General features: G+C 42.3%; 60 protein-coding genes (1 of these 60 only partly in view). 36 read left to right on the forward strand and 24 right to left on the reverse strand.

Annotated elements, in window-relative coordinates:
• Positions 1-233: 233 nt before the first annotated feature.
• From FCL54_RS16770 to FCL54_RS16790, 5 genes are all read left to right on the forward strand, one after another.
• A complete protein-coding gene (locus FCL54_RS16770) occupies positions 234-677 on the forward strand; it encodes a hypothetical protein (RefSeq protein ID WP_138127896.1) in 444 nt (147 codons plus the stop codon).
• 153 nt (positions 678-830) lie between these two features.
• Positions 831-1,895, forward strand: coding sequence for an NAD(P)H-dependent flavin oxidoreductase (locus FCL54_RS16775; RefSeq protein ID WP_138127897.1), 1,065 nt, complete (start codon positions 831-833; stop codon positions 1,893-1,895).
• Positions 1,896-1,953: 58 nt separating this feature from the next.
• The gene (locus tag FCL54_RS16780) at positions 1,954-2,862 is read left to right on the forward strand and encodes a Gfo/Idh/MocA family protein (protein WP_171016891.1); all 909 of its coding nucleotides are present in this window, start codon (positions 1,954-1,956) and stop codon (positions 2,860-2,862) included.
• Positions 2,863-3,637: 775 nt separating this feature from the next.
• Positions 3,638-3,796, forward strand: a complete 159-nt coding sequence (locus FCL54_RS16785) for an FbpB family small basic protein (protein WP_138127898.1) — start codon at positions 3,638-3,640, stop codon at positions 3,794-3,796.
• Positions 3,797-3,812: 16 nt separating this feature from the next.
• Positions 3,813-4,205 (forward strand): sporulation protein, encoded by a 393-nt coding sequence (locus tag FCL54_RS16790; RefSeq protein ID WP_138127899.1) that lies wholly within the window; start codon positions 3,813-3,815, stop codon positions 4,203-4,205.
• A gap of 116 nt (positions 4,206-4,321) precedes the next feature.
• Here FCL54_RS16790 and FCL54_RS16795 read toward each other — a convergent pair whose 3' ends face one another.
• On the reverse strand, positions 4,322-4,687 hold the full coding sequence (locus tag FCL54_RS16795; RefSeq protein ID WP_138127900.1) for a winged helix-turn-helix transcriptional regulator: 366 nt from the start codon (positions 4,685-4,687) through the stop codon (positions 4,322-4,324).
• 204 nt (positions 4,688-4,891) lie between these two features.
• Here FCL54_RS16795 and FCL54_RS16800 point away from each other — a divergent pair, with 204 nt between their 5' ends.
• From FCL54_RS16800 to FCL54_RS16815, 4 genes are all read left to right on the forward strand, one after another.
• Complete coding sequence (locus tag FCL54_RS16800) at positions 4,892-5,734, forward strand: pirin family protein (protein WP_138127901.1); 843 nt, start codon at positions 4,892-4,894, stop codon at positions 5,732-5,734.
• A gap of 66 nt (positions 5,735-5,800) precedes the next feature.
• Positions 5,801-6,412 carry an NAD(P)H:quinone oxidoreductase gene (gene wrbA, locus FCL54_RS16805; RefSeq protein WP_138127902.1) on the forward strand — a complete coding sequence of 204 codons (612 nt, stop codon included), beginning with the start codon at positions 5,801-5,803 and terminating at the stop codon, positions 6,410-6,412.
• 237 nt (positions 6,413-6,649) lie between these two features.
• Entirely contained in the window at positions 6,650-7,936 is a 1,287-nt protein-coding gene (locus FCL54_RS16810; RefSeq protein ID WP_138127903.1) for an MFS transporter, read from the forward strand.
• A gap of 15 nt (positions 7,937-7,951) precedes the next feature.
• Positions 7,952-8,548: a helix-turn-helix domain-containing protein gene (locus FCL54_RS16815; RefSeq protein WP_138127904.1), complete on the forward strand. Its 597-nt coding sequence runs from the start codon at positions 7,952-7,954 to the stop codon at positions 8,546-8,548.
• 831 nt (positions 8,549-9,379) lie between these two features.
• Here FCL54_RS16815 and FCL54_RS16820 read toward each other — a convergent pair.
• The 3 genes from FCL54_RS16820 to FCL54_RS16830 all read right to left on the reverse strand — a co-directional run bounded on the left by FCL54_RS16820 (position 9,380) and on the right by FCL54_RS16830 (position 11,049).
• Complete coding sequence (locus FCL54_RS16820; RefSeq protein WP_138127905.1) at positions 9,380-9,910, reverse strand: NUDIX hydrolase; 531 nt, start codon at positions 9,908-9,910, stop codon at positions 9,380-9,382.
• A gap of 15 nt (positions 9,911-9,925) precedes the next feature.
• The gene (locus FCL54_RS16825; protein WP_138127906.1) at positions 9,926-10,354 is read right to left on the reverse strand and encodes an ester cyclase; all 429 of its coding nucleotides are present in this window, start codon (positions 10,352-10,354) and stop codon (positions 9,926-9,928) included.
• Positions 10,355-10,545: 191 nt separating this feature from the next.
• Positions 10,546-11,049, reverse strand: a complete 504-nt coding sequence (locus FCL54_RS16830) for a GNAT family protein (RefSeq protein WP_138127907.1) — start codon at positions 11,047-11,049, stop codon at positions 10,546-10,548.
• A gap of 613 nt (positions 11,050-11,662) precedes the next feature.
• Between FCL54_RS16830 and helD the strand changes: the two genes are divergently transcribed.
• The 3 genes from helD (at position 11,663) to FCL54_RS16840 (ending at position 15,743) form a co-directional block, all read left to right on the forward strand.
• Positions 11,663-14,005 carry an RNA polymerase recycling motor HelD gene (helD, locus tag FCL54_RS16835; protein WP_138127908.1) on the forward strand — a complete coding sequence of 781 codons (2,343 nt, stop codon included), beginning with the start codon at positions 11,663-11,665 and terminating at the stop codon, positions 14,003-14,005.
• Positions 14,006-14,124: 119 nt separating this feature from the next.
• Positions 14,125-14,271 (forward strand): hypothetical protein, encoded by a 147-nt coding sequence (locus FCL54_RS24090; protein WP_171016892.1) that lies wholly within the window; start codon positions 14,125-14,127, stop codon positions 14,269-14,271.
• A 341-nt stretch (positions 14,272-14,612) separates the two neighbouring features.
• A complete protein-coding gene (locus tag FCL54_RS16840; protein ID WP_138127910.1) occupies positions 14,613-15,743 on the forward strand; it encodes an aminopeptidase in 1,131 nt (376 codons plus the stop codon).
• A gap of 75 nt (positions 15,744-15,818) precedes the next feature.
• Here the strand turns inward: FCL54_RS16840 and FCL54_RS16845 are convergent, their stop codons facing one another.
• The gene (locus FCL54_RS16845) at positions 15,819-16,010 is read right to left on the reverse strand and encodes an alpha/beta-type small acid-soluble spore protein (protein ID WP_138127912.1); all 192 of its coding nucleotides are present in this window, start codon (positions 16,008-16,010) and stop codon (positions 15,819-15,821) included.
• Between the two features lie 303 nt (positions 16,011-16,313).
• Here FCL54_RS16845 and FCL54_RS16850 point away from each other — a divergent pair, with 303 nt between their 5' ends.
• Entirely contained in the window at positions 16,314-16,841 is a 528-nt protein-coding gene (locus FCL54_RS16850; RefSeq protein WP_425467140.1) for a CBO0543 family protein, read from the forward strand.
• A gap of 28 nt (positions 16,842-16,869) precedes the next feature.
• Here FCL54_RS16850 and FCL54_RS16855 read toward each other — a convergent pair whose 3' ends face one another.
• The 5 genes from FCL54_RS16855 to FCL54_RS24650 all read right to left on the reverse strand — a co-directional run bounded on the left by FCL54_RS16855 (position 16,870) and on the right by FCL54_RS24650 (position 19,693).
• Entirely contained in the window at positions 16,870-17,667 is a 798-nt protein-coding gene (locus tag FCL54_RS16855) for a 2-phosphosulfolactate phosphatase (protein ID WP_138127916.1), read from the reverse strand.
• A gap of 113 nt (positions 17,668-17,780) precedes the next feature.
• Positions 17,781-18,605, reverse strand: coding sequence for an EcsC family protein (locus FCL54_RS16860; protein WP_138127918.1), 825 nt, complete (start codon positions 18,603-18,605; stop codon positions 17,781-17,783).
• A gap of 156 nt (positions 18,606-18,761) precedes the next feature.
• The gene (locus FCL54_RS16865) at positions 18,762-19,076 is read right to left on the reverse strand and encodes a DUF3243 domain-containing protein (protein WP_138127920.1); all 315 of its coding nucleotides are present in this window, start codon (positions 19,074-19,076) and stop codon (positions 18,762-18,764) included.
• A gap of 198 nt (positions 19,077-19,274) precedes the next feature.
• Complete coding sequence (locus FCL54_RS16870) at positions 19,275-19,463, reverse strand: hypothetical protein (RefSeq protein WP_138127922.1); 189 nt, start codon at positions 19,461-19,463, stop codon at positions 19,275-19,277.
• A 101-nt stretch (positions 19,464-19,564) separates the two neighbouring features.
• Positions 19,565-19,693, reverse strand: a complete 129-nt coding sequence (locus FCL54_RS24650) for a hypothetical protein (RefSeq protein ID WP_281281385.1) — start codon at positions 19,691-19,693, stop codon at positions 19,565-19,567.
• Between the two features lie 342 nt (positions 19,694-20,035).
• Here FCL54_RS24650 and FCL54_RS16875 point away from each other — a divergent pair, with 342 nt between their 5' ends.
• The 3 genes from FCL54_RS16875 to FCL54_RS16885 all read left to right on the forward strand — a co-directional run bounded on the left by FCL54_RS16875 (position 20,036) and on the right by FCL54_RS16885 (position 22,030).
• Positions 20,036-20,494, forward strand: a complete 459-nt coding sequence (locus FCL54_RS16875) for a DinB family protein (protein WP_138127924.1) — start codon at positions 20,036-20,038, stop codon at positions 20,492-20,494.
• Between the two features lie 237 nt (positions 20,495-20,731).
• Positions 20,732-21,658, forward strand: coding sequence for an alpha/beta fold hydrolase (locus tag FCL54_RS16880; RefSeq protein WP_138127926.1), 927 nt, complete (start codon positions 20,732-20,734; stop codon positions 21,656-21,658).
• Between the two features lie 117 nt (positions 21,659-21,775).
• Positions 21,776-22,030: a P-loop NTPase family protein gene (locus FCL54_RS16885; RefSeq protein WP_138127928.1), complete on the forward strand. Its 255-nt coding sequence runs from the start codon at positions 21,776-21,778 to the stop codon at positions 22,028-22,030.
• Between the two features lie 121 nt (positions 22,031-22,151).
• On the opposite strand, the gene FCL54_RS16890 is transcribed toward FCL54_RS16885, so the two are convergent.
• Positions 22,152-22,916 carry a MerR family transcriptional regulator gene (locus tag FCL54_RS16890; protein WP_138127930.1) on the reverse strand — a complete coding sequence of 255 codons (765 nt, stop codon included), beginning with the start codon at positions 22,914-22,916 and terminating at the stop codon, positions 22,152-22,154.
• A gap of 278 nt (positions 22,917-23,194) precedes the next feature.
• Between FCL54_RS16890 and FCL54_RS16895 the strand changes: the two genes are divergently transcribed.
• Entirely contained in the window at positions 23,195-23,920 is a 726-nt protein-coding gene (locus FCL54_RS16895) for a Crp/Fnr family transcriptional regulator (protein ID WP_138127932.1), read from the forward strand.
• A 266-nt stretch (positions 23,921-24,186) separates the two neighbouring features.
• Positions 24,187-25,623, forward strand: a complete 1,437-nt coding sequence (locus FCL54_RS16900; protein WP_138127934.1) for a hypothetical protein — start codon at positions 24,187-24,189, stop codon at positions 25,621-25,623.
• Between the two features lie 161 nt (positions 25,624-25,784).
• On the opposite strand, the gene FCL54_RS16905 is transcribed toward FCL54_RS16900, so the two are convergent.
• From FCL54_RS16905 to FCL54_RS16925, 5 genes are all read right to left on the reverse strand, one after another.
• Positions 25,785-26,192 carry a GNAT family N-acetyltransferase gene (locus FCL54_RS16905; protein ID WP_138127936.1) on the reverse strand — a complete coding sequence of 136 codons (408 nt, stop codon included), beginning with the start codon at positions 26,190-26,192 and terminating at the stop codon, positions 25,785-25,787.
• Positions 26,193-26,228: 36 nt separating this feature from the next.
• Complete coding sequence (locus FCL54_RS16910; protein WP_246055315.1) at positions 26,229-26,690, reverse strand: NUDIX domain-containing protein; 462 nt, start codon at positions 26,688-26,690, stop codon at positions 26,229-26,231.
• Positions 26,691-26,702: 12 nt separating this feature from the next.
• Complete coding sequence (locus tag FCL54_RS16915) at positions 26,703-27,251, reverse strand: HXXEE domain-containing protein (RefSeq protein ID WP_171016893.1); 549 nt, start codon at positions 27,249-27,251, stop codon at positions 26,703-26,705.
• A gap of 33 nt (positions 27,252-27,284) precedes the next feature.
• On the reverse strand, positions 27,285-28,130 hold the full coding sequence (locus tag FCL54_RS16920) for a hypothetical protein (RefSeq protein WP_138127940.1): 846 nt from the start codon (positions 28,128-28,130) through the stop codon (positions 27,285-27,287).
• A gap of 107 nt (positions 28,131-28,237) precedes the next feature.
• Positions 28,238-28,717 (reverse strand): tetratricopeptide repeat protein, encoded by a 480-nt coding sequence (locus FCL54_RS16925; RefSeq protein WP_138127942.1) that lies wholly within the window; start codon positions 28,715-28,717, stop codon positions 28,238-28,240.
• Positions 28,718-28,942: 225 nt separating this feature from the next.
• On the opposite strand from FCL54_RS16925, the gene FCL54_RS16930 reads away from it, so the two are divergent.
• Positions 28,943-30,436: a phytoene desaturase family protein gene (locus FCL54_RS16930; RefSeq protein ID WP_138127944.1), complete on the forward strand. Its 1,494-nt coding sequence runs from the start codon at positions 28,943-28,945 to the stop codon at positions 30,434-30,436.
• Positions 30,433-31,878 (forward strand): phytoene desaturase family protein, encoded by a 1,446-nt coding sequence (locus FCL54_RS16935; protein WP_138127946.1) that lies wholly within the window; start codon positions 30,433-30,435, stop codon positions 31,876-31,878. The genes FCL54_RS16930 and FCL54_RS16935 overlap by 4 nt, the downstream gene beginning before the upstream one ends.
• A 115-nt stretch (positions 31,879-31,993) precedes the next feature.
• Here the strand turns inward: FCL54_RS16935 and FCL54_RS16940 are convergent, their stop codons facing one another.
• Positions 31,994-32,500, reverse strand: coding sequence for a hypothetical protein (locus tag FCL54_RS16940; RefSeq protein WP_138127948.1), 507 nt, complete (start codon positions 32,498-32,500; stop codon positions 31,994-31,996).
• 259 nt (positions 32,501-32,759) lie between these two features.
• Here FCL54_RS16940 and FCL54_RS16945 point away from each other — a divergent pair, with 259 nt between their 5' ends.
• The 6 genes from FCL54_RS16945 (at position 32,760) to FCL54_RS16970 (ending at position 40,746) form a co-directional block, all read left to right on the forward strand.
• Complete coding sequence (locus tag FCL54_RS16945) at positions 32,760-34,625, forward strand: GAF domain-containing sensor histidine kinase (RefSeq protein ID WP_246055317.1); 1,866 nt, start codon at positions 32,760-32,762, stop codon at positions 34,623-34,625.
• A complete protein-coding gene (locus FCL54_RS16950; protein WP_138127950.1) occupies positions 34,600-35,238 on the forward strand; it encodes a response regulator in 639 nt (212 codons plus the stop codon). Before FCL54_RS16945 ends, FCL54_RS16950 begins: the two co-directional genes overlap by 26 nt.
• Positions 35,239-35,316: 78 nt before the next feature.
• Positions 35,317-35,736 (forward strand): Cif family virulence factor, encoded by a 420-nt coding sequence (locus FCL54_RS16955; protein ID WP_138127952.1) that lies wholly within the window; start codon positions 35,317-35,319, stop codon positions 35,734-35,736.
• A gap of 110 nt (positions 35,737-35,846) precedes the next feature.
• On the forward strand, positions 35,847-36,050 hold the full coding sequence (locus tag FCL54_RS16960; RefSeq protein ID WP_138127954.1) for a hypothetical protein: 204 nt from the start codon (positions 35,847-35,849) through the stop codon (positions 36,048-36,050).
• Positions 36,051-36,179: 129 nt separating this feature from the next.
• Positions 36,180-37,628, forward strand: coding sequence for a S8 family serine peptidase (locus tag FCL54_RS16965; protein ID WP_138127956.1), 1,449 nt, complete (start codon positions 36,180-36,182; stop codon positions 37,626-37,628).
• 646 nt (positions 37,629-38,274) lie between these two features.
• Positions 38,275-40,746, forward strand: a complete 2,472-nt coding sequence (locus FCL54_RS16970) for a S8 family serine peptidase (protein WP_210238536.1) — start codon at positions 38,275-38,277, stop codon at positions 40,744-40,746.
• Positions 40,747-41,111: 365 nt separating this feature from the next.
• On the opposite strand, the gene FCL54_RS16975 is transcribed toward FCL54_RS16970, so the two are convergent.
• The 4 genes from FCL54_RS16975 to FCL54_RS16990 are packed head-to-tail and all read right to left on the reverse strand — an operon-like array spanning position 41,112 to position 46,011.
• On the reverse strand, positions 41,112-42,587 hold the full coding sequence (locus FCL54_RS16975) for a phytoene desaturase family protein (protein ID WP_138127958.1): 1,476 nt from the start codon (positions 42,585-42,587) through the stop codon (positions 41,112-41,114).
• The gene (locus FCL54_RS16980) at positions 42,584-43,711 is read right to left on the reverse strand and encodes a glycosyltransferase family 2 protein (RefSeq protein WP_138127960.1); all 1,128 of its coding nucleotides are present in this window, start codon (positions 43,709-43,711) and stop codon (positions 42,584-42,586) included. Before FCL54_RS16980 ends, FCL54_RS16975 begins: the two co-directional genes overlap by 4 nt.
• Entirely contained in the window at positions 43,695-44,513 is an 819-nt protein-coding gene (locus FCL54_RS16985) for a carotenoid biosynthesis protein (RefSeq protein WP_246055319.1), read from the reverse strand. Before FCL54_RS16985 ends, FCL54_RS16980 begins: the two co-directional genes overlap by 17 nt.
• Positions 44,506-46,011, reverse strand: a complete 1,506-nt coding sequence (locus FCL54_RS16990; protein ID WP_138127962.1) for a phytoene desaturase family protein — start codon at positions 46,009-46,011, stop codon at positions 44,506-44,508. The genes FCL54_RS16985 and FCL54_RS16990 overlap by 8 nt, the downstream gene beginning before the upstream one ends.
• A gap of 141 nt (positions 46,012-46,152) precedes the next feature.
• Here FCL54_RS16990 and FCL54_RS16995 point away from each other — a divergent pair, with 141 nt between their 5' ends.
• From FCL54_RS16995 to FCL54_RS17010, 4 genes are all read left to right on the forward strand, one after another.
• Entirely contained in the window at positions 46,153-47,562 is a 1,410-nt protein-coding gene (locus FCL54_RS16995) for an aldehyde dehydrogenase family protein (protein WP_138127964.1), read from the forward strand.
• A 15-nt stretch (positions 47,563-47,577) separates the two neighbouring features.
• Complete coding sequence (locus FCL54_RS17000; RefSeq protein WP_138127966.1) at positions 47,578-48,687, forward strand: glycosyltransferase family 2 protein; 1,110 nt, start codon at positions 47,578-47,580, stop codon at positions 48,685-48,687.
• Positions 48,688-48,692: 5 nt separating this feature from the next.
• On the forward strand, positions 48,693-49,235 hold the full coding sequence (locus FCL54_RS17005; RefSeq protein WP_171016894.1) for a glycosyl-4,4'-diaponeurosporenoate acyltransferase CrtO family protein: 543 nt from the start codon (positions 48,693-48,695) through the stop codon (positions 49,233-49,235).
• Positions 49,236-49,339: 104 nt separating this feature from the next.
• Positions 49,340-50,287 carry an aminoglycoside phosphotransferase family protein gene (locus tag FCL54_RS17010; protein WP_138127970.1) on the forward strand — a complete coding sequence of 316 codons (948 nt, stop codon included), beginning with the start codon at positions 49,340-49,342 and terminating at the stop codon, positions 50,285-50,287.
• A gap of 243 nt (positions 50,288-50,530) precedes the next feature.
• On the opposite strand, the gene FCL54_RS17015 is transcribed toward FCL54_RS17010, so the two are convergent.
• Both FCL54_RS17015 and FCL54_RS17020 read right to left on the reverse strand, forming a co-directional pair.
• Positions 50,531-51,505, reverse strand: coding sequence for a nuclease-related domain-containing protein (locus tag FCL54_RS17015; protein ID WP_138127972.1), 975 nt, complete (start codon positions 51,503-51,505; stop codon positions 50,531-50,533).
• A gap of 105 nt (positions 51,506-51,610) precedes the next feature.
• Positions 51,611-51,781 carry a Fur-regulated basic protein FbpA gene (locus FCL54_RS17020; RefSeq protein ID WP_138127974.1) on the reverse strand — a complete coding sequence of 57 codons (171 nt, stop codon included), beginning with the start codon at positions 51,779-51,781 and terminating at the stop codon, positions 51,611-51,613.
• A 327-nt stretch (positions 51,782-52,108) separates the two neighbouring features.
• On the opposite strand from FCL54_RS17020, the gene FCL54_RS17025 reads away from it, so the two are divergent.
• From FCL54_RS17025 to FCL54_RS17035, 4 genes are all read left to right on the forward strand, one after another.
• On the forward strand, positions 52,109-52,705 hold the full coding sequence (locus FCL54_RS17025; RefSeq protein ID WP_138127976.1) for an LOG family protein: 597 nt from the start codon (positions 52,109-52,111) through the stop codon (positions 52,703-52,705).
• 342 nt (positions 52,706-53,047) lie between these two features.
• Positions 53,048-53,668 (forward strand): cell wall hydrolase, encoded by a 621-nt coding sequence (locus FCL54_RS17030; protein WP_246055321.1) that lies wholly within the window; start codon positions 53,048-53,050, stop codon positions 53,666-53,668.
• Between the two features lie 122 nt (positions 53,669-53,790).
• Positions 53,791-53,952 (forward strand): YtxH domain-containing protein, encoded by a 162-nt coding sequence (locus FCL54_RS24095; RefSeq protein ID WP_171016895.1) that lies wholly within the window; start codon positions 53,791-53,793, stop codon positions 53,950-53,952.
• Between the two features lie 95 nt (positions 53,953-54,047).
• Positions 54,048-54,887: a YkuS family protein gene (locus tag FCL54_RS17035; protein ID WP_138127978.1), complete on the forward strand. Its 840-nt coding sequence runs from the start codon at positions 54,048-54,050 to the stop codon at positions 54,885-54,887.
• A 59-nt stretch (positions 54,888-54,946) separates the two neighbouring features.
• On the opposite strand, the gene FCL54_RS17040 is transcribed toward FCL54_RS17035, so the two are convergent.
• On the reverse strand, positions 54,947-56,035 hold the full coding sequence (locus FCL54_RS17040; RefSeq protein ID WP_138127980.1) for a citrate synthase/methylcitrate synthase: 1,089 nt from the start codon (positions 56,033-56,035) through the stop codon (positions 54,947-54,949).
• A 122-nt stretch (positions 56,036-56,157) separates the two neighbouring features.
• Between FCL54_RS17040 and FCL54_RS17045 the strand changes: the two genes are divergently transcribed.
• The gene (locus tag FCL54_RS17045) at positions 56,158-57,033 is read left to right on the forward strand and encodes a LysR family transcriptional regulator (RefSeq protein WP_138127982.1); all 876 of its coding nucleotides are present in this window, start codon (positions 56,158-56,160) and stop codon (positions 57,031-57,033) included.
• A 15-nt stretch (positions 57,034-57,048) separates the two neighbouring features.
• On the forward strand, positions 57,049-57,171 hold the start of the coding sequence (locus tag FCL54_RS17050; protein WP_138127984.1) for a phosphotransferase family protein. It continues 861 nt past the right edge of the window; only the first 123 of its 984 coding nucleotides appear in the window; it begins with the start codon at positions 57,049-57,051; its stop codon lies off the right edge, out of view.

Here is a 57,171-nt window from a genome sequence, read left to right on the forward strand (position 1 = left end):
TGACATTGTAACATATGGGTAAGCCGTATGCCTTAATAGGGCACGTACGGTTTGATAAGGGGGAAGCCTTGAAAGAGGTTTCCCTACTTTATTGTTTGTACTTCGTTTTTTTAGAACGAAAGTTGATAAAAAACCAAGCCAATTTTTTCACCGTAAAGAAAATTTTAAAGTATGAGCCATTACTCCCTGCAAGAATCATAAACTGATAGAAACAGATAAGGCGGTGGGCTGCCATGGCTATTTTCATATTCGGAATTCCGGTTCTGCTTATCGTGACGGTCATATTTATGGTCGTGTTCTTTTCTAAAAGCAGGGAGAAGGGAGATGAGGATGTGTTTAAAAGCGTATATGTGTACCTGGTGTTGTTTGCAACATTGATGATGGTGATCGGCGGAGGGATTTCCGTTTTCATGGCGGTAGCTGACATGGTCAGCCCTCAGGGGTATTACCAGAGTTTTCAGGAATACAAAGAGATGCGCCGGTATGATCAGAAAGGGGAGGTAAAGGATATATCGGAAGACCTGCTGCAAAAAGAATATGACTATATTGTAAAGGACGATAATGAGCGAATGGAAAAGCAGGCTAAGAACCAGTTGATTAAAAGTTTGGGATTTATCATTATTCCTTTGCCGGTGTTCTTTTATTTTAACAGGATGAGGCGTAAGGGGAATGCTTGACTAAAATATGTAAAAACAGCTTTCATGTAAGTTGGAAGCTGTTTTTATATGAATAGTTTTCTGGTTGTTATTTATCGGAAGACGCGCATTATAATTGCATTCCAACCCATTTTCTGAAAAGCTTAACTTAGAAAAAACTGTGAGGTGAAGAGCGTGTGGAAGAATGAGACGGCAAAACGTTTGCAGGTCCGTTACCCGATTATACAGGCACCGATGGCAGGCGGGGTGACATCTACCAGTCTGGTATCGGCTGTTTCTAACGCAGGATGTCTCGGTATGATCGGGGCAGGCTATATGTCTGCTGAACAGCTTCAGGAACAAATTAGAGAGGTAAAGGCTTTAACTGAAAACCCATTTGGCGTAAACCTATTTATTCCGGGGCGATACATGACGACTGACGAAAAAGTAGCACTTTCCAACAGGTTGCTTGATCCGCTTAAGAAGGAATTGTCTGTTCATGAAAAAACTACGAATCTACCGACTGCAGAAAAAGATTATGATAATTTTGCTAACCAGTTAAAAGTGATACTTGATGAAGGGGTTCCGGTATGTTCGTTCACGTTTGGAATTCCTTCAGAAGAGGTGATAGGCCAGCTTAAGCAAGCTAACGTTACCGTAGTAGGTACAGCAACCACTGTAAAAGAAGCGATTTTAAATGAAAAAGCGGGCATGAATGTAGTAGTGGTACAGGGAAGTGAAGCTGGAGGGCACCGAGGTACGTTTGAGGAGAGCTCAGAAGGAAGTATGATCGGCTTGATGTCGCTGGTCCCGCAAGTGGTCGACCAGGTGAACATCCCGGTGATCGCTGCAGGAGGTATTATGGATGGAAGGGGGATCAAAGCTTCTTTTTGCCTTGGCGCACAGGGAGTCCAGATGGGGACTGCGTTTTTAACCTGTGAGGAAAGTGGAGCGAACGAACTGCATAAGAAGGAGATTTTGAAAGCAACAGAAGACCAAACGGTGATAACGAAAGCATTCTCTGGAAAAGCCGCAAGAGGGATTCAAAACGATTTTATAGAAACAATGAAGGCGTATGAGGATTCGCTTCCCGCTTATCCGGTACAAAACACGCTTACAAAAGGAATTAGAAAAGCAGCAGCCACACAGGGGAAACCAGCATATATGTCCCTCTGGTCGGGTCAAAGCCCGCGCTTAAGTAAAAATCAATCGGTAGACGAGCTAATCACAGGAATAGTAGCTCAAGCGGAATCGATTTAATAGGACGGATCTTAGTTATAAAGCAGAGGAAAAAGGACGATTAGAAGAGGTGAATGATATGATAAAACTGGGAGTTGTAGGTTTGGGAGATATTGCGCAGAAAGCTTACCTTCCTGTATTCAGCGGTATCAAGAATGTGGAGTTTCATTTGTTTACAAGAAATCAAGAAAAGCTTAAAGAAATTGGGAAGAAATATCGCTTTGAAAAATTGCATGATAGCCTGGAAGCCCTTATGGATAGTGGAATAAAAGGTGCGTTCATCCATTCAGCCACCGAGTCACATTTTGAGATTGTGAAAAAGCTTTTGAACCGCGGCATCCATGTATTCGTGGATAAGCCGATTGCATATGAAGCGGAACAGGCGAAGGAGCTTACGGATCTTGCTGAAACCAATAATCTAATCTTGATGACAGGATTCAACAGGCGATATGCTCCAGTCTATCAAAAGTTAAAAGAAATCGAAGAACCGAATATGATCCTCATGCAAAAAAATCGGAAAGACCAGCCGGCAGATGCCAGAACATTTGTTTTTGACGATTTTATCCACGTGCTGGACACGTTGAGGTACTTGTTCCCGTATCCGGTTGAAGACATTGTGGTACGTGCGAAGGTGGAGGATAATACTCTTTACCATGTCGTTGTACAGTTGATCTCTGGCGGTAACACAGCGATCGGAATCATGAATAGAGATAGCGGACATACCGGGGAAAAAGTTGAAGTGATGAGTTCGACCGAAAAAAGGACGGTCGAGAATGTTGCAGACTTATACATACAGCAGGATCGCGACGTCTCAAAAGCAGGGTCGAGTGACTGGGAACCTACCCTCCATAAAAGAGGGTTCGAGCAAATGATCGCTGACTTTATCCAGGCAGCCGAAACCAACACCACACCGATGATAAGCAAGCAAGACGCACTAAAAACCCATGAACTCTGTGAAGAAGTTATCAACAGAATCTCGGGGGTCTGACCCACGCACGAATTGTGGATAACTCGGATACAGAGCCTGATCGGTGGTAACGATATATTGACAGCGAGTCTACAATTTAATATTATTAAACTATAAAACTTAACATTGTTCTCCTAAAGGGGAGTAGCTTTTACAGCAAGGTCGTCATTACAGAGTTTTCACTCTCGGCTTTGTTGGCAACTTAAAGTTGTTAGCAAGACCTTTACCGTTCGGTGAAGGTCTTTATTTATGGCCTTCACCAGTTGGTGAAGGCCATTTTTTTATTCAGTAAGGGAGGTAAGGAATATCTGATCTTACTCAAGGTTCAAACCGAAGGAGCGGGAAGATGGGATGCCCCTCAAATATCGAACGCATCAGTAGCAAAACGAGGAAACTCAGACGATGCATGCCTGGAAATCCGGAATTTAGATTTATAGGTCATTGAATCCTCTATTTGTGAAAAAACACCACTTTTCGAATAAATGAGGACATCTGTTCCGCTATTTGCTCAAAATCGGACCAAAAAAGACGTTTTAACCGTAAATAACGGCACAGATGTCCTAAAATTTATAAAAAATACCTCCTTTGTCACAAATAAGGGATCTGGTGTCCTCAAAAAATGGTAGGAAGAAGCTGGCACGTTAATCAGTTCTCAGGTGCTTTGCGATGAGGTGGCTCACCGCCCACCCATGGAAAGCGAGCAACCTGGCGTGTAAATCAACATTCCCTGCGCAAATAGCAATAAAGTTTATGAAGACTTCGTTATAAAAAAATGGAACGGAAAGAGGGCATTAACATGACTGGAAAAAAACAAATCAAAAGGATAAACCTATCCATTCAAGATTTGATCAAAAAGAATAAAGAAAAAATTCTGAAGGATCGTTCTGAAATGGAGAAGATCGAGCGGAAAGGAAGAGAAGTTTGCTGGAAGGGGTTAACGGTTACCAACAAGTGAAGAGGAGGGATTCGGCTTGCTTTTAAGAAAATATATGTCATTGCTTGGCATAGGAGCTGCAAAAATTGATCTTCTCCTGGAAAAGGATAGCTATAAACCGGGAGAAAGCGTAAAAGGAATTTTTCTTATCAAAGGTGGAACGATTGAACAGAAGATCTGCAGGATCGAATGTGATCTCGTGAAGTTTGATAAGGAAGACCAGAAGGAGCATGTGATTGATTCAACGATGGTATTGACTTCCAAGAAGATTCAGTCTGAAGGAACGATGGAGTTAGTTTTTCAATTCCAGCTGGCCGAAGACCTTCCAGCTTCCTGCAATAGGATTAACTACCGTTTTAAAACCAGGATGTGCTTTGATGAAGGGGTACAGAGTGAAGACCATGACTTGATCAACATTATAAGCGATTAACAAAAAAACGAAGTGAATGTAGGGAAGGGCTGGAGCAGGATATCCAGTCCTTTCCAGTTTTTTTGGACAATAAAAAAAGAAGATCGAAGGATCCTCTTTTTAAAAATGTTGCTCCATTAAGATTGTTTTTCTTTCACTCTTTCCTGATGTTCTGTACTATTCATATGTTCAAGGTGCTTTGCTCCCCATTCATGCATGGCATCCAAGATAGGTTCGATCGTCCGTCCGTATTCTGTTATGGAGTATTCTACTTTTGGAGGGACCTGAGGGTATACTTCCCGCAAAACAATATCCTGTTCCTCCAGTTCACGCAGATGAGTAGTAAGCATTTTTCGTGTGACACCTGGAATTGCCCGTTTAAGTTCGCTGAAACGCTGGGTTCCATTTACAAGCAGATGAAACAGAATAATTGGCTTCCATTTTCCTGTAAGAATGTTTAAGGTATCCTCCACTTTACATAACTGGGGCTCTTTCTTCTCCATCCCACTTACCTCCCATAAGTATCCTTTTTGATACCCTGGCACTTTAAAGTGCGTACTTCCTAATTTAATCTACATCTTTCATAATAACATTATGGCGGGGGAAAATCATACCAGTAAGGTTGGGATTTGACGTATTCTTTCTGTGATAAAAGGGTAAAAAAAGAAAGTGATATGATGGCTTCTTTAAAAGAAAGGAGGTTTCTAATGAATAGCAGTTCTAGAGTTCAGAGAGAGATAGCGAAAGTCTGGACGGTGAACCACCAGCGCAACAGTTCAACACATAAAGCCGGTTTAATTCTTGAACCTGGCCGGTGGGAGGAATTCGATCCGTTTTTGCTGATGGCCGAAGACTGGTTCGGACGCGGGACGTTTGATTTTCACCCTCATCGTGGCATGGAGACAGTAACCTATGTACTTGAGGAAAAACTGGAACATAAGGATAACCATGGCGGCCATGGAGTCCTATCTCCAGGGGATGTGCAATGGATGACAGCAGGCAGCGGCATCATTCATGCTGAAGAGCCTGCAGGTGAAACCGTCCACACACTGCAATTGTGGATTAACCTTCCTTCTTCTAAAAAAATGACAGAGCCGCGTTACCAGGACCTTCGTAAAGAAGATATGCCTGAACGCAATGAAGAAGGTGCCCGTATAACGGTATTCTCTGGTTCTTCTGCAGGTGTAAAAGCACAGACAGATAATAATGTGCCGATTACGATGGTAGACGTCGAGCTTGAAAAGGATGCATCAGTCACACAGGATTTGCCTGGCAGCTTCAACGGTTTTATTTATGTCCTTGAAGGGAAAGGGTATTTTGGAAAGTCTGAAACACCCGGGGAAAGGAACCAGGTGTTATGGCTCGGTCCTGGAGAAGAAAAGGCTGAAAGTGAAGTGGCAGTCAGGGCAGATGAGAAGCTTCGTTTTCTCCTTTATGCAGGTGAACCTATAGGTGAACCGGTTGTTGCGAGAGGGCCATTTGTGATGAATTCAGATGAAGAAATTCGCCAGGCCTATGATGACTATCGGATGGGTAAATTCGGCAGGTAGATTAAAATGCCACTAGTTCATTTATAAACAGGATTTTTATGATAAATAAAAAGGAGCGATGTTCAAATGGCAAATGTAAATTTAGCAGTGATCTATTATAGTTCAACAGGTACGAACTATCAGCTTGCTCAGTGGGCTGAAGAAGCAGCAAAACAGGCTGGCGCAGAAGTAAAGCTAGTGAAAATGCCTGAAACAGCACCACAATCTGCGGTCGAATCAAATCCAGCATGGAAAAAACATCTGGAGGAAACTAAAGACGTACCTGAAGTAACACTGGATGACCTTGAGTGGGCGGACGCTTATATTTTCAGCGTACCGACACGCTTTGGTAACGTTCCTTCTCAAGCAAAATCATTCCTTGATTCTACAGGCGGTCTCTGGTTCAATGGAAAACTTGCAAACAAAGTGGTTAGTGCGATGACTTCCGCTCAAAATCCTCACGGAGGACAGGAAGCAACGTTGCTGAACCTCTATACGACCATGCATCACTGGGGAGCGATCGTAGCGTCACCTGGCTATACAGACCAGTCAGTCTTTGCTGCAGGCGGTAACCCATACGGAACAAGTGTATCGGTAGACCAGGACGGCAACATGAAGGAAGACGTTAAAGGAGCAGTTGAATATCAAGCAAAACGCACTGTTCAAGTAGCAACATGGGTAAAACAGGGCCTTCAGTAAAATAACGTAGATTTAGGAAATGAGCATTCGCTGTCAATAAAAGCGGATGCTTTTTTCCGTTGTACTTAAAAAAGGAAATATCGTCCGAATCATCTGTTATTATATACAAGGCAATACGCTCGGAAAGTTTTCAATTTTCACAAAAAATCATTTTACAATTTTATCCTTCTCATTTAAAATGATTTTAACCGTTAAAATTATTTTTAACGATAAAAAATTTTCGAGAGGGGAATTCGGATGTTGGGGTTGTTGAAAAACAGGAATTATTTTCGGTTTTGGAGTGCGCAGATTATATCACAGTTAGGAGATGGAGTCACACGCCTTGCCATTATCTATTTAGTAGCCATGCTTTCAAAGGATCCGCTTGAAATCGGCCTCGTCATCTTTGCGCAACTTCTTCCAACAGCTGTCTTCGGCATTTTCTTTGGTCCCCTTGCAGATAAATATTCACGGAAATGGCTGATGGTCGGTTCTGATTTTTACCGGATGACAATCGTTCTTCTTATGATTTTCTTCCATGATTCTGTTCCTGCTCTTATCACCTTAATCGTCTTTCAGGGACTGGGAACGGCGGTCTTTAATCCAGCCCGCTCGGCTTCTATCCCGGATCTTGTCGGTGAAAAAAATATCCAGCAAGCGATTTCGCTTTCCCAGGGAACAAAGGCGGCGATGGATATTATCGGCCCATCGATCGGCGGGCTGCTCCTTTTAATGAATAACTACACAGCAATTTTTCTTATCGATGCAGCAACTTTCCTGTTATCTGCTTTCTTACTATTGCAAATCACCTTATCGGCAACAATCCATAAACATGAACAACCAGGGGGAGAGGGGTACTTTTCCTCTATCGGTTCAGGAATAAAACAGGTCGTCAGCATGCCGGCGCTTCGTTTCCTCCTATTGCTCTTAATGCCAGTCACGCTTGTAGTAGGAGCGCTTAACACCAACCTGGTAGCTGTTCTGACAAATGTTTTCAAGGTTTCGCCCGCACACTTTGGTTTGTTAGAGGCTTCAGTTGGTGTCGGTGCGATCGTTGGCGCTCTTTTTATCGGGCCGTACCTTTTAAAATTGCTAAGGCCAAGTACCGTAATGCTGATGGGAACGATCATAGTTGGAGCCTGGATGGTGATCGTCATCCCGCTGGATATGATCAGGCCGGCTCTTGGGATTACTCCGATCTATTTATGGTGCCTGATGATCGGTGTTTTAAACACATTGATCAACGTTCCGCTGAGCAGTTTGTTCCTTGGTGCAACGCCAGCCTTCTTTAGAGGAAGAGGCCAGGCATTGCTGGGGGCAACAGCAAATTCGTTTCAGCTGATCGGTATTCTTGCCGGAGGCTGGATCGCGGGATATATTGGAGTGTTGAACGGAACCGCACTCTCGGGTCTCTTGCTCATTATTGCAGTTGTGTTCTTTCCGCTGCTCAAAGGATATAAAGAACTACATGCGATCGATCCCAAAAACAAAAAGAAGCCTATCAAGGCAACAGAGGAAAAAGCAGGTCTTCCTGCAGCAAAATAACGTGGAGGGACAGCGATGTCGAACTATAATAAATTAACCGATATGGATCTGGCAAAAGTTATGATGGATCCTAGAAGAAACAAAATTTTTGAACTGGCAAAAAATAAACCTGTAACGGTCAACGATCTTGCGGAAGCGATGGATGAGAAGCCTTCGCGCTTATATTACCATGTAAAAAAATTGGAGGAAGCAGGTTTTCTTGAACTTGTTGAAACACGGCAGCAGGGTAACCTGATCGAGAAGTTTTATAAAGCTGTTCCCGGTATAAAAACCTTTGAGCTCGATAAAAGTTTGTTGAACGAGCATTCGGATGACGTACAAGCAGAGATTTTGAAGATTGTAGAACCGGGCTTGAAAAAGCTCTTTAATGAACTTGACAATAAAGAAGACAGGTACAAGGAGCAAGTAGATATGGCGATCCACTTTTCAAATCTGACCGGAAAAGAATGGATGGATTCCCTTGGACTTATGGTAGAGGCTATAAAAGACAGGGGCAACAATAAAACGGACACAGATTCATTCGACTACCAGTCAAAGCTTGGTGCCGAGGATTTAAACAAAGAATCAAAGTACGTGCATCTAATCTTAACCTATAAAATCGAAGAGGAATAATAACCTGAAACTTTAATCCGCTGAATTCGTATAACAAGTAAAGAATGTTATTTGCGAAGGAAGTGAGAAAATGTTCGCAAAACTTTTCCACCGACTCAATAACACCCAGAAAAAAATTGCGATGGCTGCAGTGCTTTTGTTGTTGGCAGCAGGAATTCTTATTCTCTTGTTTTAATAGGCTTTTTTCGTAAACCCGGTTGCTGCTTCTGGAGGAAGTAGTTAACTTTCGATCCAGGTTGTCTTCCTTTTTGCAAAAGAGGGGTTAGCCTCCTCGGTACCATCATTATTTGAGGTCACCAGATCCGTTATTTGTGACAAACGGTCATTATTCAAAAATTATAGGTCATTGGTGCCGTTATTTACCGATAAAACACCAGTTTTCATCTGATTTTGAGCAAATAGCGGAACAGATGACCTCATTTTTTCTAAAAGTAGAGTTTTTTCACAAATAAAGGATTCCATGACCTATAATTCCCCAACCCGGACTCGCAGGCATTATTAAGTTGTAACTTGCTACTGATGCCTCTATATTCTGGGAGCCTAAAACCGTTTACTTTCATCAATCTCATTCTCATAATCCTGGTCTCTTTGTTTTCCAGAGACAATAAAAACAGAACAATATGAATATTTTGTGACAAAAAGGTTGCCCTGAAGACCGGCAGAGGAGTAAAATGGAAATAGGAGGTGGCCGTATGGATTATATCCAGTTATTGTCTGCCGGATCAGAGACAGGAACAATCGTCTTTTTAATTGGAATTACCCTTGCCTTTTATCTGCATTTATCTGTTTATAAGTTTGATGGAGAGGAGTAGAGACTCCTTTTTTTGTTTTTTAGAAGGACTTTTTTGCCACAGTTGCGGATTTTAAAGGATCCGTTTTCTTTAAAGCTTCCTTCAGTACGGATAGGGCTAACTCATGATCATCCATCACATAAGGGATCTCTTTAGGTTCAACCCAGATTCTTGTGGAAGCTTCATATTCTCGAAGAAAAGGCCTGCACTCAGTAACATCCATTCGATAAAAGGCCTGATAGCCGATCACCGGGTATTTACCATCAGGATCAAAATGAGGGTTTTCCTCATGGCTTACTTCGATCGCTCCGAGGTAGCAGATTTCCCCGGTCACATATCCTTCTTCAAGTGCTTCCCGGATAAACGCCTGTTCTGGTGTTTCACCTTTTTCAACATGTCCGCCCGGAAAGTTATAACCTCTATCTTTTATATAAGACAGGAGGATTTTCCCCTCGTGAAAACAGTAACCATGCACGCTGGTCACCTTTTGGCTGTCAGTTATGAAAAAGGAAGGAAGCCATGTCAGCTTAATGTTATGCCCTCCCCAATCAACGTAAATCGTTTTATTCATACCATTCCTCCAAAGTTAAAACGTTTTATGGGTGTTTTTAGGCAATGCTCCTAGCTCGTATAGAATTGCAGCATCGCTGTTCTCGCACCACATTTCCTTCACTTTTCCGTTTTCAAATGCAAAGATCATAATTCCCGTTTCCTTCACACGTTGCTCTTCAGCCGGGATGTTGAACCAGCCGCCGCGATATGTCATCCAGCCGGTATATCTGACAACAAGCTTGTTTCCTTGCTCGATCAAATCATCCAGTTTCCATTCATCATCGCTGAATACCTTCTTAAACCATCCCATGAATTCTTTCATCGTTTCCCTGTTATTGTCCTCTTTTCGAGAATGATAAACAAAGTCCTCTGTTGTTAACTCATCAACAACATCAAGGTTCCCTCTGGTAAAATACTCAGAAAACCAGCGTTCTGCCACGGTTCTTTTATCGGCACTGATCATGTTATAATCCCACCTTTATACATCTTCTCCACCATATTCTTTTTATGGGCAACGTATCCTCCAGTTTAAGGAAGAAAAGTTTGTCGATTCCGTAACAGAACAGGTCAAACAGGATAGCGAAAATCGTGCAATGGTTTCCTATAAAAAACTATAAAAAGAAAAAGCCTCTGGCATAACTCTTGCCGCGGGCTTTAAAAATGGTTGCTCCAGACGATTTCTCCGGATTTATCTTCTTTATCAAGCATTACATCAAAATTGTGCTTTTCATAAAAGTGAATGAGCCGGTCGACATGGCCCCAATCCCTTTCAGCGATGTCTCCTGTGATCGTCGGAATGTTATTATCCTTCGCTCTTTCTTTTAAATAGTTCATACAGATTGATCCGTATCCTCTATTGGAAGGCCCTTTGATGTCTCCGATGTGAATCCTGTTGTCCTTTTTATAAGTTGCCTGGATCGAAAAGTCCCAGTTTCCCTGAAATGCACTGTCGCATTCGTTAAGCATAATCTTGCATTGCTTGCCATCATCAAAGGCATATACGATTACAAGACTATCATCCTTCGTCTGGTCAATCCCGATCACTTCCCACTTTTTCGCGATTTGCTTCATGTTTTCTTGCATGCGAAAAATTTGAAATTGCAGTTCTTCCCCATCGATCGTTTTTTCTTGTTGGTCAGGGTTTTGCAGCAGCAACATGTGTATTCCTCCCCCCTTTTTTCATCTTCTATACTTATTTCATATGCGAAAGAATCTTTTCCGTTAAGAAAAGCGATCAATCTAACTTCCAGTCAATTGCACACAGTTTCCAATTGTACTAGATTATTGTGATAATTACAAAGGAAGGAATTGCTAATCGTGGATAGATCTTAAGATGACAGGAATATTATAATAGAGTGGTTGTAATCCTTTATAGGAGTTTCAAGCTGGGGTATAAGAGTTTGTCAGAGGAATATTAGACCTTCAGCGGAAATTATTGGAACTTCAGAAAGCGGTATTGGAGTTGCAGGGTGGAAGAATTTGAACTGCCTGCTCATGCTGTTAGATTTGTATTTGCGATTTCCCGTATAAAATAAAAACAGGCGGGCCAAAACTGGTATCAGTTTGCACGCCATATTTTTAAATTAGAAATCAGTATTTTTTTCAAAAACAAACATAAAAAAAGCGCTTGCTATGTAAAAAGTATCATGGTATGATTACAAAGCCTGCGTTAATTTAACGATTTATTTAATTATAACTATCCAATTTATATTATACTACCTGAGATTTAGTTTGTCAAATTTTTAATCCAATTTCTTTAGGGAGTGTTTTGATGGCTGAAAATCCTTTAGAGTGGCAAAATGAGCAGAATCGTGTAGAAGAAGTGCTTCGTATTATAAAAAATAAAATCAAGAAGTACGAGAAGCAGGCTGGCGGGATCAAAGGAGATATTGTTGAACTTCGTAAAAACTTCTGGGATGACGTTACCGTAAACGTGGATAACGCAAAAGAAAGGGTAGAAACAGAAGCTGCACTAAGGCAGCAATCAGAACTTCTCTCGGAAAGAGAACGAAGCCACGGCCAGCTGGATGAACAATTGAAAAAGCTTACCAGGATGAAAGATTCCCCTTACTTTGGGCGTTTTGATTTTCAAGAAGAGGGAGAAAAGGAAGCCGAGAAGATCTATATCGGAATCGCTTCATTGATGGATGAAAATGAGGAAGATTTCCTCGTATATGACTGGCGCGCGCCTATTTCAAGCATGTATTACGATTATTCGCCCGGTCCTGCCCAATATGAAGTGATGGACGGAACGATCAGTGGAGAGATGGAAGTGAAGCGGCAGTTCATCATACGAAACGGGACGATCAAAGGGATGTTTGACACCGGGATCACGATCGGCGACGAGTTGCTTCAAGAAGTGCTCAGCAATGCCGCTAGCACAAAGATGAACAGCATCGTCGCTACGATTCAAAAAGAGCAAAACCAAATTATCAGGCATGAAAAGAGTAAAACGTTGATTGTCCAGGGAGTTGCCGGAAGCGGTAAAACGTCTGCGGCACTGCAGCGTGTGGCCTATCTTCTTTACCGTTACCGCCAGATCATGAGTGCGGACAATATCTTGCTTTTTTCCCCGAACCCGTTGTTTAACAGCTATGTAGCGACTGTTCTTCCACAGCTCGGCGAGGAAAATATGATGCAAACAACCCTTCAGCAATACATTGAAAGCCAGCTTGAACAAAGAATGGAGCTTGAAGGACCGGCAGAACAGATGGAATACATTCTTACAGAGAGGGGCCAACAGGGATACGAAGCGAGGAGGAGTGGGATTAAATTTAAGGCCGGGCTTGAATATAAAGCACTCCTGGACCATTATTTTGACTCTCTTTCAAACAGCGGAATCGTTTTTAACGAGCTTACCTTTAGAGGCGAAACACTCATTTCTACAGAAGAAATGGAGGACTATTTTTATTCCCTGGATGATTCCTATCCGATCTCAAACCGGATCGATCAGTTAAAGGATTGGCTGTTGGAAATGTTGAATAAAGCAGCGAAACAGGAACGAAAAAAAGATTGGGTCGCGATGGAGAGCGAACTTCTAGATAAAGAAGATTATTTAAACGCATATAAAAAACTGCAAGAGAAGCAATCTTTCAATGAAGATACGTTCGACGACTTTGAACGTGAAGAAAAGTTTTTGGCCAGGCTCATCGTAAATCGGCATTTTAAGCCACTGCGAAGGTTTGTGAAAACATTGAGATTTTTAGATGTTAAGGAAACATATGCGAATCTATTTAAAAATCGGCATGTTGCAGAGGAAGCGAATAAACTTTTCCCTGAGGATTGGGGAAGTATCTGTGATCAGTCGCTGAAAGCTCTGGATCAAAATATTCTTTACTGGGAGGATGCGATACCATACCTGTACTTGAAGGACCAGTTGAGCGGCAGGACGCCAAACCTTAATATTCGACATGTGCTTATCGATGAGGCACAGGACTATTCTCCTTTTCAGTTTGAGTATTTAAAGAATTTATTTCCTTACAGCGGAGTGACGCTCCTCGGAGATTTTAACCAGGCGATCTATGCCCATACATTCGGCACGAAAACGCTGTTAGCTAAAGAGTCTTCAGAAGAAGAATCCGTTGAAAAGATCAGCCTGAAGCGCAGTTATCGTTCGACGAGGGAAATTGTTGAATTTACAAAAGGCCTGATCGAGAATGGAGAGGAAATAGAAGCTTTTAACCGCGAAGGAACGAAGCCGGTATTGATAGAAACAAATGATCGTGCTTCCCTGAACACTGCTATCGTTTCCCGGATAAAAGACTTTCAGTCAAAGGGATATGAAAGTGTCGCTGTAATTTGCAAAACGATGAAAGAAACAAAAGCTGCATTCCAGGATCTTCACAATGAGATTCCGATTAAAATGATCACGGAAGAGACATATACATTTGAAAAAGGCGTTACCGTCATTCCAGCTTATCTTGCCAAAGGAATCGAATTTGACGCGGTGGTCCTTTATGATGCTAGCCAATATAGCCGCGAGTCGGAACGGAAGCTTTTTTATACTGCTTGCACGCGTGCGATGCATGAGCTTGCTATTTTATCTATCGGTGATCCGGGCCTGTTTATGAATGAAGCGCAGAGTGACACCTACATCGCTTTAGAAGAAAACTGAAGAAGGGAAAGCTTTTGGCAGCAGCATATCCCCACTTATATAAACTGTTAATTCTGACAACTTATTGAACTTTTTCATTAAAAGTGAGATAATAGGAAGAAAGAGAGGAAGTGGTTTAAGTGAAAGTTGTAACGAAGATCTTTAAGTATGTGTTGGTCTCAAATGTTGCAATTATAGCTTGTTTGCTTTTTCTTCCTGTTTTCTTGCTAACCGATAACGTGAGCTTGATTTCAGAACTGGTTGATTTTATTTCTTCGACAAAATAATCAAAACATCCTAACGAAGCGACTTTTTTTAGCAAGGAAACTCCCGCATAGGGGTTTCTTTTATTTTTTTGAAAAAAATTTATTTTTAGCATAGCTATTTGGCCTCTAAAGGAAAAACTTTACTAAGAGTTTTGAGCAAGAAAGAACTTCCTGCGGTTCTTTTTGCTCTTTTTTTTTCTAAATCCGCCTCAAGACGGAGAACCTTTCATACTGAAGATGGTGCAGAAAGAAGAGAATATCTGGAAAAATATAAGTAGCTTGCATAGGAAGTCAACTGGAGAATGTGGAAATAGTATTATGGCATTTTTTGGAGTTGTATTTTAAAGGAGGCGTTTTGTGTTATGAAAGATGTAAGACTTGTGCAATTGGCAAAGACCCTGGTGAACCATTCGATTGAACTTCAGGAAACTGAAAAAGTAATGATTAGCGGGAGCAATATCGCAAAGCCGCTCATTAAAGAAGTGATCAGGGAAGTTTACCGAGTTGGAGGTGTTCCTTTCCTTGATCTAAGGGAAGAGGATATGATGGTTGAAATAGCGAAAAAGGCTACTAGAGATCAGCTGGAAGTGGAGAAAGGCTGGTATGCCAAGAAAGTGGAAGACGTAGATGCATTCATACATATAAGAGCAGAGGAAAATGACGCGGAAATGTCCGACATTCCTTCTGAAGTTCTGCAGATGGCAGGGGAAGTGATGCAAGAAGTCGACCAGGTTATGATCAACCAGAGAAAATGGGTTTTAATTAACTACCCTACTCCTGCAGCAGCCCAAAAAGCAAGGATGAGCAGTGAGAAGTTTGAAGACTATTTGCTCGAAGTTTGCAGCCTGGATTATAAGAAGCTTGCTGAAGCGCAAAAAGCGTTGCAGGAATTGATGGAAAACACGGATAAAGTGCGCATTGTTGCTCCAGATACAGATTTAAGCTTTTCTATCAAGGATATCCCGAAGGTTGCTAGCCATGGAAAGAGAAATGTGCCGGATGGTGAAATCTTTACATCGCCTGTAAAAGAAAGCGTGAACGGAACGATTTCATTTAATACGCCATGTCCGTACCGCGGTGTTACGTTTAACAATGTATCCCTCACCTTTAAAGATGGAAAAATCGTTGATGCGGTTGCTGACGAAACAGAAAAAATCAACGAGATTTTTGATCTTGATGAAGGAGCGCGTTATATCGGCGAATTTGCGATTGGTTTGAATCCGCTGATCAATAAGCCGATGGGCGAGATCTTATTTGATGAAAAGATCAACGGGAGTATCCATTTTACCCCAGGCCAGGCTTATGAGAATGCAGACAATGGAAACCGCTCGATGGTCCACTGGGATATGGTCCTGATTCTGAGAGAAGAATATGGCGGTGGGGAGCTTTATTTCGACGATCAGCTCGTACAGAAGAACGGGAAGTTTGTCATTGATAGCTTAAAACAATTGAACCCTGAAGAATTTTTAAAAGAGCCAGTTGAAGCAGTTTGATAAGAAGAAACTCCTGACCTATCCGGTCGGGAGTTTCTTTGCAGGGATCCTCAATTAGAGAATCCCCCAAGACAGCTATTGTTGTTTTGTTTGCATGTCTTGTTCGGCCATTTTAATCATTCTTTTGACCATTTCGCCACCTACAGATCCATTCGCACGAGCAGTAGTGTCTGCGCCTAACTGTACGCCAAATTCATTTGCGATTTCTTCTTTCATGTTGTCCATCGCTCTTGATGCACCGGGCACTAACAATTTGTTTCTTGCCATGTCGAATCACCTCTCGGGGCATTTTTGAACAGCAAAAAGAACTGTTCCTTACTTAGAATGTACTTAACCGAAAGAATTTCACCCATGAAATAAAAGGAAACAACTATCCAGTTCCAGGGAGTAAGGAGTACGAGGAGAAAACGAATTGGTCCGTTATGTTTCTTTGTTTCTTGATCATACTTGCTGCAGCTTATGATGAAGGCATTGGGACATCTTACCTATTAATGGTAAAAAATGTATATAGAGGTTTGCGGTGGTCTATAATGCCAATAAGAAAACGATACATTGAAATGAGTGTTAGCTTTGAGCCTGAATATACTTTATGGAGCAACTTATATTTTTGCAGCATGGAAATGGGGAGACTGGAAACACTGGCGAAAATATTACCCGACAATTTTGTTTTTTATTTTAGGGGATCTCCTTTACCAGTTCCTGCTTCATGACCATTCGATGTGGAAATTCGAGCCGGTAGGTGTAGACAAAGAACTTCCAATCAATCACACAACGATCGTGCTGTCAGTTATTTTTATTAAATATCCAGCAACGATATTGATTTTTCTTGGGCGATTTCCAGAGGGAAGGTTTAAGCAAATAATCCATATAGCGACCTGGATTGCCATTTATGTCATCAATGAGTATCTGACTTTAAAGCTAAACGGAATGACTTATCATAATGGATGGAACTTTGCTTCCTCGTTGTTTTTTACAATCGTTATGTTTCTCATCTTGCGTATCCATCATACCAGGCCCCTGTTAGCCTGGATATTTTCGGGAATATTTATATTGTTTTTGTGGAAGGTTTTTCATGTTCCTTTCGATATTTTAAAATGATTAAAAGTAAGGGAAGATTCCCAGTCCATTAAATGAAGTGGGAGGCATCCTTAGCATCCATGCTTTCTTTAATTCTAAGAGCAGCAAAATGATCCGATTCTAATACGGGGACTGTCTGGCAAACGTTTAAACGAATACAATGTTTCACGTCTTCTTCAAATCCTCTTTCGCGAAGCTCTCGGCTGCTGCCGCTCTCCCAGAGCAGCTCAGTGATTCTTTTTTGTGATTGCTTGAAAGCGCCAACACATACTTCCGCTTCGGGAGATTTTGATCCGTTGAGAAAGGAAAGAATAGCACCAGCTCCAAGGTAATCTTCAATAGCCGGCCGAAGGCGATCTTCTTCCTTTCGAATATCATTCCATTGTTCCCCGCAAGGAACGACTGTTATTGCTTTGTTCATCTTTTGGCCCAAATGGTTGGCTGCCGCTGCAACAGAAGAGGCATTGAGGAGGCATCCGATCAAAAGAGCAGGGACACTTGCTGCGATCGAAGCGCAATAGGCTCCGTTTAACGAGCAAAGGACATACTTTTTGTTAGCATGGGTCTTATTGAAACTAACCGGGGAAAGAGTCGGTTTTCCGATCCTTGCAGCTTCGGCTCTCCCTAAAATCAATTCTGCACCGACAGCTTCAGCAAATCTTTTTTCCTCCTCATTGATCGATGGAGGATAGGGGTAAATAATTGCCCCTTTTTCAACAGCAGTAGTTACGGTGGAAGAAAAACTTAAAACATCAACAATGATCGTGATGTCGCCTCTTTCGGATGCTTCTCTTGCTCCGCGCCGGCCCCACTCGATTCTACAGGTATAGGCAGATTGATCGAACATAGTTATCACCTCAATTAAATTAAAAACAACTTAAATTATACTATGACATCAGTAAATAGACCTCTTTTTTTTATGAAAAAGACGCACCTTAGAAGGTACGCCTCGTTTCTTGTTTATACAGTTGAAACCGGTTCTGTTTCCATGCTCTTAAGCCTGTCTACTATTCTCCTTTTGCGATAAAGCATGCTGCCTGTTTCAGCCAGGTCTTTTATCATCGAACGGTTTGTCCATGCACCAAACACCATCCCGACAACTGGAACGGTTTGCAGGAGCTTTTTCCAGCCCAGTTGATCACGATACGTATAGACGACCTCACGCCATCCCTGGATTTGAGAGACGACTTCCTGAGGTTTTTCGTTTTCGTTAAAGTAGCTTGAGAGTTCTTTAAGAACGCTTTTCTTACCACTCGATCCGGCAGAAGCGAACTGAAGGCACTTTACGATAAAAATTCTCTCCTCGCGGGAATTGGGATCATATCCGTATGAAATAGCGATCTCTTGTAATGTTTTTAAGGAAAGTCCAAGAAGAACGGTGACATCTGCAGCAAGTGTGAAGGCACCACCGAATCCTGTTGTTGCCCCCTGGAAAGTGGCGAACTTTCCTCGACCTTCTTTTAACTCTTCACTCACTTTGTCCATTGTTGAAATCCTTAAGGCTTTTATATCGTCGATGGAAGAAATAGGCCGATCTGTAACGATGTTTTCGAATTTTTTTGTTACCAGGCTTTTCTGGGTTAAGTATTTTCCGCCCGTTTGAACAAAACTGCCTAGCTCATCTAATAATGCACCGATTTTCTCATGTATAAAATCGGGTGTAACTTTATCAAGAAGTTTAAAGGGGATTCTGCCAATCCGCTCCCAGAACCAGGAATCCGTCTGTTCCCTTTCCCATTTTTCCACTTCCTTTAGTTCAGCTTGCAACATTTGTTTCGATTCCATACGATCCCTGCCTTTCTTTGAAAATTTCTCGTAATATTACTACATTTCCCTTATCTATTCGATACGACACGGGAATTTTAAAAAGAAAAATCCGCTCTCAAAAAATGAGAACGGATTTGAACGATTGGGAGATGTTACTCCAGAAACAATTAGTTACTATTCTTTTTCAACCATCCTTACAAGAAGATGGGCTAAGCTGTGACGTTGTTCCTCGTTTCCAACTTTCCATAGCTCCTGTAAAAGTTTTTCCTCGCGATTTTTAGGTTCCTCATGGTTTGCGAGATAATCCGCTACTTTTTCCGCACCTTTCGCAAGTGTTTCTTCGCTCATACCGAGCTTTTCTCCGAATTCAACTTTTCCCTTTAAATAATCTTTAAAATTTCCAAATCCTTGTAAAATTTCATCTTTCTTTTCTTCACTCATGTTGTTAAGCTTCTTATCTACATCAGAAATGTTTTTTTCATTTGCCATTATAATTACCTCCTTAGCTGTTTGGAGGGACTATACCTTTTTATGGAAAGCGGAAAACCATTCGATGTGTTTTTTTGGAATATAGGGACTTTAATACTGTGATGAAGTTTTTTGGTTGGAGTGCTATTGGATGTAATATGGGTGATATAGAGAAAGAAGAGATGTGGTTAATAAAAGAAAAAGGGGCATACTTCAAAATTAATTTAACCTTTCAAAGCAGAAAGGGCATCTGGCATATTTTTCTTCAGAGACCAACGCTGTGATTTCCCGGTCTTCGTTAATCTCAATACGCTTAAGTAATGAAAGGTTAGTTAACCCACACTGGCCTTCGATATGCGCTGTTCGATGAATCATCATTTTTTTGTCGTCGATCAAATATTTTCCCATAATAAAACCTCACCTTTCTGATGGCGTTGTGCCATCATAACACGTGAGGAAAAATAAAGATAGTACGTTAGCAACAAAGAGTCCCAGGTCCCTGTATGATTTCAACTGTTTTTCTGGTCTTTTGATTCGTTTGAATCCTTTATAGTGGAGATTATCCAGAGTGTTTGAAAAAAGCTTGCGAGCATAGCTACAATGATATAAAAAACGATTGGTGTTTTACTTTCTTGCATTTCCGTCACCCCTTCTTTTTCTTTATTATTTTTTAACCTGCTTATTTTATACAGGCCAAAAAGAATAGCAGAACGATTGAGTTAAGAAATTGCTTGTTCGAATAATTTTATGAGGGATCGCTACAGCCTTTTCACAGGAACAACAAAAAGACGACCCGATGGCCGCCTTATAGGGGGATTACCATCATCCATGAAGATTGAAGGGAAAATGGTAGCAATACAAGGATAATCACATTTAGTGTCATTTATACATTCAATTTAGAAAAATAAAATGTAAAAAGGATTTTACCCTTTTAAAAGAGAAACTTTTTGAGAGGTCAAGGAAATGAAGGAGAGAGATTCTTGGAAAAAAAACATGAAGTGTTGTTTAATCAGCTGGAATCCTATAGGGAATATACGTTGCATTTACTCGATTCCGTTACTGAAGAAGAAGCAGATGCTGTTCCCGATGGCTTCAATAATAATATTAGATGGAACCTGGGGCATATTTATCTTGATCAGTTCGATTGGATCCAGCACCTAACCAAAGAGAAAATCAATATTCCCGAAGGCTTCAGGGAATGGTTTGGATTTGGAACAAGCCCAGCCGATTGGAAGGAGCCGCCGCCAACATTGGAAACGTTAAAAGAGCTTCTCGGCAATCAGATCGCCTGCATCCGTGATCAATACGGCCATCGCTTAGAAGAACAATTTCCAGAAACAGAGTGTGAAATGCATACGATCGCTCAAGTCCTCGTTAGGACGGTATTTCATGAAGGATTACATATCGGTGCAATAATATCTATTAAGAAGTTTCTTTAGTAAGCAGTTGCATGTTGAAAACAATAAATAAGGTCCTCAGCCAGATCGCTGTAAGAAAGTCCTCCCAAATCATTCCGGGAGGATTTTTTGCACCTGGGTAGCCTAAAATTAGCTGTGTGAAGATGTACAGCAATTAAGGAGCATCATTTGCTATAAGAGATGAAAAAGGAATACCGTTGTTGAAAAAGAATTTATCATATTATAGTCAGCAGACAAACGGGAGAAGGTGTAGGATAAATGCATCGGGATGTAAAACGATTAACAGTAGATAGAGGTAGCATCGAATTTTCTGTTGCAGGGGAAGGGGAGCCGATTTTAGTTTTCCATGGCGGCCATTCCAATTGTTATGAAGAATTCGGATTTCAAAAATTAGTAGAAAGCGGTTTTCAGTTGATCACACCTTCTCGGCCAGGGTATGGAAAGACTTCTAAAGAAATCGGCGAGAGCCTTGAGGCAAGCTGTATTGCATATGAAGCAATTATAACCCATTTAGGATTGGAAAAGGTTCATGTTCTTGCGATATCTGCCGGAGGGCCGGTTGGCATTTTCTTTGCTTCCCGTTACCCGGAACGAGTAAGAACCCTGACACTTCAAAGTGCTGTAACAAAAGAGTGGCTAACGCCAGCTGATAAGGAATATAAAGCGGCAAGGGTGCTGTTTCGTCCTTCGGTTGAAAAGTATACGTGGAGGATGATTTCACTGCTCAATAACCGTTTTCCGCAGTTCCTTTTCAAAAATATGGCGCCTTCCTTCAGCACACTTTCTTATAAAAAACTAATGGGTAAACTAAATGCTGAAGATATAGAAGAGTTTCGGAAAATGAACAACCGCCAGCGGTCAGGCGCTGGATTTCTCATCGATCTTGAACAGACGAAAACGATTAAAGCGGAGGACCTTGCTGCAGTGAAATGTCCCGCCATAATCATGCAAAGCAAGTTTGACGGCTTTATTCCACTCGCCCATGCCGAGCATGCACATAACAACATCCCGGCTTCTAAACTTGTTGTGTTAGACTCCTGGGGGCACTTGATCTGGCTTGGAAAAGAAGCAGATAAAGCACACACGACCGTAATCAACTTCCTGAGAGCGAATACTATTAATGATAAAATAGACAAAAAGGCAACTGATCCTAAAAGAAAAAACATGGTAACTAAAAAAGATTAAAATGAACTAAATGATTTAGAAAAAGATTAAATAGAAGCGCTAGAAGAAGTATTAAAAAAGTGCTAAATAGTTATCCACAGTTTTTGTGGGGTCAGACCCCCGACGGAGGTATCAAAAGTGAGTGAAGAATTAACTGAACGTTTGGATCCTAAGCAGGTGATCGAAGAGTTAAATGAACGCCGCAAAAGAATAAACGAAGAGCATATGGAAAAAGTCAACCAGGCTCTGGGGGAATTGGAGCGAGTCAGGACTTTTAACGGCGTTAAATCAGAGGAAGACCGGGAGTGGGATGCGTTTAAGCGTGAGATGCAGGACAGAGGGGTTACTCCTCAAAAGCTTCGCGATTTACTGGACCGGTCAGAGGAAAAGTAGCTGCTCATCTACTATGCAAAAAAAGCCCGGGATGATTCAGAGCGGAGGCATGATTTTATTCCTATTTCACAGAAAAGATGAAACAAGCACGTTCGGGATAACGCCCGCTCGTGCTTGTTTTTTACTTCTCATGGTTTTCGCAATACACATGCATCGCCTCTCTTAAAAAAGCAGCCAATCCTTCTTTGTGCCTGTCGATATTTTTTGTGAACCGTTCATCCATAACATAAAGGTCTCCAAGCCCTCTGAAGATATCGGTTGTACATTCGTAGAAATGGTCGGTTATCAACTGCCGCCATTTTGCCACTTCTTCTTGTACAGCGGGATCTGCCGGGCCGTGCTCCATCCGGTCGCCAATCTTTTTATAAATCGAGTTAGTCATCGCGTTGATCGTTTCCCAGTCATCTATTCCGTACTGCGATGTCTTTTCTTCTACGGCTTCCACCATCTTTCTACCGTACTTTTGCTTCGCTTCCTCTGAGTATTTTTTCTGATGACGCTCGATCTCCTCCATATCAAACCCTTTAAACATATCTTTGTCTGCCATCTTAATTCCTCCTTCAATCGAAGACAGTGTTTTTTCTACTGTCTCAATAATCTCGTCCAGCCGGGCTCGCTTCTTGACTAGCAGTTCTTTGTGTGTGGTCAGGGCTGCTTTTCGATCAAAATCTGGTTTTTCAAGAATTTCTTTTACACCTGATAAAGAAAACCCGAGTTCTTTAAAAAATAAGATTTGCTGCAATCGCTCAAGATTATCCTCCGTGTAAAGCCGGTAACCTGAAGAACTTGTGCTAGCCGGGACAAGCAGTCCGATCTCGTGATAATGGTGGAGGGTTCGAACACTCACTCCAGCTAAGTCTGCAACTTCTTTAACCCTGTATTCCAAATCATCACCTCCAACTTAACCGTAAGCTATGACGTTACGTGAGGGTCAACATATTTATAAAAATTAATTTTGGGCTATACTCTTCCTGTTATTTTATCCTTAATCGCTCATAACAACTGTATGAAAGGCTTTTTCTGTAAATTAGGTCACAAAAAAATACCAGAGTTTTGAAATTTTTGTTAAAAAAATTGCTTAGTGTGATTTTTGTCACACCAGTAAAAATTCACTTACTTTATAATCAAAAACAACAGGGAAAGTGATATTAGGAGGTTTTATTTATGAGATTAACATGTGCCGTTGATAAAGCAAGCAGAGGTAGCGAGAACACAAATTCTTTTTCAGACAAAACGATGTCTATGATGAAGGACGTCATGTACGAACATTCTTATCCAAAGGGTTCTAGTATTTTTTGGGAAGGTGAAGCATCCGATAAGCTTTACTTTTTAAAAAGCGGCGCTGTTAAACTTACTAAATCAACGGACGATGGACAGGATCTAACGTTATATCACTTTCAGAGCGGAGATTTTTTTGGGGAATTAGAAGGCAATGATCTAGATTTGACTAATTTCAATGCTGAGGCAATGACTGATTGTACGGTGGGGATTATTCAGCAGAGTGACCTCGAGACACTTCTCTGGCAAAACGGTGATATGGCCATCGAGTTCATGAAATGGATGGGTTACATGAACCGCTTTACTCAGACCAAACTTCGCGACTTGATGTTTTACGGAAAACAGGGTGCCCTTGCATCTACGTTGATCCGTATTGCTAACACGTACGGTGTCCAAAAAGGCGGCAAAATTGAATTCACGATTAAATTCACAAATGAAGAGTTAGCGAACATGATCGGCTCAACAAGAGAGACGGTTAACAGAATGCTGGGCAAGCTGAAAAAAGACGGCGTCATCAGTGCTGACAATGGAAAGATCACGATCAACAGTCTTCCAGAGCTTAAAAAAATATGCCACTGTGAAGGGTGCCCGTTAGATATATGTAGATTGTAATGGAGAAGAAGACTGCGCTGGCAGTCTTTTTTTTATAGGAATAAATCGGCCATTTTGGGAAGGGAAACATTATCTGGAAATAGAAGACTATAAAATATGATCGTTGAGTCTGGGAAAATGTCTATTGCCGGATGGGAGAATGCAAGAATAGGCTTGTAAACTCTGATAAAGCTCATGCTGATTTCCGGAAATCGATATTCACCTTCATGAAGTAACTGGCTGCCCATTTTTTATTTCGTAAAATGAGAAAATCAAGGAGACGACGGATGAATAAAGGAAAGATATTAGTTGGAGTAATCGTATTAGGAGCGTTTCTGTTTGCTTTTAATATGTACGAAAGCAAGGAAGCAAGTTTTAAAGTAGATAAAACAGAATTTGATGTTTATGATACGAAAGAGGCTATGTTCAAAGAGCAGCAGGAATTTTTTCCGCCGCTTGCACTTGCCCGTGAAGTAGGAGTAGTAAAACAACTGAACGATAAAGTTCCTGTGTTAAAAATGAACAGGGAGATTACCTTTGAGGAAGCATGGTTAACTGAGTTGGGAAGACTGATGCTCTTATATAGCGTGGAACTGAAAGAGACTGATAAGCGGGAGGATGTTCCCTTTTTAAAAATTAAAAACTTAATGTATGAAACAAAGGATGGACAGAAAGAGCTTTTTAAAAATCAATACAATCATAATATTAGCTATCCCGAACCCATGACCGAATTTAAAATATATGACCATAAAGCATATCGGCTTATCATGCTATTTCCAGAAAACTTTGATCAGAAAATAAATGACTTTGAAAAGGCTGAGAAGTTTTTTAATAACGTAAATAAGGTTTCACTAGAGAACATAACGCTCGGATCAAACAGGGATGATAAAGAAGCAGCACTTGATCCTTATTCCATTTCGATAGAACCTACCAGTCGAGACGAAGTTGTTAAAACGATACCGATTAATAAAACGGTTGATCTTCCGAATGGAAGGAAACTCGCTCTAAAAAAACTGATTGTTGGATTTTTTGAAAATAGAATAGAAATCGATCCTTTATCTGATAACAGCAAGCTGGCCGGGGTGTATCTAAATCCGTTAGAAAACGAAATCAACCATTTTTACATGCAGCAAGTAACAAAACTGGAAGATGGTTCTTCTGTTGTTTTCATGCCTCCTTTTTCTCGGTTGCCTGGAGAATACCAGTTTGAGGTGGGAGCGTTGAAATATACAACAGATAAAAAAATCACTGCAAAAGTATCAGGCAGTCAACTGAAGCAATTGTTAGAGCATGTGGAAGAGAATGAAAAAATCTTCCTTGGGGAGGAAAACGGTTTTTCCTTTTATCTTGAGGCAGGATTATCTAAGAACAGAAAACTACAGATAGGCATCGAGTCGACCGGTGACATCAGCGAAATGGAAGTTGGGAATCTTGTGCGTATAACATCCCTGGAAGAGCAGGAACGGATGCTGGAAGGCATACCGGAAGAATACAGAGAAGATTTTTTGCAAAACCGTTTTGATATCTTGCTCTCGATCAAAGACCATCAAGGTGAACAAATAAACTTATTCGGTGTAGGACAAAGCAGCCCATCTTCATTTGAACTGATGATCGACGATGACTTATTAACCGACCAAAAATCCATTACGATAGAACTGTCCAAACTTCCGGAAATTATATCCGTCAATAAAAAAATCTCCATCCCGATGCCTGAACAATTCTAACAAACTCCCTCCCGTCAAAAAGCGGGAGGGAGTTTGTATATATATTAACTAAAAAGTTCGACCAGACGACGTAGTATAAGTGGAAGAGAGGTTGAAGTGAAGCTGAAGTGAAGTGGAAGAGTTATCCACAATTTTTCGGGGGTCAGACCCCATGATCAGCTTCAGTATCTTTTATACATGCCGATCGAGGGAGCGGCATTCTTGAAGCCGAGTTTCTGGTACATCTTCTGGCCTGGAGGGTCTGCGATCATACTGACGAAAGCGCTCTTTGGTGTATGTTCCTCAAGATAAGCGAGAAGCTCCTCCATGATAAGTGTCCCGATTCCTTTTCCCTGGCATTCTGGATCGACGACAACATCGACGATTTCAAAGTTACAGCCGCCATCTCCAACGATCCTTCCGATTCCTACGGTCTTTTCATCTATTGTGACAGTTACAGCAAACAGGCTGTTCTTTAGTCCGATTTCTGCAGCTTCCTTTGTACGTTCGCTCATTCCGGCAATCTTTCTAAGCCGTACATAATCATCGGAAGACGGCGGACGATGGTGGATTTGGATAGAAGTGTCCATCATTTTACCTCCTGACTTAAATAATAATTTTAATAATTATAGATTGCCTGCAACAACCTGAAGAAGTTTTCTGTCGATTTTATCCATTGTGCCGATGTCAGCAGACAAATCCCAGAGCATGATTTGATCTGTTTCCTCATTTTCGCTAAAAGGTAAGAGTTTTGCCAGTTGTCCATAATAGACTGGGTTATATTTTATCTCGCCATCACTTTTTTCCAGCTTCATTAATCCGAGGAAATCGAGCTCAGCAGGTCTCTGCCCCGTTTCTTCATATAGCTCTCTGACGGCGCATTCGCGCGGTGTTTCGTTTTCCTCTCTTTTACCGGCAGGAAGCTCCCATTGTTTTCGGTATGTATTGTAGCAAAGGAGGAACTTGCTTTCTTTTTCCATCACTGTAAATGACCCTGCAAGCGGGCCGTAGAGATACATATCGTTTTCTTTTATCCGCAGAAAATCTATAAATCGAAATCCCAAACTGTTTTCAGCAAATGTAGCCATTGTTATTTCCTTTCAAGTAATTTCTTGTACAGGTAAAATCCGTTTTGCGAGCTTATGTCCGGCTAGGACGACAAACAGAAGAAATGCCATAAACGGAAGGCCGAAAAGGAAAGAAGTACCTGTAACTATGTTTTCGTTTAAGAGCCGGTAAAATAAGTATGTAGTGTATGGAAGGACAAGAACAAGAGCGGTTCCTGAGCCAAGTGCATATGTTCTTAGAAAAAAGGATTGACCTAAATGTGTGAATACATGTAAAAACAATCCAAGGTTAAACCCGACGAGTAAAGGAAAAAAGTTTATTTCGATAGCAAGGTAGGCGGCAAGAGTGAAAAGGATAAACTCAAGCAGCACAGGAATCGAAAACTGTGCAGATGTGGTCGCGGCCATCTCTTCAAACGTTTTGGAAAACCTTCCGGGGATTTTAGGGATGACTGTATAATACTTTTTCTTAAACCATGTCTCGACAAAAATGATTTCCTCAAAGTCATGGAGCATAAAAATCGCAGGAGAAAGCCAGATTAAAGTATCAAGTGGGATATGTGAATTTAGCCAACCGGTCAAAAGTATTCCCCCGTTCATATATACCAGATTCCTTTATTCCTCATGGATTTTCTGGATAAGCTCCCATTTTCCTTCTTTGGAAAGGTATAAATAAAGTTCCAAAGATTCGTCGTTTTTTAAGTGCAGGGTAGTTCTGAATACATCATCGTGACCTTTATAGGTTTTAATATATTCCGATGTTAGCTTTTCAATGGATTTTTTTGTCTCTGCATTGATGAATGGAGTATTATCTATCATTGAAGGATTCAACGGGATTTTTTGTTTGTCTAGATTATGGGTAACATCAAAAACTCTTTTTCTGGTAAAGTCTTTGTTGGTCAAATCGATCGTTTTACCGGATGGCAGTTTAATAGTCAAGTTTTCGTAGTCAAAGCTTTTTTCATTAATTGTGAAAGAAAAGTCTTTTATATAATAGTTTTTCATGGTATTAGCGAACTGTGCACCACTGCCGCTGGAAGAAAGCCAGGCGTCATCAGCTTTAGCAGTAATGTTGACGGATGAATTTTTACTGTCCTGTTTCGGGTACTTACCAGTTACAATTCCCCTGATGATCACTTCCCCCGAATCTTTTTTATAGTTTGGATCTGAAAAAAAGTAATCAGCCATAGCCAGATAGTTTTGAAGCGTATAAGGCATCCACTTTTGTTCATAATACCAGGGACTCTCGTAATCGAAATCTTCAAATTCCTCCTGGTTATAACGGAAATGGCGAACAACGACCTCTTTGATTAACATCGTTTCCCCATCCGGAAGCTTCATCTCCTCATTGACAAAAGCCCTGTCGACCGTAAAAATATGCTCGCTGAACCGATCAAAAAGAAACAACCCAACAATAGCAAGCAATAAAATCAAAACCCCCTGTTTCCAGGTAACCTTCATTTCCATCCCCCCTCTACCTAACATGTTACCATAAATAACCAATATATAGAGTTATCCACTGAATTGCGGGGGTCAGACCCCAACAAAACTGTGAATAACCTGCCAAATCACCATATCTGGTCGATTTTGTCGGAGTAGAAGAGGATGGCCCGTTTGTAATGTTCGATTCCCGGTTCATCGGATAGCTCGACTATTTTTTTGAGCAAGATCTCCATCGCTTTCGAATGCTCACCAAGGTTATGTAATACCATGCTGTAGAAAACGTGGAATTCCTGAGCAACAGGATAGAGATCCAGTCCTTCTTCCAGCGTTGCTTTCGCTTTTTCATAATCCCCGATCGTTCTGTATGTGCTGCCAAGTCCCAATAAGGCACCTTTTCTTTCTTCAGTTGTTAAATCTTTTTGCAATGCAGCTGTATAAAAGGGGACCGCTTCTCTTTCAAGTCCCAGGTTATCATGGACGCAGGCACACTGGTAAAGCGCTGTTGCATTTTCGGGCTCTGCTTGCGTAAGCTTTAACAAAATCTCCTTTGCCTGGTCATATTTTCCGCCATATCGAAGTTCGATTGCTTTTTGTAACTCGCTCATCATAATACCTCCATTTAAACGAATAGTTCCTACTTGATCGTAGCATACACAAGCCAGTCCGCTCACTAAAATATTCACTTATCTTTCCTAACAATGTCCCATCAAATACTGGTGGAAGGAAGTTATCCACAGATATTATGGGGTCAGACCCCCTTATTACTTTCAATATTTGTATAATAATTGTATAATATTTGTATCAATTAGTGGATGTGAAGGGGTGAGAGGATGAAGAAGGTTATTATTGTTGGTGCCGGACCGGGCGGGTTATCTGCAGGTATGATCCTGGCAAGCCAGGGAATGAAGGTGAAGGTGTTTGAAAAGCAGCCGTTTGTCGGCGGAAGGACCTCAGAGATGGAAGTGGGAGAATACCGATTCGACCGTGGACCAACGTTTCTGAATATGCCCCATATATTGGAGGAGGCATTTGAAGCTGCCGGCCGCAATCTTCATGATTATGTGACGTTGAAAGAAATCGATCCGATGTATGAACTACGGTTCGATGCTTTATCCTTTAGCCCGAGCAGGGATCAGCAGAAAACACGCGAGCAAATCCGGGAAAAGTTTCCGGAGGATGTAGCGGGGTATGACCGGTTCATGAAACAGGAAGCAAAAAAGCTCGATGCATTGCTGCCGATCCTGAGAAACAAGCATGATTCACCTACCGATTATTTTAGATGGCGTTTCCTTAAAGCGCTGCCTAAATTGAGTGTCCACGATTCCCTGTACGGTCGGTTATCATCTTATTTTAAGGATGAGCGGTTAAGGCTTTCGTTCACCTTTCAATCAAAATACCTCGGGATGTCACCATGGGAATGTCCCGGTGCATTCACGATTCTCTCTTATATGGAACATGCTTACGGCGTCCATCATCCGATCGGCGGTGTTAACCAGGTTACGAAGGCGATGGCAACAGTGATCGAAGAGCACGGGGGAGAGGTCATTACGAATGCAGGCGTCAAAAAAATCACAACTGAAAACGGAAAAGCAGTTGGAGTATTACTGGAAAACGGAGAAAAAGAATCTGCGGATGAGGTCATCGTGAATGCAGACTTTCCGTATGCAGCATCTGAGCTTCTCGAACCGGGGTTAAGCAAAAAACATACACCGGAAAAACTCGCGAAAAAAAAGTATTCCTGTTCTGCATTTATGATGTACCTGGGAATAAACAGGCAATATGACTTGCCGCACCACACGATTGTCTTTTCATCTGACTATAAAAAGAACGTAGAAGAAATCACTGGCACGAAAACATTATCCGAAGACCCGTCGATCTATATTCATAATCCGGCGGTGACAGATCCGACGCTTGCTCCGCCAGGAAAGTCGTCCGTCTACTTGCTTGCTCCCGTTCCGAATAACTTCAGCGAGATAGAGTGGGAAGAAAAGAAGCAGGATTTTCGCAGCCTTATTTTAAAACAGCTCGAGAAAAGAACGGGCTTTTCAAACATCGAAAACCATATTGAGGAAGAAGTCATTTTCACGCCTTATAACTGGGAACAGGATCTGAATATCTATAAAGGTGCGACCTTCAGCATGGCGCATAACCTGCCGCAAATGATGTATTTCCGCCCGCACAACAAGATGAAGGAAGTTGACAGGCTCTGGCTAGTAGGCGGAGGAACACATCCCGGCAGCGGTTTGCCTACGATCATTGAGTCAGCGAGAATCACGAGCGCAATGTTAATACAAAAACATGCAGGGGAGGGGCTCAAGGTATGAAGCTTGCAGTTATTGGAGGCGGCGTAGGCGGTATGGCTGCTGCCCTTTTGCTCTCCCGAAAAGGTTATGATGTTACAATCTATGAAAAAGCAGAAAAACTTGGCGGAAGGCTCGACTTTGTTGAAAAAGATGGTTATCGAATCGACAAGGGGCCGACGATCGTGCTTCTGCCACAAATGCTGCGGGAAATCCTGTTTGAGGCAGGTATTTCAGAAGAGGAACTGCCTCTCGCCCCGTGTGATCCGCTCTATAAGCTGAATTATCCAGACGGTTCCTACTTTTATAAATCAAGCAATCTAGCAGACCAGCTAAAGGAAATTACCCGGATGTTCCCGGGAGAAGAGCGTAATTTCATCCGATATCTCTCCGACATGGAAAATCGTTTCATACAGGGGAAGAAGGCATTCCTTGACAGGGATTTTGTAGACAAAAAGAACTTTTGGTCAATAAAGAACATCTCGACACTCATGCGCTTGAAGGCATACCAGAACGTTCACCAGAATGCTGCCGCATATTTCAGGCATCCTAAACTGCAGCAGGCGTTTTCGTTTCAAACCCTGTATATCGGCGGGGGACCGCTATCATCGCCGGCACTGTATTCCCTTATCCCGTATAGTGAACATGCCCACGGAATCTGGTATCTAAAAGGCGGTTATGCCAGTCTTGTCACAACGTTAGAACGCCATCTCGAAAATCGAAGGGTTGTTGTTAAAAAGGGCAAAAATGTGGAAAGGATCCTGACAAGCGGAAATCGATGCACGGGGATTCAAGTGGACGGGGAATCCAACACCTTTGATGCAGTGATTTATAATGGGGATTTTCCCGGGATTCACCAGTTGCTCGGCGATACTGACAGAAAAACGGAAAAAGAATACACCCCTTCTTCTGGCTGCTTGCTCCTCTATTTTGGATTGAGCAAAAAATATGAGGAAGCGGATGTTCATCAGTTCTTCATGACCGATGATTTTGAAAAGCATATGAACCAGGTATTCGAAGAAAAGTCGATTCCTGATGACCCTGCGATCTATACGTTTTACCCTTCAAAAATAGATGAGAGCCTCGCTCCAGAAGGCAAAAGTGTGCTCTATACACTCGTTCCGGTTCCATCCGGGGATCATATTAACTGGAGTGAGCAATCGGGGCTTGTGGAGTACGTTATCGACCAGATAGAAGAAAGGGGATTCCCTGGTCTACGAGAGGCCATTGAATGGATGGAGATCAGAACTCCTGAAGACGCCAGGCAAGAGGGCCTTTACCAGGGGGGAAGCTTTGGGATCGCTCCGGTCCTGAGCCAATCCGGGGTGTTTCGGCCGCAACTCAAGCCGTTTCCGTATGACGGGCTGTATAGTGTAGGGGCCAGTATACATCCTGGAGGCGGTATACCAATCGTGCTGCAGGGAGCGAAACTGCTCGCAGACCATATGGAAAAAGTGAATGTTTAAGGAAGAAGGAGAGACTCATAAGTGGCTGGCAGCTTGCTTTTGAGCCGGCTCCTTTTTTCGTTGGACTGGCCAGCTTTCCTAAGTTCGGGATCATTAGAATTACTGTAAGGTGCAATCAATCATAACCTCCTGAAGCTGCTGGCAATCTTTTATAAGCATCCGTTTTTACCACGATATCCCGGATATAACCGACCACATCTGTTAGCTCTTCGGCATCTCTGGTCATCGAGCAGTTTTCGTCACTCCACTCGTATTCCTTTTCTTTGCCATCTATCTGAACTTTTAAATAATAACTGCTGTAAGGTGTCTGATGACAATTATCCTTTTTTATCAAATCCTTATCCTCTAAAACATTTGCTTCTCTCAATTCACGATAGATAGATTCCATCTCTTCCTCGGTAAACGAAAAATTTTCTGCTGTTGCCACACCATCTGCGATAAGGTCTTTTACAATCTTATGCTGAAAGTTATCGACTTCGTTTTTACCTCCGATACCGTATTTGATATGGAAGTTAAACTGTTCTGGTTTCTTTTCTGGCAGAGTGTTCGCCTTTTCTGAATTGCAGGCCGATAAAACGATCAACATCCCGGTAACCAAACAAAACAACCGTATTTTTTTCATACTTCTCTCCTTTAAAATGAATGGTAATACTTTAGTAGTATAAGAAATAATTCTTTTGCTGAATGGTTTCTTCCTTCTTTATTTGAAATAATAAATTTAACTCTATATTCATAGGGTTTACCCCGGGATTGGTCAGTGTGCACCATTAGACCAGTCCCGGTATTTTATTGGAAAATGAAAGTATTTTTGTTGGGTATATGGGAAAAAAGTAGTACAATAATAATTAACTGAAAATTATTACAAATGGAGGGTGTGAAGGGTGAAAGAAAAATCCGGGGGAAGGAAAAACAATAACGAAACGGCTGCAAATGCCTTTATGCTGCTTATAACGCTGGCAGGATGGACCTCGGTTATCGGTAATGTATCTTTACTCGAAGTAAAAGCGGATCCTCTTATTTTAAGTTTGATGGTCTTGTTCCTCGGTATAGCCGAGTATTATCCGATGCCGGTCTGGAAAGGATTTACCTCTATCAGTTTTCCGCTCGTCTATACGATTTATCTCGTTTTCGGGGTGCCTGTGACATTAGTTGTGTATTCGCTTGTGGTGGTTATTGTTAACCTGCTTAACAGACGGCCACTCAGAATTATTCTGTTCAATCCGGCGCAGCTGGCACTCAGCTTCTTTCTTGCGGTTAACTTTACAGATCTGGCAGTGAAACTGGCTTCTTTAGATGACGGCACGATGGTTTCTCTATTTACTCACATGGGTGTGACGCTCCTTGCATTTTATGTGATCAATAACTTCTTAGTAGATATGATTCTAACGTTGAGACCACAGCCTTATCCACTGAAGTCCTGGAAGCAAAAGAGCATGGTAGAGCTCAGAAGTGTCATCATTTCATTCGTTTACCTCAGTCTTTTAATCATTCTCGGCAGCCAGAACAGGGGAATAGTGGATGTGTTTTCCTTCTTTTTCTTTTTCTCCCCCTTGATCGGATTGTCACTTTTAACGTCGATTATAGTAAGGCTTCAAAAAGAGAAGAACAGGCTCAAGGCGCTTTTCAGCATTACAACGGAACTAAACAGGATGGTTCTCTCCAATGAATGGATTGAAAATCTTCGAGATCACTTTACGGAAATCATTGACTTTGAATCTGGCATTCTATGGACCTGTGAAAACGGAAGCTGGGAAAGGATCCTTGAGGATGGCGGCTTTATATCGGCTGAAAAATTATCTGAGAAAGAGATGGAGCAGTTTGCGACTATTAAAAAACCGCTAGTGATTTCCAATCGTAAAAAAGAGAAGGGTGTTGCTGACAGGTGCTTTAAAGAAAGCCTTAGGGCGTTGATTTATGCTCCGCTCGTTATTGAAGAAAAAACGGTAGGAATGCTTGTTGTTGGAAGAAGCCGGACGAAGAGCTTTACCGAAGAGGACATTCAATCGATCGTAACACTGGCCAATCAGCTCGCAGTAGTACTTAAAACGAAGTCGCTTCTGGTTGAGCAGGAGAAAAGGCTCTTGCTTGAAGAGCGGAACCGGATAGCCCGGGACATACACGATGGTGTCGCCCAATCTCTTGCGGGTGCTGTCATGAAGCTTGAAACAGCCAGGCGGAAATACGAGATGCATCCTGATCTAGCTATGGAACTTGTGAACGACAGTATGGAAAAATTGAGAGGGAGCCTGCGGGAAGTCCGTGAATCGATCTATGCTTTGCGCCCGTATCCTACTGAAAAGATCGGATTAAAGCAATCGCTTATCAAAACGATAAAAACAGTTCAGGCCGAGCATGATTTGAACATCGTTTTTGAAGAAAGAGGAGAGCCGATTCCGCTTAGTTCGATGGTTCAAAAGGTCATGTTTGATACCTTCAAAGAGAGTATCCAGAACATTATAAAACACTCCGGCGCCAGTAACGTACATATTTTAATAAGTTACCAAACCGAACACGTATTGCTCAGGGTAAAAGACGATGGAATAGGCTTCTCGCTGTTCGATGCCATGCTAAAAGCACGGAACGAACCTCATTTTGGCATACTTACGATGAATGAAGAAGCGGAAAAGGTGGAGGCTACGCTTCAGATCGACAGTAAACCGGGAGAAGGAACCGAAGTGACATTAACGGTGCCAAAGCTTGAAGAAGGGGGAGAAATACACCATGATCAAAGTGTTGTTAGTGGATGACCATACGATATTAAGGGATGGGCTCCGGAATATACTTGAACTCGAAAAAGACATAGAAGTCATCGGAGAGTCGACCTCCGGAAATGATGCGATCGACAAAATCAAAAAGCTTAACCCGGATGTTGTTCTAATGGATATTAACATGCCGGACAAGAACGGGATTGAAGTTACATCTGTTGTGAAAAAGGTTTTTCCGGAAGTGAAGATCCTGATGCTTACCATGCATAACCACGATGAATATTTCATGAGTGCGATAAGAGAAGGTGCTGACGGGTACTTATTGAAAGATGCCCCTTCTAATCAGGTTGTCGAAGCGATCCGTACGGTTGCGAAAGGAGAATCGGTGATCCAGCCTTCGATGACCAAGAAGCTGATCAATTTTCATCAGCAGAAAAAAGACAGTGCCACGAACGAGGAGTTGACGGAAAGGGAAAAGGAAGTATTACTCTGTTTGATGGAGGGTTTAAGCAACAAAGAGATCGGAGACAAACTGTTTATCAGTGATAAGACGGTAAAAATACACGTCAGCAAAATTTTTAAAAAGCTAAATGTAAAAAGCCGGTCTCAAGCCGTTATTTATGCGGTTCAAAATCAGGTCGTCCCGCTTCCATAAAATTGAACTGATAAAAAGGACTTTTTCCTGCAAGTATAGAAGACGATAGATAGCAATAGAAGCAGGAGGAGAGAAAGCATGAATGAACAAGAATTAAAAGATTTTAAACAATTCCTTAAGGTGTATCGAAAAGACTGGAACAGCTGTGACGCTTCAGCGGTCATGTCCCATTGTTCGAAAGATTTGAAGGTTCGATGGGCGGGGCCGGACACCGCTGTTAGTGACTGGGGCTATGCAGAAGCAGAAAGCGGCTGGAAACAGGCTTACGAAATGTATGAAGGGAAAAATCCAGGGTGGCATTTTGAAGATGTTTTGACCGAAATCAACAGTGAAGGGGAAGGCATGGCTGTATTCTGGGTTCGTTTTGAACAGGAAGGAAAGGTGCTGGAACAGAAAAAACTGTTTACGGAGACTTTTCGGAAGGAAAACGGAAGCTGGAAGAAAATAAGAGAATATGTAGAGGTAAATATTCCTGAGTTGATCCCTTCAACCTTATAAATGGCATATATGTATGAAACTCCATCTCGAGAAGCTTTTTTAAATTTCTCTTGAAGGAGTTTTTTCATTTGGGCAGAACTATCTACTTATATTTTGTAGGGGGGGTATTTATGATACCAGAAAAAAAAGAAAGTGCAGAAAAAAGATCAGGCGAATACAAAAATGAAGTTAAAGTACACAATTCGTTTCAGATTAACGTTAACTTCGGAGATTCGTTAAACCTGCTCGCCCTTGCTGGAGGGATTTATTTTGCAGTGGAAATCGCCAGAAAAGCAAAAGAACGTAAAAAAAGGATAGGAGAAGCAACGGCTTAACAAAAAGACTACTACTTTTGTTCTATAGTAACTAGTACTTCTGCCTCCTGAATTTACTCCTTATGCTGAATAGCTGAAGAGAGTTCCTATTGCGATAATAAGGATAAGGAAAAAGTTAGGAGGATGAAGATGAAAGGTATTCGGATCGTTTTATTATCATTTTTACTTATAGGAATGTTGTTTGGTTTCGGTACTTCGCAGAATAACACTGCTTCTGCCGGCCTCCTTCAAAATATGAAGATCGGCTCGGACTTGGTGCCTATATTGCAAAACACACTGGATCCTGTTGAAGTGATCGTTACGTTTGACTCAGAAGGCGGACCTGGATTAAACGATGTTAAGCTTTTAAAAAGCCTCGGCATAAGCCAGGGGATCTTGTTAGAAAGCCTCCCGATGGCCGGCGTCCTAGCTACTCCTGCACAGGTTGAACTACTGGCAAACAGCGATGATGTCGTATCGATCTATTTAAATAAAACGCTGGAATACGAAAACGATGAAGCGACCGATTTAACTGGAGTAGATAAACTTCGGACGGATGAAAATATGCAGAAGCTAAATGATGGCCTGCCGATTACAGGAAAAGGGGTCGGTGTCTTAATCAATGACAGCGGAGTAGACGGTACACACAAAGATATCGAATATGGAAATCATCTTGTCCAAAATGTTCTGGGCTCCACCAACCTCCATGCCCAGAGCGAATTGCTCCCGATTTCTTATGTTGAAGATGTACCAGCAACAGATAACAACTCGGGCCATGGCACTCATGTCGCCGGTATTGTAGGCGGCACAGGAGCGATGTCCGGCGGACTTTATGAAGGAGTTGCTCCAGGTGCGAATCTAATCGGCTACGGTTCCGGTGCGGCACTGGCGATGCTCGATACGATCGGCGGTTTCGATTACGCACTAACACACCAGAACGAATATAATATTCGGGTCGTCACAAATTCCTGGGGAGACACTGGTGATGCAGGAACGCCTTTTGATCCGAAGAACCCGATCAATATCGCTACAAAGAAATTGTTTGACCGTGGTATCATTACCGTTTTTTCTGCAGGGAATTCAGGGCCAGATGCAGATACTATTTCAGGAAACTATAAGAAAGCGCCATGGGTCATCACTGTTGCAGCAGGTGATAAAGAAGGGAATCTTGCGGATTTTTCATCACGAGGATTGGAAGGGAACGGCGGAACAGTAACCGTTGAAGGTGAAACCTGGAATTGGGAAGACAGGCCAACCATCACTGCACCAGGATCTAAAATTATTTCAACAAGGGTCATTTCACCAGTAGCTTCTCTTGGCGCTGCAGATGACGTCCAGTATATTGACCCTGCCTATATCCCTTATTATACGACGATGAGCGGGACATCGATGGCTGCTCCACATGTCGCTGGTGTGGTTGCATTAATCCTGGAGGCCGACAAGACCTTATCCCCTCTTGAAGTGAAAAAAATCATTGAAGATACAGCCACCCCGATGAGCGGCTATGCATCATGGGAAGTGGGCGCCGGTTATGTGAATGCTTATGATGCTGTCGAAAAGGCATTCAAGCTCAGCAAAACTACCAATAATAAAAAATAACTTATCTATTGCGGGCTATTTATAATAGTCCGCTTTTGTTCTGGAAATAAAAAGGATAACATTTCAATGTAGGAGAGTGTACGGCGTCGATAAAAAGTTTAAGACGACAGATAAGATCCAAACGCCTTTTCTCTTCCCGGCAATCTCGGCGATCAACGAGTGTTCCTTTGAAAAGCAGCTTAATAGAAACATTCAGAAGTAAAAAATTACTAAATATCATATTTGAAGTTTTAGGAAAAACAAAAAAAGGAAATGACACAATAACTAATCATAAAGGGGATGGACATAATGAACTTGCTTTTTAGCAAAGGAATGGAAGCGTTTAAAAAAGATGCCGAGCGTAAGCAAAAGTTTAAACCAAAAAACACAAATACCAAAACAGTTAAAGCGAAGTAAACCATCCTAGTAGACTCCGGACTCATGTTGAAACTTTATGCCAAATACCGTTTAATGTCATCCAATAGGGGTGGCTTTTTTTTGTTGGTTAATTTTTAACGGGCAACAGCACTATTCCCTATACTACTTTGGTTTTATATCAGCTTAGTTCCTCTGTTAACAGATTTACATCTTTTGCGTAATAGGAATAAGGTACTGACTTCGAGATAATGAAAGTGTGAATAATAAGAAAATTTTAGGAGGATGTTGTATGAAAAAAACGCTTCACACTTTACTCGCGTTGTTATTGGCCATTCCTTTGTTTTTTATGAATTTGCCTTCCTCACATGCAATGGATAATAAACTTTTTCAAAAAGTAGATTCAAAGCTTTCTCAAGCGATGGAAGCGGCAACAGGGCCGTTGCAGGTGATCGTAACCTTTAAGGGAGATAGTGCACCCACTTCAGAACAGCTCGGATTGTTGGATAGCCTTGGTATCACACAGGGACTTACGATGCAGTCGCTCCCTATTGCAGGAGTGCTTGCCAGTACACAGCAAATCGAAAGTTTAGCAGCAAGTGACCAGGTTCGTTCTTTATATTTAAACAGCAAACTGGAATACTTTAACGCGGATGCTACAGAAGTCACCGGAGTCGATAAAGTGCGTACCGACCAGGACATGACGAAGACAAACGGCGGTATGCCAGTTAATGGTGATGGTGTTGGTGTTCTCGTAAACGACAGTGGGATAGACGGGACCCATAAAGACATTGAATACGGAGAACATCTTGTCCAGAACGTTCTTGGTACGACCAATTTGAATGCTCTGGAACCGACGCTCTTGCCGGTAACTTATACAGAAAACGTCCCGAACACAGATTCAAATTCAGGCCATGGGACTCATGTTGCAGGAACAGTTGGAGGTACCGGTGAGATGTCAGGTGGAAAGTATGAAGGTGTTGCACCTGGAGCAGATTTGATCGGATATGGATCAGGCGGAGCGCTATTGGTTCTTGATTCACTCGGAGGATTTGATTATGCGATTACCCATCAAAATGAATATAACATTCGGATCATCACAAACTCCTGGGGCTCTTCAGGTGACTTTGACCCGAATGATCCGGTAAACGTTGCGAGTAAGATCGCACACGACAGAAGGATCACTGTACTATTTGCAGCTGGAAATGAGGGGCCGGGAGAAAACACTCACAATCCATATGCAAAAGCGCCATGGGTAATCTCAGTTGCAGCTGGAACGATAGATGGGCAGCTCGCAGACTTTTCTTCAAGAGGAACAAAAGATGTTGGCGGAACGTTTGAAACGGATGGTGAAACATGGACATGGAAGGATAGCCCAACAGTAACGGCACCAGGCGTTGACATTATTTCTACAAGAGTAATCGCACCGGTTTCGTCACTCGCGATCGACCAGGACGCAGAAATGATTGAAACAGCTTATCTTCCGTACTATACAACGATGAGCGGAACATCGATGGCAACTCCGCATGTTGCTGGAATTGCGGCACTGATGCTTGATGCCGACCCGACCCTTTCTCCTGATGAAATCAAGCAGATTCTTCAGGAAACAGCGACGAACATGCCTGGATACGAAGAGTGGGAAGCAGGAGCAGGCTATGTGAACGCTTATGCAGCGATCGACCAAATTTTAAACGGTAATGAATACGGAAAAACGGTCAACAGCTTTCAGGACTTTAACAGCAATGTAGAAACCAGTGCCGTCCGAAAAGATTTCAAGGTAGATTATAATCCTGTTACGCTTGTATCGGATAACCAGCATGAGTTCCAGGTAGAAGATGGTACTGCTGGAATTGTTGCCAAGGTAAACGGCAAAGGGTTGTTAGAAGAAACAGGAAACCCGATCAACCTTGTTTTGATAGCTCCTGATGGAACAGAATACAGTTCTGGCATCAGCCTTCTGTTTACGCTTTATACAGACAGGACTGTTACGGTTAACTCACCGATGGCAGGAACATGGAAAGCAGAAGTCCGCGGGTTAAAAGGGGATGAAGCAAATCCGCTGGCTGTTGCGTTGCCTGAAGAGGTAAAAGGAACGATCAGCCTGGTGAGCACAGGCGGTTTCACAGGTTTAAGCGATATCGCAGGACATCCGGCTGAAAATGCAATCAAAATGTCTGTTAAAGAAAGGCTTGTTGATGGTAATAAAAATGGAGAATATAAGCCTGATGCATACTTAACCAGGGAAGAATTGGCGCAATACCTTGTGATGGGAGCAGAAATCAGGCAGTCACTAGAAAAGAGTCCTGTTTTCTCTGATATAAAAGACAGCATCCGTCCTTATGTGGAGGCAGTTACTGCTAAAGGAGCAGCGTTCAGGGATAAAAAGCAAATTCAGAATGGGGTAATGCTTGCAAAGGAACAGGGGAAATTTGCTCCAAAAGATTCGGTTTCAAGAGCTGAACTTGCCTATTCGCTTGTCCAAAGCCTTGGCCTTCAAGACATGGCATCAGAACATACAGGAGATGTTACAGTCCAGTATAAAGATGAAAGAATCGTGATCGAAGACCAGGATCAAATACCAGCTAATCTAAAAGGATACGTCCAGCTTGCACTAGACCTGAATATTCTTAACGCCGAGTTCTCCGTTACGCAAGGAACCTATGATTTAGAACCGACTGTCCATGCGATATTTAATCCACAGCAAAAGGTTAAAAGAGGGGATTATGCGGTTGCAGCGTCAAGGTTTTATAACGCTTTTCAATAAAGGAGAGTAAAGGGCCAGGATCGGTTGTTATGAATCACTAAGCTAAAAAGAAGTGGAGGAAGATCCTTTGAACAGGTTGGGGAAATCAACCGAATTCTTTTGCAAAGAATGCCTTCGTGATTTCGAGGTTGGAGAGGTTGTAGTGTACTCTCCGATCCACAAACTATCACTTTGCAAACTTTGTGCAAAGCGTTTGGAGGTTAGTGCAATTGAGTTGAAGGAATATACAGAGCAGCTGCAAGAAATATGAAAAGAGAGGTGCAATATCGCACCTCTTTTGGGTTGTTTGGAAGCTTTTTCTTTAAATTGATGCTTAGCCTTTTAAATTGATAGCTTACTAGCAATTTTATTAGCGAGAAGGCCAGTTAAGAATCAAACGCAGAAATAATCTCCCTCGCCACGTTCTGCCCGCTTATCACGACCATCGGCGACCCGCCGCCAGGATGTGTTGTGCCTCCTGCAAAGTAAAGGTTCTGAATATCCTGTGACCGGTTGAACGGCCGCAGGAAACTATCTTTTTTTCGGTTCGAGGAAAGGCCGTAGAGTGCTCCTCGAAAGGCACGGAACTTCCTGTTTATATCAATCGGTGTGAAGACTTTCTCATGCTTCAAATGAGGTTTGATGGTTATGCCAAACTTCCTTAACCGATTATAAATCTGTTCCTTGTACACTTCAGGATCAATGGACATCTTACCGTTTGCAGCTAATGGAGGAGCATTGACCAGAATAAAAAGGTTGCTGCCATCAGGCGAGACGCTTTTGTCTGTGTAAGAGGAGTTGCTGATATAGATCGTCGGATCATCCGGCCATTCGCCGCCAAACAGTTCTCTGAATTCTTTCTTGTAATCAGCAGAAAAATAAACTTGATGATGGATAAGATCATCAAGGTGACGGTCCAACCCTGCCAAAATAACAAATGCTGAGATCGAAGGGGAACTGTTTTCGATTTTTCGATTGCTGAGATGCGACCGGTTTTTCTCGTCAAGGAGAGATGGCATTGCTTCAAGTAAATCGCCATTTAGTACAACAGTATCAGCTTCTATCTTTTCACCGCTGGAAAGTTCAACTCCCACAGCACGTTTTCCCTCTGTTAAAATGCGACTGACCTCTGTGTTTGCCAAAAGATCAGCACCATTTTTTCTAGCCAGCTCAGCAAGGCCTTCAGCGATTTTCACAGTACCGCCTTTTACATAAAATACGCCCTGAACCATTTCCAGGTATGCGATCAATGAAAAGGTTGCCGGAGAAACATATGGCGATGAACCGATATAAGTGGCATAGCGGTTAAAAACCTGCAGCAAGAAAGGGTTCTTAAAATATCGCTGATGAAAATGATCCATCGTCTCGAGCGGCTTTACCTTTTGCAAAGCTGAAAAAAGGCCCGGTGAAAAATAGTCTTTCCATGATGTGAACGTACGATGAAAGAAGGCTTTTTCAGAAAGATGATAAAGGCGCTTCACTTCTTCTAAAAAAGCAGGATAATGCTTTGCAGCGTAAGGATCAATACTGTTCAATTGTTCGATAACCGTTTCAGGATCCGTTGACATCAGAAACTTTTCTCCGTCTGGCCCAACGTTTTGTGTGTGATTTTCGATCGAAACCCATTCAAAATAATCTCTCGGGTTTTCTCCGGATTCATGGAAAACGGAATCGAACACATGAGGCATGGTGATCGTGTTCGGGCCAAAGTCGAAATGGTGGGTTCCGAGTTTAACAGGCATCAGCTTGCCGCCGAGATGTTCATTCTTTTCAAATAGCTTAACGTCAAAGCCGTTCCGGGCAAGTGTAGCGGCTGCAGAAAGCCCTCCAAGACCGCCGCCTATCACAATGACCTTTTTCATGAATACGTCCGTCCTTTCCATTGATAGCCTGATTTTCTTAGTCCATATATCATCGAACGGTACATTAAAACAACAAACGCAAGGGAAGCAAGCGGCATCCACAGGAAAAGGAAGGGATTTTGTTTTGCCTTAATATCCACCCAGAGCTTCTGTAGCCAGATGAATAAGAGGGGCAGAAAATAGGTAACCTTCCAGTCTCCTTTCCCTACTCCTTCATAAATGCCGAGTATCGCAAGGGGAAGCGGCAAAAAGTAGAATAGCAGGTAAAAGGCGCTGATCAAAATTACAAAAACAACAGAGCGCCCCAGTCCTGGAAAAAGGTTTTTCGTAAAGCCGTTCCAGGCTTCATGGTTATTTTCATACATATTGCACCGGACATCGCTTACGAGGCTGCAAAGGATTCCTTTATATCCGTTCTCCTTTACCCGGCGTGCAAGATGGACATCGTCTACCAGGGAATCCCGGATTGCGGCATGGCCACCGCTCTTAACGTAGGCTTCACGTGTGAAAAGCATGAAAGCCCCGTGAGCGGCAGTATATTCCTTCCTTGTCGTGTTGTTCGCAGGCCAGATCGGCAGGTGAAACAGCACCAGGAAATGCTGAAGCGGTACGAGCCATTGCTGTAAAATGCTTGTTACCGGAAAGCGGGGAAAGCCAGTCAGAAGGCCGGCTTTTTCCTCCCGGAGCAGTTGGAGGCATTTTTGAACCACATTCGGGCTTAGTTCAATATCCGCATCGATAAACAAAAGGTAGTCGCCGGTAGCATATTCGCCTAGTTGAAAGCATGCATGGACTTTTCCATTCCAGCCATCAGGGAGGACTGTTCCCTGCTCTATATGGAATCGGCTATCGTTTTTCGTATTCTCCTCCAAAAGTTCTCCTGTTCGATCTGTTGAATTGTCATTTAACATGATGATTTCAAGATTTGGGTACGTTAGTTGCTTTAAACTTTTGACAAGTGCAGGGACATTCCGCTCCTCGTTTCGAAGCGGGATTAGGATCGAGACCTTCTTTGCTCCTGGAGGCAGTGCAGCTGATTTTCTTAATAAAGAAGGGAGGAAAGAGCTGTTGATCACTGTCCAGACGAAAAAGAGTCCGAGAATGATACTATAAGTGATCAACATAGCGCTTCCTCCTTTTACTAGACTGCCGGTATAATATTATCGCGGGGGTTACGAAACAAACGATAAGCAAGGATGCGAGCCACAGTCCTGCCGTTAGCCCGAGAATCGTAAACATCACGGTAACGAGGACATATAGCAGTACCATCCTCTGTGAACGAACCGATGAAAAATCTGCCGGCGATCTGCTGAATCTGGCCAAAAGGAAATGAATCGCCAGGTGAAAAATAAAAGCGAGCATAAACCATCCGAAGAAGTTTTGCAACGGGATATTGTAATAAATCGATTCGCCTTCCCAGATCCAGTATTCCTTTACAACAAAAGCGACAGGATCAAGAATCAAATCCATCACAACAGCAAGGATAGCTCCGGTAACAGAATAGACCAGGCCATGGATAAGCTTTCCTTTCCGCTGAAACCCATCCGTAATGCAGCCGGCGATCACATGGGTGGTCGAGATGACCATGACCCATGCAAAACCGATGGCAAGTGGAACACCAAACAGCTTCAAGCCAAAATCTGCGTTGTAATCATAGCTCCCAAAAAGCAAGCCATAGTGCACTCCGAGACCTTCCGCCAGAATACTGATTATAATTATTCCGAGTGTGACCAGTCCGCCTGTCAGTTTTCCGTACGTCACGATTAGATATAGAGCCCCAAGCGTTCCGGCAAGCATTAAGAAAACGGCGTTCGCCCATTCCAGCGCGGGAGGGAGCAAGTTAAACGTTAGCAGTATGATACCGCAGCCATACCAGAATAAAAATAGGTAATAGAGCAGTGTCTCACCGCGAAAGGGTTCAGCCAATCTTTTGTCCCTTCACTTTTAGATCGTCCATGATCAAGTCAGACGTAAGCTGGCCGGAAAGGGTTACCATCGGGACTCCTCCCCCTGGGTGTGTAGAGCCTCCTGCAAAATAAAGATTTGATAAAAGTGAACTTCTCGCCGGTATTTTAAAGCCGCCGTTTTTCTTGCGGTCCGTGTTAACGCCATAGATCGAACCGCCATTCGCTCCATATAACCGCTCGATGTCATCCGGTATAAACTCGTAGTCAAATTCGACATGGTCACGAATATCATCAAGCCCCATTCGCTCTAATTTATTAAGTACCAGGTTGCGATACTGTTCACGATAGCTTTCCCAGGACTCGCCATCCTTTAATGGAGGAACATGCGTCAGGATAAAGAGGTTTTCTTTTCCTTCGGGCGCCTGGTCGGGGTCAGATTTTGATGAAACACCGATATAAACGGTAGGATCAACAGCCGGCTTTCCTTCGTCGAAGATTTCACGGAATTCTTTTTCGGGATCTTTTGAGAAGAAAAAGTTATGGTGGGCAAGCTGGTCATACTTTTTATCAACGCCAAGCAGCATCACGAGCCCTGAAACGGTAGGTTCATACTTTTTCAATGACTCAGTCGTTTTTTCAGAAGCGGGATGGTTGTTTAATAGCTTTTTATATGCCGGGATCGCTTCGAGGTTAGATACAAACAGGTCTGCTTCCACCACGGTACCGTCCTGGAATTTAAGCGCCGTTGCATCAGATCCCTCTGTTACAATCTCAGTGACCTCTTGATTTGTTTTCACTTCAACACCGAGCTCATCACAAAGTTGGAGCATTGCTTCGGCGATTTTGTACATACCGCCTTTTACATAATAGATTCCAAGGCCGAACTGAACATGGGCCAACTGGGACAAAACGGCAGGAGCGTGGTATGGCGAGGAACCGATATACATGATGAAAAAATTGAAAAGCTGTTGCAGCCTTTCGTCCTTGAAATGCTTTTTAGTAGCCTGGTCCATCGTTCGCATCGGATCCATTGCCATCAGCTCTTTAAAGCTGTGCATGGAACGTAGGTCATTCAGGCCAGACAGGCTTTTTTTATAAAAGCTTTTCATATTTAAATCGTACATTTTACTGCAATAAGCCAGATAATCAAAGAAAGAAGAAGCATCTTCTGGTGATAAGGATTTTAGTTGATGCCTCATGGATGGGATGTCACTCGTGACGTCGATCGTCGTTCCGTCTTCAAAAAAAGTGCGCCACTGGGGTTCGATACGCTGGATCGTGAGGTAATCGTGGATGTTTCTTCCAGCTCTGCCAAACAACTGTTCAAGGACCCATGGCATTGTCAGAATGGAGGGCCCGGTATCAAAGGAATATCCTTTTCCTGTTCGAATATTTAACTTACCGCCCGCGCGTTCATTTTTTTCAAAAACTGTAACGGAGTGACCTTCTGAAGCCATACTGATGGCGGTTGAAAGCCCGCCGAGTCCACCACCGATGATCGCTACTTTTTTTGTCATTATGTTTGTTTCCTCCTTCTTTTTGTTGGTTGGAATTTGGAAAAGGGGATGCTATCTTTCGACTTTTACTCAGCCTCATTGTATAGTGAAGGTATAACACTTGTAAAGTAATTATACAACCAATCAGGAAAGGATAAACAAATGGTTTCGATTCGAACCGATCTTTCAGCTATCAAAAAGAAGATGGAACTCGCCCGGGACAGTTCTTCCAGCTGGCGGATGCTTTCTAGTAAAGAAAGGGTTTCCTATATAAAAAAAGTAAGAAAACAGCTTGTCGAAGATCTTGATGAGTGGGTGGGCCTTCTCGAAAGTTCCCTCAATAAAACGAGAAGCGATGCGTTAAGCGGTGATTTGCTGCCGGTACTTGATGCGCTCCAATTTTATGAGAAAAGAGCGGCAAAGATCCTGAAGCCTCAGAAAGCGAGGACTCCGTTTCACTTTTTTGGAGGAAAATCAAAAGTAACGTATGAGCCACTTGGTGTCGTGCTTATATTTGGTCCATGGAATTTTCCGATGCAGCTATCGCTTATTCCTGCCATCAGTGCACTGCTCGCAGGGAATGCCGTTCTGATCAAAGGGTCTGAAGAAGCCAACCCGGTTAACAGGGAGATAGAGCGTCTGTTTAAAAAAGCGGGACTTCCTGAGGGTGTATGCCAGGTCGTTTATGGAGAGAAAGAAGAAGCACGGGAAGCGATACAGCTTCGGCCGGATAAAATCTTTTTCACCGGAAGTTCGGCTGTCGGGAAAAAGGTGTTAAAGCAGGCGGCAGAGCAAGTGATACCGTGCAATGTGGAACTGAGCGGCAAAGATCCGATGATTGTCCTGGCCGATGCAAATCTCGAGCGGGCGGCAAGGGCGGCTGTCTGGGGAGCGTTTATGAACAGCGGGCAGGTATGCGTGGGAATCGAAAGAGTATATGTACATGAGAACATTTATGAAGCATTTGTGGAAAAGGTTGTTCACTTTACAAAAGAATTAACAGGCAGGGACGTTAAGGGAATGAGCACGTCAAGAGGATGGCACTCCGTAAAAGTTCAATTGGAAGATGCGATCGAAAAGGGAGCGTCCATCCATACAGGCGGAATTCCGGATGATGAAGAAAAGCCATACTTTCCGCCAACAGTTCTCACCAATGTGACCGGTGACATGGCAGTAATGAAAGAAGAGACCTTTGGGCCATTAATGCCGATAGTTCCTTTTCAAACAGATGAAGAGGCGATAAGAATGGCGAACGGATCGCCATACGGGTTGAATGCGAGCGTCTTTTCGGCGGACCGTAAAAGAGCGGAACATGTAGCAGCAAAGCTGGAAACGGGTAACTGCTTTATCAATGATGTGCTCCGTAACATCAGCAACATGCATCTTCCTTTTGGAGGAATAAAAGAGAGCGGTTTCGGCCGCTATCATGGGGCAAAAGGGCTCTATGCCTTCTGCAATATAAAGGCAACGATGATCAAAAATGGCAGGCGAGAAAAAGAGCTCAACTGGTTTCCGTATACAGAGCAAACAGTTGATGGGCTAAGGAAGTTTATAAAGTGGAAATTTAGATAAGAAGGGAGTGTAAGCATGGAATATCTATTGATCATCTTCTCTCTCTTAATAGGTGCACTTTTACTCTGGAAAGTACCATTTCCGGTGATGCGAAGAACAGCTTCAAATGATAGAAACCGTAAACTGTCATTGATTATTCCGGCAAGGAACGAAGAGGAAAACCTATTACGTCTCCTTTCATCGATTGAACAACAAGACGATGCCATTCATGAAGTGATCGTGGTCGATGACCATTCGACAGACCGTACCGGGAACGTTGCGAAGTCGTTCGGAGCAAAGGTGATATGTCCAGGACCGCTCCCGGAAGGATGGTTCGGAAAGTCATGGGCATGCTGGAACGGTGCAAATCAAGCAACTGGAGACATCTTCCTGTTCCTTGATGCCGATACGGAAATGGAAGCAGAGGGAATAGTGAAAATACTCGCTTCCTTTCCTGGGCAAGATCGGGTGATGGCGATCCATCCATACCATACCATTTCTGCTGCTTATGAAAACCTCTCCGGAATTTTCAATCTGGTCACCATGATGGGAATAGGCGGTTTTCATGTTTTGCAGAAAAGAATTAAGCCTGCTGGTGCTTTCGGGCAATGCCTGGTCTGCCGAAAAGATGATTATTTTAAAGTTGGCGGTCATGAGGAGATACGAGGTGAGCTTCTTGAAAATATGGAGCTCGGAAAAAGGTTTCTAAAGCTTGGTTATGGAATAGATTGCTTTGGCGGAAAAGGTACCGTGTCGATGAGGATGTATCCGGAAGGCGTAAAGGAATTGATCAACGGCTGGAAGAAAAGCTTTGCCTCAGGTGCCGATGCAACAAATCCCTTCTTGCTTTTCCTTATTATCATCTGGATTACAGGCGGGGTCTCGGTAAGCTTGATGCTTCCGCAAAACTTTGAATCTTTGAAGGTACTGTTCATAACTGCATCGTTGTATTTATTATTTGCAATGGAATTCTTCTGGATGCTAAGAAGAGCGGGGAATTTTAGCCTGTGGGCTGCTGCATTGTTTCCGGTTATGCTGTTTTTCTTTGTCGCAGTATTTATCTTTTCAATTTTTCAAACGTATTTTAAAAGGACAGTCTCATGGAAAGATCGAAGCATTTCAGTAGAAAAACGGAAGGGAGGATGAAACAGATGGTCACTCTATCAACCGGTTGGACGTTAATCATCAATATTCTCGCATGGCCAATCATCCATCTTTCGTTCTCTTATTTTTGTTTGCATCTTAACAATCGCTATTTTACTGAAGATAACTGGTACTACAGGCAAAAGGATTGGGAAAAGTCAGGAGGAATTTACGAAAAGCTCGGAGTAAACAAATGGAAGACGATTGTTCCTGACGGTGGCGGGGTTTTTAAGGGCGGTTTCCGAAAAAAGAGGCTCCTGGGCAGAAGCGGTGAATACTTCCAAATGTTTATTCAGGAAACCCGCAGGGCTGAGTTCACCCACCTGATCTTAATTCCGCCATCGCTATTATTTTTTATCTGGAACACACTTGAGGTTGGTTTCATTATGGTAGCTTATGCACTCATCGTAAATATCCCATTCATCATCATCCAGCGTTACAATCGCTTTCGTTTTCAAAGAATTCTTACAAGAAAACAACAGAAGCGAACAGCTCCAGGAAAGAAAGCTAAAATGAATAGTTCGTTTGATAAAAAGACGGTCCCTTATTGACCGTTTTTTGTTGGGAAAATGCTTGCAAATTCGGGTTGAAAAGTAGAATAATCAAAGGGAAGAGGATTACCGTGCAAGATATAAAATTGAATTGAGGAATAACGATGCTACTGAACGAAATTTCATCATATGAACAATACGAGTCTATGAAACATCAACAGGAGTACTGGGACCGGAAGATAGAAGAAATAATTATGCAAGAAAACATGAAGCTGCTACCGGTTCGGCGTTTTTCATACGGAGCTGCAATCGTCTACAGCTATGATGAACGCTATGTCTTCAAGCTGTATCCGTCATTTGAAAAAGACCAGTTTGAAAGAGAAAAAGAAGCCCTCGAAGCGATCAAAGGGCAGATAACTTCGGTCGAAACTCCGGAGCTTATCGCTGCCGGAAATTTTGAAGGCTGGGATTATATCATCATGACGCAGCTTAAAGGGGACCTGTTGATTGATATATGGGATGGAATGACCTTTAAAGAAAAACAGTCATTGAGCGAAAGGCTGGGCAAAACGATTAAAGAATTTCATCAGATTTCAGCCGTGAATCTGAAGGGGTTAAAGGTGGAATGGGACAGGTTTATTCAAGAACAGCTGCTCAACATGAAGGAACATCATCAAAACCAACAGCTAAAAGATTATCTTTATGAGGAGCTCGATTCCTATGTTAAAGAGGAAACGATCGACTATCATCCGGATTTAAAGTTACTTACAGGGGAATACACCCCGTTTAACCTGATGATGAATAAAGTGGATGGAACCTGGAAGCTGACAGGCGTTATCGACTTCGCGGACTGTTTTGTGGGAGACGGTGACTACGACTTACTCGGACCGATCCTATTCATGTATAAAGGGGACGAAGAACTGATCAGACGTTTTTTGCATGCCTACGGTTATGGGGAGAATGATCTTAATGAAAATTTCCGAAAGAAGCTAATGACGTATACGCTGCTCCACCGGTACAGTGATATCAACTATTTTATCTCGCTTAATAAGCGGGCGGGTGCGGTTCGGAGTTTGGAAGAGCTTGGGAAGGTGTTTTTTGGTTTTGGATGAGGGGTTAGTATATAGATTCGAATTTTAAGGTTTGTTTTTTTATTGGGGGAAGTTTGTTCTGGTTTCAGGTTAGCTTATGCTGGTTTCAGAAATACTTATTCTAGGTTCATCGAAGGTTATTCTTTATTCGAATAAGCTTATTCTTGTTTCGGAGAATTTTATTCTAGTTTCAGAAAAAAATATTCTAGATTCAGAGAGATTTATTCGTGTTTCAAAGGCATTTTTCATCAAATGCATTAATTGTTAACTGAAAGAGTAATGATATATTCTGTCTTTCTTGTTTCCGGTTTGTGGTAATTCCATCTTCTTTAGGAAAGTTGTTACTAAGTCTTTTTTATTGGAGTGAAGTCCCAAAAACTCCCGACATTCCCTATTAGTTATCGAATGATGAACAAGAAGATAATCCATAATTGCTTGCTTGTGACTTGTTCTTGAATGGATCTTACAGTTGGGACAAAACCAGGTCCTATGCTTTCGCACCATGGAAAATCTTGAACATTCCGGGCATTGCACTCCGTTCATCAAGTCCTTTGAAGTTAAACCATAACTGGACAAAATATCTATTTCCGCAGGCTGATGATTAGAAATTAAAAGATTGCACAAATGCTGGATGCCGTTCTTATCAAGATGCTTCTGTTGATGTTTTGATTCAATTTCTTTAATTTTATCGATCACATTTTCTAAATGGGTAACTTTCCTATAAACAACTGGATTTTCTTTATCTGCTTTTAAAACAGCTGTTGGATTACTGATCACGATGAGGTCTTCAATAGGAAGAGGTTGAAACTGATGCTTTTCCAACCATTGATATAGTTGGATTTTTTGGCGTTGGGTTTGAAAGAGGGGGTTCTGATATCGTTCCTCTCTATCGTGTTGCGTACGAATAAACTGGTTAAAATCATTATCAAATAGCAGAGTCCCGTTAATATTTTTCACTTCAAGAATGACAATAACTTTAGACGTAACTACAAGACTATCGATCTGAAAAAAGCGATTGGAAATTCGAAGCCTAACATCGTTAATTATCCAATAATCTTTTTGCGGCAGAAGGCTTAAAAAGTAATCCAAATTCTGCTCTCCCCTGAAACCAGCCTTTCTTTTAGCTGAGTCTTCTTGTATCTCTTGATATTTATTGTGATTCTCAGGCAGCCTTCTTTCCAGCACTTCATTCATTAAAATCCTTACTGGCATTTTTCTTTTCTTTAATATCAAACGCATCGTTCCCTTCTGTTTATGCTGAATAGTAATTTCGAGTAAAAAAATAAATTTCCTCCAACAATAAAAAACAAAAACAAACCGGCATTCACCGCGGTTTGTTTTTGTTTAAGTATATTTTTTAATTTTCTGCTTCACTTTATTATATTCATGTTTTAATTCTTCCATGGATGCTTCGTAAAGCTGTTTGCCATCAGGCATTTTGTAAAGCTGAAAGTTGATCAATTCGTTGATAAGCTGGTCTTTTTCTAAAAGTCCATTCCGAGCTAACTCAGGCATCAACATTCAACCTCCTTTTTTAAAGTTTAATTCTAGGGGTGTTTTGAGAGGCCAAAAAACGAAACCACTGTATTATACCTTTTATTTTTGCACCATAAACCTCTTTTTGCATATATATACTTTTCGTTATAAAGCTGTAAAACCAACCTATTTTGGAAGGAATCTTGTATATTGGGAGAGAATTGATGGAGTATTCGAGTAGACAGGTGAATAAAATAAAATCAGGGACATACTTTATAACAAATAAACAGGACAATTTGTTCCTACTTGAAATATGATTACTTTCTAAAAAATCCTGCATGTTTACTTTGATAGAGGGGGATATCCATGGCTAATCAACTAAAGAAGCTTTGCGTGTTTTGTGGGTCAAGCCCTGGCAAGAGTGAAATATACATGGAGAAAGTCAAGCTTCTTGGTAATGAGTTTGCTTCCCAAAATATCGCTCTTGTCTATGGTGGCGGGAACGTTGGATTGATGGGAGAAATTTCTCGGGCGGTACTTGAAGACGGGGGAAATGTGACAGGGGTTATCCCAAAAAAGATATACGAGAATGTTGAACACGTGGAATTAACGGAGCTGTTCGTCGTTGATACGATGCATGAACGGAAAGCCAAAATGTATGAGATCGCCGATGGATTTATCGCGATGCCAGGCGGTGTGGGGACGCTTGAAGAACTGGCAGAAGTGATCACCTGGTATCAGCTTGGCTACCATAATAAACCGGTCGGCCTCTATAATATCGACGGCTATTATGAGGGCCTTCTTGATCTGTTCGAGCATATGATCGAAGAAGGGTTCATGAAAAGGCAAAACATCCAGAGCATTATCGTGGACGATGATCCGGTTCAACTGCTTCGGAAAATGGAAAATGTGCAGGTCCAGAATATCGATAAATACAAAGACAGATTTACAGATAAGTTATAAAGGTAAACTGGCTTTAGCGAGCCGGGAAAATAAACCGGTTGCTGAGATCCTGGAAGAAATTTTGGCAGAGATCAAAAGTCGAAAAGAGGCCAGGGTATAGGAAGGGATACAGATAAAGTAAGCATGTTGGTCAGGCCGAAGTTGGTCTGGCTTATTTTGTTTTCCAGGGTAGGCATAAAGAGGGGGATTCATGGAAAAAAATAGCTTCTTCCTGCTACGAAAGGATTCCTTTTAAATTTGAAAAGATAGATACTACTTCTCAATTGATGGAAATAAGGTTTTACCAGATTTTAAGGGTGGTAGTCTACAAGAGGAATAAAAAGGTAAAGGAGGAAGGTAATAGTGAAAAAAGTAATTGCATGTTTTTTGTCACTGCTCTTGTCTGTGTCTATGTTGGTTCCGGCAACAAATGTTAGTGCGGCCTCTTTATTGAAGACTGGCAGTTCTGGAGAAGACGTGGCGACTTTGCAAACACAACTGCATAAAATGGGGTTCTTTAAGACAACAGTGAACGGATATTATGACCGTGTCACAAAACAGGCCATAGAAAAATTCCAGAAAGAAAGAGGCCTTGTTGTGGATGGGATTGCAGGCCCGATGACGTTAGGGGCGGTTGAAAACATAAACGAAATAGCTCATATTGTCCATGGCGAAGCAAGAGGGGAAACATATGAAGGGCAAGTGGCAGTCGCTGCAGTCATTTTGAACAGGGTAGAATCCGACAAGTTTCCTGATTCGATAAAAAATGTAATCTATCAAGAGAATGCTTTTTCAGCAGTAAATGACGGACAGTATAGGCTGCCGCCAGATCACTATGCTTATCGTGCCACGATCGATGCGTTAAATGGATGGGATCCTTCCCGTGGTTCAACCTATTACTATAATCCTGATATCGCGACAGACGAATGGATATTTACACGCACGACAGTAAAATCGATACATAACCATGTGTTTGCCAGGTGAACACCAGATGAAGGAAGTATACCGATTCTTCTCCCATGCGGCACACTGTTTAATCGAACTTCAGCAGGGTACTATTTTTATGGTTACCTTTAGTCTGACTTTTGCTGGAAAGGAGGACGGGAATGGATAATCTAAAAGAGTATGATCCAACAAAAGGAAAAAACGAGGAAAAGCAGAAAGAAAGGAAAAAGCTAATGAAAATAGGCTCTGTCGCCTTTCTCGTCGGAGGAGGAATCGGTGCTGTGACCGGTATTCTTTTCGTTCCGAGAAAAGGAAGAACTTAGCAAAATGGGGAAATGAAGAACTAACCGAAAGTTTACGAGTTTTCAGAACCGGGTATTGCTATTAGAAGTTATCTATTGTGAAAGGAGAATGGTCAATGGCTAAAGTGGCAGTAGAAGAACCGCTTACTGATGTTCACCAACAACTGTTAGAAAAAGGGTTTAAGGCGAAAATGTTTCGCAATGAAGAAAAACTAAAAAAAGTTGATTGCTGTGTTGTCCGAGGAAAAGAGGACCTGTTAGATGACAGAAACTTGAAGAATACTCCCATTGTTGAAGCGAGGGGACGTTCTGTACACGAGATCGTTTCGGAAGTGCAACAGCATATTGACAGGCAACAGAGTGGCAAGGACTATGGCAAGAAGCAGGCTGCAAAGGGACTGACAACAGGTTTGGTAACAGGAACTGTTATCGGAGCAACTGCTGGATTGCTGTTTGCCCCAAAAAGCGGGAAAGAAATGCGCAAGGATATCGCTGATGTATCTAAACAGGCAAAAGAAAAAACAACAGAAGTTGCCAGTACGGTAAAAGAAAAATCTTCTTCCATGAAAAATACGGTTAGCGAGAAGACGCAAGACGCCAAAGAAAAGGTCAATAAAGCGAAGGATAAAGTGACAGAAGCCGGCTCTAAAGTGAGCGAAAAGTTGAAAAGTAAATCATCCGGCTCTGAATCTAACACACAGGGGACCGGACTAAAAGTTGCTGTTGAACAACCGCTCACAGATGTAAAACAGGAACTTGAGAATAAAGGTTATGAAGTGGAAATGTTTAGAAATGAAGAAGATATCAATATGGATTTTGACTGCTGTGTTGCCCGAGGAAAAGAGGATCTTTCAGATAACACATTGAACGGCATGCCTGTTGTTGAAGCGAGAGGGCTTTCTGTAAATGATATCGTTAAAGAGGTGCAGGATCACCTTGACAGGCAGCGTGCATAAAAAATATAAAGAATGATAAAAGAGGCTACCTGGTTATCAGGAGCCTTTTTTTCTTTTCGTCATTCTGGCATCGGTCCGGAGTATTCGGAAGCAGGGCGTATGATGCGGTTGTTCTCGTTTTGTTCCAAAACGTTGGCGATCCAGCCTATGATTCTACTTGAGGTAAAAGCTGAAGTGAACAGCTCTGTTGGAAGATCGATCGCTTTTAGAATGGCAGCAGCGTAAAATTCTACATTCGTATAAAGCTTTCTTCCCGGTTTATATTCATTTAAAAGCTCGATGGCGAGGTCTTCTACTTCGTTAGCCAGGCTAAACCAAGGATCATCTTCGGAGAATTCCGCAGTGATCGTCCGCAATGCTTCTGCCCGCGGGTCCTGTGTTTTGTATACACGATGGCCAAATCCCATCAACCTTTCGCCGCCTTTAAGCTTTCTCCTTAATACATCTTCTGCGTTTTCTTTGCTGCCGATCTCATCAAGCAGTTCGATCACCCCGGAAGGTGCCCCGCCATGAAGAGGGCCCTTCATCGCTCCGATCGCTCCAGAAATTGCGGAAGCCAGATCGGATTGTGTGGAAGCGATTACTCTTGCAGTAAAGGTAGAGGCGTTCATTCCGTGTTCCATTGTGAGGATCAGGTAGGCGCTCAGTGCTTTAACATGTGATTGAGACGGCTGTTCCTCCTTCAGCATGTAGAGGAAGTTTGCAACATGGTTAAGATTATCAGAAGGCTCTATAGGTGAAAGTCCATTGATCCTTCGATACCTGTAACTAATAACAGTCGGCAAAACTGCGGTGAGCGATAACGCCTGTTCTGTGGTGGAAGGCCACTGGTATTCCTCGGTTCCCATTGCTGAAACAACAGTGCGAAGAACACTCATAAGTTCCATTTTCTCCGGCAAGTTATCAATGATCGTTTTAATGTAATCCGGCAGTCTCCGATTTGCCTTCAGTATTTCCCCAAATTCATGGAGTTCTGTTTTGTTAGGCAAGCTGCCGTACCAGAGCAAGTATGCAACCTCTTCAAATGAGTAAGAAATGGCAAGGTCTTTTGCCCAGTGTCCCCGGTAAACAAGATGGCCCTTATTGCCATCGACAAGACTGATTTCCGAAATTGCAGCCACGACTCCTTCAAGGCCTGCTGTTTTCATATCGTTCACTCCCTGATAACGTTTTCTTGTTTTTATTTTAAAACAGAAGTATCATTATGACTAATAAATAATTAAGCTATAATTGATTAAAGAATTTAATTGATTGTTTGGAGGGGAAGCGATTGAATATTAAATGGCTGAATACCTTCGTAACAGCGGCAACCTATGAAAACTACCGAGAAACTTCTGAAAAACTATACATATCCCAGCCTACCGTTTCGGTTCATATCCAGCAGCTTGAAAAAGAGATGGGGACAAAGTTATTTGAAAAAACAGGCCGAAACATTGTTTTAACCCAGGCAGGTAGAAGGTTTCTGCCTCATGCGAAAGCGATCATAGAAAGTTATAACGATGGACTTCACCAAATGACAAGCTGGCAGCAGGGATACAGCCAGAAGTTGACGCTTGCAGTGTCCCCTCTCATCGCGAGCTCCATACTGCCGTATACCCTTCAGCAGTTCATGAAATTGCACCCACAGATTGAGGTTGTCGTTCAGGTGAGTGACTCCCATCAAATTGGAGACATGGTTCACAATGGCCAGGCAGATGTTGGTCTTTCTAGGATGGAACCGTACGGAGGGAACGTTAAGTCAGAAGTTCTTTATGAGGACAGGGTTATTCTTGTCGTACCGCACGATGGCGGAGACCTGGAGACGAGTCCGCCGATCGATGTGGAACAACTGTTGAAGGAGGAAACGCTCTTTACGTACAATCATCCGGTTTATTGGGATGAGCTTCTTACTGAAATCCGTTCCATTTATTCTGGGATACGGACGATGGTCGTTTCCCATGTTCATATTACTAAGAGGTTTATTGAAGAAGGGATCGGATTTTCATTTTTGCCTGTTTCAACGGTAAGAAGAGAGTTGATGGAAGGCAGGATGATGGAAGTACACACAGATCTGATTCGGCTTCCCGTAGCAAAAACCTATCTAGTAACTGGAAATGCAGGAAGAGAAGCAGATCTGTTTTGCGAGTTTTTAAAGAAGAAATTCTAGCGATCGGAGGTTTCCATGAAAGAGAACTGGGAAAGAGTAAAGCCTGCCACTATGTTATCTAAAACTGAATTAGAACTGATGATCCTGGAGTATATCCCAAAAGCAAAATTAAAACGGTTTTCCTTGTTGAGCGGAGGA

The organism is Exobacillus caeni, assembly GCF_005747095.1.
Taxonomy (GTDB): domain Bacteria; phylum Bacillota; class Bacilli; order Bacillales; family Guptibacillaceae; genus Exobacillus; species Exobacillus caeni.

Coding starts and splice junctions, on each gene's coding strand:
- FCL54_RS16930 (WP_138127944.1), top strand. CDS start 28,943: ATGAAGAAGGTTATTATTGTTGGTGCCGGACCGGGCGGGTTATCTGCA.
- FCL54_RS16855 (WP_138127916.1), bottom strand. CDS start 17,667: ATGTTCGATCAATCTGCCTATACCTGTAGAATCGAGTGGGGCCGGCGC.
- FCL54_RS17025 (WP_138127976.1), top strand. CDS start 52,109: ATGGCTAATCAACTAAAGAAGCTTTGCGTGTTTTGTGGGTCAAGCCCT.
- FCL54_RS17005 (WP_171016894.1), top strand. CDS start 48,693: ATGGTCACTCTATCAACCGGTTGGACGTTAATCATCAATATTCTCGCA.
- FCL54_RS16880 (WP_138127926.1), top strand. CDS start 20,732: ATGCATCGGGATGTAAAACGATTAACAGTAGATAGAGGTAGCATCGAA.
- FCL54_RS16825 (WP_138127906.1), bottom strand. CDS start 10,354: ATGATCAGTGCCGATAAAAGAACCGTGGCAGAACGCTGGTTTTCTGAG.
- FCL54_RS16980 (WP_138127960.1), bottom strand. CDS start 43,711: ATGTTGATCACTTATAGTATCATTCTCGGACTCTTTTTCGTCTGGACA.
- FCL54_RS16895 (WP_138127932.1), top strand. CDS start 23,195: ATGAGATTAACATGTGCCGTTGATAAAGCAAGCAGAGGTAGCGAGAAC.
- FCL54_RS16820 (WP_138127905.1), bottom strand. CDS start 9,910: ATGAATAAAACGATTTACGTTGATTGGGGAGGGCATAACATTAAGCTG.
- helD (WP_138127908.1), top strand. CDS start 11,663: ATGGCTGAAAATCCTTTAGAGTGGCAAAATGAGCAGAATCGTGTAGAA.
- FCL54_RS16845 (WP_138127912.1), bottom strand. CDS start 16,010: ATGGCAAGAAACAAATTGTTAGTGCCCGGTGCATCAAGAGCGATGGAC.
- FCL54_RS16925 (WP_138127942.1), bottom strand. CDS start 28,717: ATGAGCGAGTTACAAAAAGCAATCGAACTTCGATATGGCGGAAAATAT.
- FCL54_RS16960 (WP_138127954.1), top strand. CDS start 35,847: ATGATACCAGAAAAAAAAGAAAGTGCAGAAAAAAGATCAGGCGAATAC.
- FCL54_RS16950 (WP_138127950.1), top strand. CDS start 34,600: ATGATCAAAGTGTTGTTAGTGGATGACCATACGATATTAAGGGATGGG.
- FCL54_RS16810 (WP_138127903.1), top strand. CDS start 6,650: ATGTTGGGGTTGTTGAAAAACAGGAATTATTTTCGGTTTTGGAGTGCG.
- FCL54_RS16770 (WP_138127896.1), top strand. CDS start 234: ATGGCTATTTTCATATTCGGAATTCCGGTTCTGCTTATCGTGACGGTC.
- FCL54_RS16955 (WP_138127952.1), top strand. CDS start 35,317: ATGAATGAACAAGAATTAAAAGATTTTAAACAATTCCTTAAGGTGTAT.
- FCL54_RS16965 (WP_138127956.1), top strand. CDS start 36,180: ATGAAAGGTATTCGGATCGTTTTATTATCATTTTTACTTATAGGAATG.
- FCL54_RS16780 (WP_171016891.1), top strand. CDS start 1,954: ATGATAAAACTGGGAGTTGTAGGTTTGGGAGATATTGCGCAGAAAGCT.
- FCL54_RS16975 (WP_138127958.1), bottom strand. CDS start 42,587: ATGAAAAAGGTCATTGTGATAGGCGGCGGTCTTGGAGGGCTTTCTGCA.
- FCL54_RS16940 (WP_138127948.1), bottom strand. CDS start 32,500: ATGAAAAAAATACGGTTGTTTTGTTTGGTTACCGGGATGTTGATCGTT.
- FCL54_RS17015 (WP_138127972.1), bottom strand. CDS start 51,505: ATGCGTTTGATATTAAAGAAAAGAAAAATGCCAGTAAGGATTTTAATG.
- FCL54_RS16830 (WP_138127907.1), bottom strand. CDS start 11,049: ATGTTGCTGCTGCAAAACCCTGACCAACAAGAAAAAACGATCGATGGG.
- FCL54_RS16935 (WP_138127946.1), top strand. CDS start 30,433: ATGAAGCTTGCAGTTATTGGAGGCGGCGTAGGCGGTATGGCTGCTGCC.
- FCL54_RS16795 (WP_138127900.1), bottom strand. CDS start 4,687: ATGGAGAAGAAAGAGCCCCAGTTATGTAAAGTGGAGGATACCTTAAAC.
- FCL54_RS16990 (WP_138127962.1), bottom strand. CDS start 46,011: ATGACAAAAAAAGTAGCGATCATCGGTGGTGGACTCGGCGGGCTTTCA.
- FCL54_RS16800 (WP_138127901.1), top strand. CDS start 4,892: ATGAATAGCAGTTCTAGAGTTCAGAGAGAGATAGCGAAAGTCTGGACG.
- FCL54_RS16900 (WP_138127934.1), top strand. CDS start 24,187: ATGAATAAAGGAAAGATATTAGTTGGAGTAATCGTATTAGGAGCGTTT.
- FCL54_RS16995 (WP_138127964.1), top strand. CDS start 46,153: ATGGTTTCGATTCGAACCGATCTTTCAGCTATCAAAAAGAAGATGGAA.
- FCL54_RS16920 (WP_138127940.1), bottom strand. CDS start 28,130: ATGAAGGTTACCTGGAAACAGGGGGTTTTGATTTTATTGCTTGCTATT.
- FCL54_RS17000 (WP_138127966.1), top strand. CDS start 47,578: ATGGAATATCTATTGATCATCTTCTCTCTCTTAATAGGTGCACTTTTA.
- FCL54_RS16785 (WP_138127898.1), top strand. CDS start 3,638: ATGACTGGAAAAAAACAAATCAAAAGGATAAACCTATCCATTCAAGAT.
- FCL54_RS16865 (WP_138127920.1), bottom strand. CDS start 19,076: ATGGCAAATGAAAAAAACATTTCTGATGTAGATAAGAAGCTTAACAAC.
- FCL54_RS16840 (WP_138127910.1), top strand. CDS start 14,613: ATGAAAGATGTAAGACTTGTGCAATTGGCAAAGACCCTGGTGAACCAT.
- FCL54_RS17010 (WP_138127970.1), top strand. CDS start 49,340: ATGCTACTGAACGAAATTTCATCATATGAACAATACGAGTCTATGAAA.
- FCL54_RS24095 (WP_171016895.1), top strand. CDS start 53,791: ATGGATAATCTAAAAGAGTATGATCCAACAAAAGGAAAAAACGAGGAA.
- FCL54_RS16815 (WP_138127904.1), top strand. CDS start 7,952: ATGTCGAACTATAATAAATTAACCGATATGGATCTGGCAAAAGTTATG.
- wrbA (WP_138127902.1), top strand. CDS start 5,801: ATGGCAAATGTAAATTTAGCAGTGATCTATTATAGTTCAACAGGTACG.
- FCL54_RS16970 (WP_210238536.1), top strand. CDS start 38,275: ATGAAAAAAACGCTTCACACTTTACTCGCGTTGTTATTGGCCATTCCT.
- FCL54_RS16870 (WP_138127922.1), bottom strand. CDS start 19,463: ATGGGAAAATATTTGATCGACGACAAAAAAATGATGATTCATCGAACA.
- FCL54_RS17035 (WP_138127978.1), top strand. CDS start 54,048: ATGGCTAAAGTGGCAGTAGAAGAACCGCTTACTGATGTTCACCAACAA.
- FCL54_RS16905 (WP_138127936.1), bottom strand. CDS start 26,192: ATGGACACTTCTATCCAAATCCACCATCGTCCGCCGTCTTCCGATGAT.
- FCL54_RS24650 (WP_281281385.1), bottom strand. CDS start 19,693: ATGCAAGAAAGTAAAACACCAATCGTTTTTTATATCATTGTAGCTATG.
- FCL54_RS17020 (WP_138127974.1), bottom strand. CDS start 51,781: ATGCCTGAGTTAGCTCGGAATGGACTTTTAGAAAAAGACCAGCTTATC.
- FCL54_RS17040 (WP_138127980.1), bottom strand. CDS start 56,035: ATGAAAACAGCAGGCCTTGAAGGAGTCGTGGCTGCAATTTCGGAAATC.
- FCL54_RS16860 (WP_138127918.1), bottom strand. CDS start 18,605: ATGGAATCGAAACAAATGTTGCAAGCTGAACTAAAGGAAGTGGAAAAA.
- FCL54_RS16910 (WP_246055315.1), bottom strand. CDS start 26,690: ATGGCTACATTTGCTGAAAACAGTTTGGGATTTCGATTTATAGATTTT.